This is a genomic window from Haloterrigena salina JCM 13891 (assembly GCF_000337495.1).
Classification (GTDB): domain Archaea; phylum Halobacteriota; class Halobacteria; order Halobacteriales; family Natrialbaceae; genus Haloterrigena; species Haloterrigena salina.
In genome coordinates this window covers 1-56,379 of the sequence record NZ_AOIS01000013.1, presented here as the reverse complement: position 1 = coordinate 56,379, position 56,379 = coordinate 1, and the positions used below count along the sequence as shown (strand labels likewise).

General features: G+C 66.2%; 53 protein-coding genes (1 of these 53 only partly in view). 27 read left to right on the top strand and 26 right to left on the bottom strand.

The genetic code is table 11. From position 1 onward, the window contains the following. The 5 genes from C477_RS03435 to hemB all read right to left on the bottom strand — a co-directional run. Nucleotides 1–393 carry the 5' portion of a hypothetical protein gene (locus C477_RS03435; protein ID WP_008893040.1) on the bottom strand. It extends 282 nt beyond the left edge of the window, so the window shows 393 of its 675 coding nt (coding positions 1–393); its start codon is at nt 391–393; its stop codon lies beyond the left edge, outside the window. A gap of 140 nt (nt 394–533) precedes the next feature. After that, a complete protein-coding gene (hemL, locus tag C477_RS03430; protein ID WP_008893039.1) occupies nt 534–1,880 on the bottom strand; it encodes a glutamate-1-semialdehyde 2,1-aminomutase in 1,347 nt (448 codons plus the stop codon). 70 nt (nt 1,881–1,950) lie between these two features. Then, entirely contained in the window at nt 1,951–2,526 is a 576-nt protein-coding gene (locus tag C477_RS03425) for a PH domain-containing protein (RefSeq protein WP_008893038.1), read from the bottom strand. 353 nt (nt 2,527–2,879) lie between these two features. Further along, nucleotides 2,880–4,577, bottom strand: a complete 1,698-nt coding sequence (locus C477_RS24695) for an ammonium transporter (protein ID WP_008893037.1) — start codon at nt 4,575–4,577, stop codon at nt 2,880–2,882. A 500-nt stretch (nt 4,578–5,077) separates the two neighbouring features. Continuing rightward, nucleotides 5,078–6,103, bottom strand: a complete 1,026-nt coding sequence (gene hemB, locus C477_RS03415) for a porphobilinogen synthase (protein ID WP_008893036.1) — start codon at nt 6,101–6,103, stop codon at nt 5,078–5,080. A 230-nt stretch (nt 6,104–6,333) separates the two neighbouring features. Here hemB and C477_RS03410 point away from each other — a divergent pair, with 230 nt between their 5' ends. The 4 genes from C477_RS03410 (at nt 6,334) to C477_RS03400 (ending at nt 9,058) form a co-directional block, all read left to right on the top strand. Next, nucleotides 6,334–7,506 carry an MFS transporter gene (locus C477_RS03410; RefSeq protein ID WP_008893035.1) on the top strand — a complete coding sequence of 391 codons (1,173 nt, stop codon included), beginning with the start codon at nt 6,334–6,336 and terminating at the stop codon, nt 7,504–7,506. A 127-nt stretch (nt 7,507–7,633) separates the two neighbouring features. Then, nucleotides 7,634–7,789 (top strand): hypothetical protein, encoded by a 156-nt coding sequence (locus C477_RS23775; RefSeq protein ID WP_160168004.1) that lies wholly within the window; start codon nt 7,634–7,636, stop codon nt 7,787–7,789. An 89-nt stretch (nt 7,790–7,878) separates the two neighbouring features. Further along, nucleotides 7,879–8,655, top strand: coding sequence for a TrmB family transcriptional regulator (locus tag C477_RS03405; RefSeq protein ID WP_008893033.1), 777 nt, complete (start codon nt 7,879–7,881; stop codon nt 8,653–8,655). Nucleotides 8,656–8,740: 85 nt separating this feature from the next. Then, nucleotides 8,741–9,058, top strand: a complete 318-nt coding sequence (locus tag C477_RS03400; RefSeq protein WP_008893032.1) for a 4Fe-4S dicluster domain-containing protein — start codon at nt 8,741–8,743, stop codon at nt 9,056–9,058. Nucleotides 9,059–9,073: 15 nt separating this feature from the next. Here C477_RS03400 and C477_RS23960 read toward each other — a convergent pair whose 3' ends face one another. Next, complete coding sequence (locus tag C477_RS23960; protein ID WP_008893031.1) at nt 9,074–9,238, bottom strand: DUF6757 family protein; 165 nt, start codon at nt 9,236–9,238, stop codon at nt 9,074–9,076. Between the two features lie 55 nt (nt 9,239–9,293). Then, on the bottom strand, nt 9,294–10,082 hold the full coding sequence (locus tag C477_RS03395; protein ID WP_008893030.1) for a PHP domain-containing protein: 789 nt from the start codon (nt 10,080–10,082) through the stop codon (nt 9,294–9,296). A gap of 164 nt (nt 10,083–10,246) precedes the next feature. Between C477_RS03395 and C477_RS03390 the strand changes: the two genes are divergently transcribed. Continuing rightward, nucleotides 10,247–10,534, top strand: coding sequence for a DUF5789 family protein (locus C477_RS03390; protein WP_008893029.1), 288 nt, complete (start codon nt 10,247–10,249; stop codon nt 10,532–10,534). Nucleotides 10,535–10,838: 304 nt separating this feature from the next. Here the strand turns inward: C477_RS03390 and C477_RS03385 are convergent, their stop codons facing one another. Together C477_RS03385 and C477_RS03380 are read right to left on the bottom strand one after the other, a co-directional pair. Next, entirely contained in the window at nt 10,839–11,900 is a 1,062-nt protein-coding gene (locus tag C477_RS03385; RefSeq protein ID WP_008893028.1) for a zinc-dependent alcohol dehydrogenase family protein, read from the bottom strand. 127 nt (nt 11,901–12,027) lie between these two features. Continuing rightward, on the bottom strand, nt 12,028–13,035 hold the full coding sequence (locus C477_RS03380; RefSeq protein WP_008893027.1) for a DUF5784 family protein: 1,008 nt from the start codon (nt 13,033–13,035) through the stop codon (nt 12,028–12,030). 101 nt (nt 13,036–13,136) lie between these two features. Here C477_RS03380 and C477_RS23955 point away from each other — a divergent pair, with 101 nt between their 5' ends. Next, nucleotides 13,137–13,310, top strand: a complete 174-nt coding sequence (locus C477_RS23955) for a DUF5786 family protein (RefSeq protein ID WP_008893026.1) — start codon at nt 13,137–13,139, stop codon at nt 13,308–13,310. A 108-nt stretch (nt 13,311–13,418) separates the two neighbouring features. On the opposite strand, the gene C477_RS03375 is transcribed toward C477_RS23955, so the two are convergent. Then, on the bottom strand, nt 13,419–14,501 hold the full coding sequence (locus tag C477_RS03375) for a zinc/iron-chelating domain-containing protein (RefSeq protein WP_008893025.1): 1,083 nt from the start codon (nt 14,499–14,501) through the stop codon (nt 13,419–13,421). An 80-nt stretch (nt 14,502–14,581) separates the two neighbouring features. Here C477_RS03375 and C477_RS03370 point away from each other — a divergent pair, with 80 nt between their 5' ends. Then, on the top strand, nt 14,582–14,827 hold the full coding sequence (locus C477_RS03370) for a DUF7561 family protein (RefSeq protein ID WP_008893024.1): 246 nt from the start codon (nt 14,582–14,584) through the stop codon (nt 14,825–14,827). A gap of 1,060 nt (nt 14,828–15,887) precedes the next feature. Beyond that, entirely contained in the window at nt 15,888–17,741 is a 1,854-nt protein-coding gene (locus tag C477_RS03365; RefSeq protein WP_008893023.1) for a helicase C-terminal domain-containing protein, read from the top strand. Nucleotides 17,742–18,000: 259 nt separating this feature from the next. On the opposite strand, the gene C477_RS03360 is transcribed toward C477_RS03365, so the two are convergent. The 4 genes from C477_RS03360 to C477_RS03345 form a co-directional block, all read right to left on the bottom strand. Beyond that, a complete protein-coding gene (locus C477_RS03360) occupies nt 18,001–19,224 on the bottom strand; it encodes a class I SAM-dependent methyltransferase (RefSeq protein ID WP_008893022.1) in 1,224 nt (407 codons plus the stop codon). Next, entirely contained in the window at nt 19,217–20,428 is a 1,212-nt protein-coding gene (locus tag C477_RS03355; protein ID WP_008893021.1) for a 60S ribosomal export protein NMD3, read from the bottom strand. Before C477_RS03355 ends, C477_RS03360 begins: the two co-directional genes overlap by 8 nt. 61 nt (nt 20,429–20,489) lie before the next feature. After that, a complete protein-coding gene (locus tag C477_RS03350) occupies nt 20,490–22,115 on the bottom strand; it encodes an outer membrane protein assembly factor BamB family protein (RefSeq protein WP_008893020.1) in 1,626 nt (541 codons plus the stop codon). Between the two features lie 403 nt (nt 22,116–22,518). Beyond that, on the bottom strand, nt 22,519–23,280 hold the full coding sequence (locus C477_RS03345; protein ID WP_008893019.1) for a creatininase family protein: 762 nt from the start codon (nt 23,278–23,280) through the stop codon (nt 22,519–22,521). A gap of 127 nt (nt 23,281–23,407) precedes the next feature. Here C477_RS03345 and htpX point away from each other — a divergent pair, with 127 nt between their 5' ends. The 6 genes from htpX to radA all read left to right on the top strand — a co-directional run bounded on the left by htpX (nt 23,408) and on the right by radA (nt 30,185). Next, complete coding sequence (gene htpX / locus C477_RS03340) at nt 23,408–24,289, top strand: zinc metalloprotease HtpX (protein WP_008893018.1); 882 nt, start codon at nt 23,408–23,410, stop codon at nt 24,287–24,289. A 137-nt stretch (nt 24,290–24,426) separates the two neighbouring features. Continuing rightward, the gene (locus C477_RS03335) at nt 24,427–24,984 is read left to right on the top strand and encodes a metal-dependent hydrolase (protein ID WP_008893017.1); all 558 of its coding nucleotides are present in this window, start codon (nt 24,427–24,429) and stop codon (nt 24,982–24,984) included. Nucleotides 24,985–25,028: 44 nt separating this feature from the next. After that, nucleotides 25,029–25,682, top strand: a complete 654-nt coding sequence (pspAB, locus tag C477_RS03330) for a PspA-associated protein PspAB (RefSeq protein ID WP_008893016.1) — start codon at nt 25,029–25,031, stop codon at nt 25,680–25,682. 382 nt (nt 25,683–26,064) lie between these two features. Continuing rightward, entirely contained in the window at nt 26,065–27,714 is a 1,650-nt protein-coding gene (locus C477_RS03325; RefSeq protein ID WP_008893015.1) for a receiver/sensor box histidine kinase, read from the top strand. A 90-nt stretch (nt 27,715–27,804) separates the two neighbouring features. Continuing rightward, nucleotides 27,805–28,998 carry an outer membrane protein assembly factor BamB family protein gene (locus tag C477_RS03320; protein ID WP_008893014.1) on the top strand — a complete coding sequence of 398 codons (1,194 nt, stop codon included), beginning with the start codon at nt 27,805–27,807 and terminating at the stop codon, nt 28,996–28,998. A gap of 155 nt (nt 28,999–29,153) precedes the next feature. Further along, on the top strand, nt 29,154–30,185 hold the full coding sequence (radA, locus tag C477_RS03315; protein WP_008893013.1) for a DNA repair and recombination protein RadA: 1,032 nt from the start codon (nt 29,154–29,156) through the stop codon (nt 30,183–30,185). A 36-nt stretch (nt 30,186–30,221) separates the two neighbouring features. On the opposite strand, the gene C477_RS03310 is transcribed toward radA, so the two are convergent. Next, nucleotides 30,222–30,611, bottom strand: coding sequence for a HalOD1 output domain-containing protein (locus tag C477_RS03310; protein ID WP_008893012.1), 390 nt, complete (start codon nt 30,609–30,611; stop codon nt 30,222–30,224). Nucleotides 30,612–31,001: 390 nt separating this feature from the next. Here C477_RS03310 and C477_RS03305 point away from each other — a divergent pair, with 390 nt between their 5' ends. The 6 genes from C477_RS03305 to C477_RS03280 are packed head-to-tail and all read left to right on the top strand — an operon-like array spanning nt 31,002 to nt 39,960. Then, nucleotides 31,002–32,375 carry a diaminobutyrate--2-oxoglutarate transaminase gene (locus C477_RS03305; protein ID WP_008893011.1) on the top strand — a complete coding sequence of 458 codons (1,374 nt, stop codon included), beginning with the start codon at nt 31,002–31,004 and terminating at the stop codon, nt 32,373–32,375. Beyond that, nucleotides 32,372–33,955 (top strand): pyridoxal phosphate-dependent decarboxylase family protein, encoded by a 1,584-nt coding sequence (locus C477_RS03300; protein ID WP_008893010.1) that lies wholly within the window; start codon nt 32,372–32,374, stop codon nt 33,953–33,955. Before C477_RS03305 ends, C477_RS03300 begins: the two co-directional genes overlap by 4 nt. Beyond that, nucleotides 33,952–35,883, top strand: a complete 1,932-nt coding sequence (locus C477_RS03295) for an IucA/IucC family protein (RefSeq protein ID WP_008893009.1) — start codon at nt 33,952–33,954, stop codon at nt 35,881–35,883. Before C477_RS03300 ends, C477_RS03295 begins: the two co-directional genes overlap by 4 nt. Next, nucleotides 35,880–36,575, top strand: coding sequence for a GNAT family N-acetyltransferase (locus C477_RS03290; protein WP_008893008.1), 696 nt, complete (start codon nt 35,880–35,882; stop codon nt 36,573–36,575). The genes C477_RS03295 and C477_RS03290 overlap by 4 nt, the downstream gene beginning before the upstream one ends. Next, nucleotides 36,568–38,091 carry a lysine N(6)-hydroxylase/L-ornithine N(5)-oxygenase family protein gene (locus tag C477_RS03285; RefSeq protein WP_008893007.1) on the top strand — a complete coding sequence of 508 codons (1,524 nt, stop codon included), beginning with the start codon at nt 36,568–36,570 and terminating at the stop codon, nt 38,089–38,091. The genes C477_RS03290 and C477_RS03285 overlap by 8 nt, the downstream gene beginning before the upstream one ends. Before the next feature lie 3 nt (nt 38,092–38,094). Then, nucleotides 38,095–39,960 carry an IucA/IucC family protein gene (locus tag C477_RS03280; RefSeq protein ID WP_008893006.1) on the top strand — a complete coding sequence of 622 codons (1,866 nt, stop codon included), beginning with the start codon at nt 38,095–38,097 and terminating at the stop codon, nt 39,958–39,960. Between the two features lie 42 nt (nt 39,961–40,002). On the opposite strand, the gene C477_RS03275 is transcribed toward C477_RS03280, so the two are convergent. Continuing rightward, entirely contained in the window at nt 40,003–40,839 is an 837-nt protein-coding gene (locus tag C477_RS03275) for a PHP domain-containing protein (protein WP_008893005.1), read from the bottom strand. Further along, complete coding sequence (locus C477_RS03270; RefSeq protein WP_008893004.1) at nt 40,823–41,587, bottom strand: 2-phosphosulfolactate phosphatase; 765 nt, start codon at nt 41,585–41,587, stop codon at nt 40,823–40,825. Before C477_RS03270 ends, C477_RS03275 begins: the two co-directional genes overlap by 17 nt. Before the next feature lie 76 nt (nt 41,588–41,663). On the opposite strand from C477_RS03270, the gene C477_RS24690 reads away from it, so the two are divergent. Next, nucleotides 41,664–41,792 carry a hypothetical protein gene (locus C477_RS24690; RefSeq protein WP_275040454.1) on the top strand — a complete coding sequence of 43 codons (129 nt, stop codon included), beginning with the start codon at nt 41,664–41,666 and terminating at the stop codon, nt 41,790–41,792. Between the two features lie 98 nt (nt 41,793–41,890). Here C477_RS24690 and sufU read toward each other — a convergent pair whose 3' ends face one another. The 6 genes from sufU to C477_RS03240 form a co-directional block, all read right to left on the bottom strand. Next, a complete protein-coding gene (sufU, locus tag C477_RS03265) occupies nt 41,891–42,310 on the bottom strand; it encodes a Fe-S cluster assembly sulfur transfer protein SufU (RefSeq protein WP_008893003.1) in 420 nt (139 codons plus the stop codon). A 182-nt stretch (nt 42,311–42,492) separates the two neighbouring features. Then, nucleotides 42,493–42,741, bottom strand: coding sequence for a hypothetical protein (locus tag C477_RS03260; protein WP_008893002.1), 249 nt, complete (start codon nt 42,739–42,741; stop codon nt 42,493–42,495). A gap of 127 nt (nt 42,742–42,868) precedes the next feature. Beyond that, nucleotides 42,869–43,504, bottom strand: a complete 636-nt coding sequence (locus tag C477_RS03255) for an HD domain-containing protein (RefSeq protein WP_008893001.1) — start codon at nt 43,502–43,504, stop codon at nt 42,869–42,871. Nucleotides 43,505–43,625: 121 nt separating this feature from the next. Further along, nucleotides 43,626–44,081, bottom strand: a complete 456-nt coding sequence (gene arsN2, locus C477_RS03250; protein WP_008893000.1) for an arsenic resistance N-acetyltransferase ArsN2 — start codon at nt 44,079–44,081, stop codon at nt 43,626–43,628. Between the two features lie 57 nt (nt 44,082–44,138). Next, entirely contained in the window at nt 44,139–44,693 is a 555-nt protein-coding gene (locus C477_RS03245) for a dihydrofolate reductase family protein (RefSeq protein WP_008892999.1), read from the bottom strand. A 120-nt stretch (nt 44,694–44,813) separates the two neighbouring features. Then, nucleotides 44,814–46,058, bottom strand: coding sequence for an aminotransferase class V-fold PLP-dependent enzyme (locus tag C477_RS03240; RefSeq protein ID WP_008892998.1), 1,245 nt, complete (start codon nt 46,056–46,058; stop codon nt 44,814–44,816). A 429-nt stretch (nt 46,059–46,487) separates the two neighbouring features. Between C477_RS03240 and C477_RS03235 the strand changes: the two genes are divergently transcribed. From C477_RS03235 to C477_RS03225, 3 genes are all read left to right on the top strand, one after another. Beyond that, the gene (locus C477_RS03235) at nt 46,488–47,465 is read left to right on the top strand and encodes an ABC transporter ATP-binding protein (RefSeq protein ID WP_008892997.1); all 978 of its coding nucleotides are present in this window, start codon (nt 46,488–46,490) and stop codon (nt 47,463–47,465) included. Further along, entirely contained in the window at nt 47,462–48,337 is an 876-nt protein-coding gene (locus C477_RS03230) for an ABC transporter permease (RefSeq protein WP_008892996.1), read from the top strand. Before C477_RS03235 ends, C477_RS03230 begins: the two co-directional genes overlap by 4 nt. Nucleotides 48,338–49,086: 749 nt before the next feature. Beyond that, nucleotides 49,087–50,682, top strand: coding sequence for a PH domain-containing protein (locus C477_RS03225; RefSeq protein WP_008892995.1), 1,596 nt, complete (start codon nt 49,087–49,089; stop codon nt 50,680–50,682). A 98-nt stretch (nt 50,683–50,780) separates the two neighbouring features. Here the strand turns inward: C477_RS03225 and C477_RS03220 are convergent, their stop codons facing one another. The 3 genes from C477_RS03220 to C477_RS03210 all read right to left on the bottom strand — a co-directional run bounded on the left by C477_RS03220 (nt 50,781) and on the right by C477_RS03210 (nt 53,466). Then, nucleotides 50,781–51,614 (bottom strand): halocin C8-like domain-containing protein, encoded by an 834-nt coding sequence (locus C477_RS03220; protein WP_008892994.1) that lies wholly within the window; start codon nt 51,612–51,614, stop codon nt 50,781–50,783. A gap of 655 nt (nt 51,615–52,269) precedes the next feature. Further along, nucleotides 52,270–52,560, bottom strand: a complete 291-nt coding sequence (locus tag C477_RS03215; protein WP_008892993.1) for a DUF424 domain-containing protein — start codon at nt 52,558–52,560, stop codon at nt 52,270–52,272. A 3-nt stretch (nt 52,561–52,563) separates the two neighbouring features. After that, nucleotides 52,564–53,466 (bottom strand): tetratricopeptide repeat protein, encoded by a 903-nt coding sequence (locus C477_RS03210; RefSeq protein WP_008892992.1) that lies wholly within the window; start codon nt 53,464–53,466, stop codon nt 52,564–52,566. A gap of 116 nt (nt 53,467–53,582) precedes the next feature. Between C477_RS03210 and C477_RS03205 the strand changes: the two genes are divergently transcribed. The 3 genes from C477_RS03205 (at nt 53,583) to C477_RS03195 (ending at nt 56,196) form a co-directional block, all read left to right on the top strand. Continuing rightward, the gene (locus C477_RS03205) at nt 53,583–54,497 is read left to right on the top strand and encodes an ABC transporter ATP-binding protein (protein WP_008892991.1); all 915 of its coding nucleotides are present in this window, start codon (nt 53,583–53,585) and stop codon (nt 54,495–54,497) included. A gap of 105 nt (nt 54,498–54,602) precedes the next feature. Next, nucleotides 54,603–55,325, top strand: a complete 723-nt coding sequence (locus C477_RS03200; protein ID WP_083870234.1) for an ABC transporter permease subunit — start codon at nt 54,603–54,605, stop codon at nt 55,323–55,325. Nucleotides 55,326–55,386: 61 nt separating this feature from the next. After that, a complete protein-coding gene (locus C477_RS03195; protein ID WP_008892989.1) occupies nt 55,387–56,196 on the top strand; it encodes an ABC transporter permease subunit in 810 nt (269 codons plus the stop codon). Nucleotides 56,197–56,379 lie beyond the last annotated feature (183 nt).

Sequence of the window (56,379 nt, the reverse complement as noted above, 5' to 3'; positions counted from 1 at the left end):
CGCGAGCGACACCGCCACGACGAGCCACCAGTCCGACCGTCCCGCCGGCGTCCCGAACCGTCTGTGTCTGCGAACGAGATAGGCGACGCCCGCGATCGGGGGCGAGACGAGCGTAGCGGCGGCGTTGAGCCACGGGTTCGGCGTCCAGTTCCCGCTGGCTCGCGGTCGCCGTCGAATCCGGCGTGCGTCGAAGAAGATCGCGACGAGCAATCCGAGCGTCAGGGCGGTGTAGCCGAACCCGCTGAGGAGCAACAACACGAACTGGAGGCCGGGAACGCCCGGTTCGGCGTCCTGTAAGACCCCGACGATTCCGACCCCGACGATCGGCGGGAACAGGTAGAGCAACCGCTCGACGATCCGGGCCCAATCGATCTCGTCGACGTGTGTGCTCATTCCGAGCGCGAGTCCTGTGGCGCCGTCGTCGGTCGGCCGTCCGGTGCCACCGGCGGCCGGTTCTCGTCCCGCGTCGCTGCTGGTCGGTCCCCCCGCACCCCGTCGGTCGCGAGGGGAGATGGCTCAGGCTTACGTCCCGATCACAGCGCGTGCTTGTACGCCTCGAGGGTCTCCTCGACGTCTTCCTCGGTGTGGCCGTAGCTGACGAACTGGCACTCGAACTGGTTCTGCGAGAGGAAGACGCCCTGTTCTTTCATCTGGCCCCAGAAGATCCGTCGCCAGCGCTCGGTCTCGGCGTTTTTCACGTCGCCGGCGTTCTTGGGGCTGTAGTCGTAGCGCGGACAGGTCGGATCCTGCCGGCAGCCGGCCGGACACTGCTCCTCGAGGGAGTCCGGTCCGGGGCCTTCGCGCGTGAAGATCACCTTGAACATGCTGTCGGTGCCGGTGACCGTGTAGCTGGGGGCCTGATCGGCGACGATGTCGGTCAGCCCGCGACGGAGCCGGTCGCCGAGGCCGTTGACGTGTTCGTAGACGTCGTTCTCGGCGGCGAACTTGAGGGTCTCGAGCCCGGCGGCCATCGTGACGGGGTGGCCCGAAAAGGTGCCGGCCTGGAAGACGTCGCCGGAGGGGGTGAAGTTCTCGATGATCTCGGCGCGGCCGCCGATGGCGCCGACCGGGAAGCCGCCGCCGATGATCTTCCCGAAGGTCGTCAGGTCGGGAGTGACGCCGAACTCGCTTTGAGCGCAGCCGAGGCCGCCGACGCGGAAGCCGGTGATGACCTCGTCGAAGATCAGCAGGGAGCCGTGCTCGTCGGTGATCTCACGGAGGAACTCGTGGTACCCTTCCTCGGGGTAGACGATACCGTAGTTCCCCAGGATGGGTTCGGTGAGGACCGCCGCGATGTCGTCGCCGTGCTCCTCGAAGACCTCGCGGACGGCGTCCTCGTCGTTGAACGGAACGGGGAGCGTGTGCTCGGCGAACGACTGCGGGATCCCGGCCGACGAGGGACGGGGGTTCTCGTGGTCGCCCTCGACCAGCGTCGACTCTTGGGCGCCGTGGTAGCCCCCCTGCATGACGACGATCTTGTTCCGGCCGGTGTAACCGCGGGCGAGTCGGACCGCAGAGGTGGTCGCTTCGGTGCCGGAGTTGACGAAACGAATCTTCTCGACGCTGGGAACGTGGCGGACGACGAACTCCGCGAGGTCGACCTCGACCTCGGTCGGGGTGCCGTACATCGGCCCCTCGCTGGCCTTCTGCTGGATGCCCGCCTGGACGGGTTCCGGGAGGTCGTGGCCGAGCAGCAGCGGGCCGAGCCCAAGCACCCAGTCGACGTAGCGGTTGCCGTCGGCGTCGATGACGTGGCCGCCCTCGCCCTTCTGGACGAAAAACGGATAGGGTTCGATCGCCGCGCGAACCGCCGAGTTGACTCCGCCGGGCATGACCGAAAGCGCCCGGTCGTACAGGTCGCGAGAGTTGTCGTCGTTCATATCCGAGCCTTGGCCACGGGACGGGAAAGTAGTACCGAGGTTTCCTCGGGGACGGGACCGGAGCGACGGCTCAGTAGTCGCCGGCCTTCCGCTCGGACTGGCGCTGTCGGATCGTGTTCGCCACGTCGGCGTAGTTCGGCACGCCCGAGAGCGACAGCGCGCTCGTTCGACTGAATCCCTGCGGGATCACCGCGTGCGAGACGGTGACCGTTCCGAACCCCCGTCCGCGACTGAAGGCGGTCGTACTCGTCTGTAGTCCGCGAATATCTTCCATCCACGTCTCGGAGGTCGTCCTGGCGGTGAATCCCGCGATCACGACGAGCCGTCGGTCGGTGACGAGATAGCGGACTCGGTTCCGTCGATACCAGATATAACCCGCGATCACGAGCCCCGTGACGATTCCGAGCACTCCCGCCGCTGCGCTCCCGGCCGCGAGGCCGAGCACTCCGATCAATCCAGCCAGTCCGCCGCCGACGGCGTGGGCGATCCAGTTCCACCACGTCGGCTGCGCGTCGACGAGGACCTCCTCACCCTCGAGCAACGAGATCTCTCTCCTCGATCCGGGCCGACTCGAACGGTCCGAACTGCGGTCGACCGTCTCGGCTTCGTCGTACGCCACCGCCGATCCGTCGCGTTTCTGACTCATTCACTGCCCGTCTCGTAGCCGCATTCAATAAGCGTACTGGCAGGTTCTCCCGTTGCACTCGCGGCATCGTCGACCCGAGCGACGGTGCCGATCGAACGGGAAACCGATAGGTCGAAAACCAGAACCCGGTGGACCCGCTCCGTCGAGAACCGTGACGCGATCGAACGGTACGGAATCCCATCAACGAATGGCGGTCGTCGGTATGTCAGCGACGACCGGTGGCGCCCGGTTCGGAACGGGCGCCGAACTGCCGAGTGTCAGAGGCACTGTGGAACGTGGGTCGCGCGAGCACGAGCGTGCTCCCGGAACGCGTCTCGGCGGAACGCGCGTATGACGACCGGCGCGTCCCGAGCTTAGACGGCATCCTGTCCGGTTTTTCCGGTCCGGACCTGGTAGGCGTCCTCGACGGGCATGACGAAGATCTTGCCGTCGCCGGGTTCGCCGGTGTTGGCGGCCTCGCCGATGGCCTCGACGACGTCTTGAGCCGGGATGTCGGCGACGACGCACTCGATCTTGACCTTCTGGTGGAGGTCGACGGTGTACTCCTCGCCGCGCCACTGGCCCTTCTTGGCGGGCTGGGAGCCGCGGCCGGAGACGTTGGTGACCGTCAGCGACGGCGCGCCGATTTCGGCGAGTCCCTTCTTGACGTCGCCGAGCTTGTCGGGGCGGATGATCGCGGTGATCATCTTGAGCTCGCCGTCGTTGGGCTTGCCTCCGTCGGTGCGGATGATCTTGTTCTCGCCGCCGTCGGTCGCGACGTCCGGCTGGCCGAACTCGGGGTAGGTGTCGACGCCGTGTTCGGAGACGTCGAGCCCGTCGCGTTCGTGTTCCGGCGAAACGCGGGCCTGACCAACGGCTTTGAACGCACCGAAGACGAGCGCAGTCGCGGCGACGGTCCAAATCGTGATAACGACGACACCGGCGAACTGGGCTGCAAATGCCGATGCGATACTACCGACTTCTCCCGGTGCTGCCACGAACGGGAACAGGAGGGTTCCAATGATTCCCGCGGAGCCGTGAACCGGGAAGACCGCACAGACGTCGTCGATCTTCAGGTAGCTCTCGACGAAGTCGAAGACGATCGGCAGTTGTGCGCCGGCGATGCCGCCGACGACGAACGCGCCCCACCACGCCGTAGTGTCGGGGATCGCGGTGATGCCGACCAGACCGGCGAGCAGACCATTGGCGACGTACAGCGTGTCGACCTTACCGGTTTTGAGCCACGCGACGAGTCCGGCCCCGATGGCACCGCAGGCCATCGCGAGCGTTGTCGTCAGTGCGACCCGACCGACGGTCGCGAAGGAGGCGAGCGCGAGTTCACCGGAATCGGTGACCTCGAAGACCGTCGCCGCAGTCCCGACGTTGAAGCCGTACCAGCCGAACGCGAGGATCAGCGTTCCGAGAACGGCGAACGTCAGTGAGTGACCTGGGATGACATTGACGCTCCCATCGTCGTTGTAACGGTCCATACGCGGGCCGAGAATCCATGCAGCGGTAAGGCCAGCGATGCCGCCCATCCCGTGGACGATCATTCCGCCGGCGAAGTCGTGGAACCCGGCTCCGACGATATTACCGAGCATCCCGTCCGCAGTGAGCGGACCCGCCGTGCCCCAGCCCATCCCGGCGACGACCGGGTAGATGACTGCGGCCAGTACGAAGGTGTAGCCGACGTACGCGCGAAGCTTCGCGCGGCCGGCGACGGCTCCCGAAACGATCGTCGCCGCCGTCATCGCAAAGACGGCTCCGAACAGCCAGTCGACCCATGCGTTCGGATTCTCGGCCGACAGCGTCAGCGAGAACCCGTCTCCCCCGACCACGCCGGAGATCGCGGCACCGATCAGGAAGAAGACGGTGACCCCGACGCTCCAGGTCAGCAGGTTCTTCGTCAGCTGGTTCGCGACGTTCTTCGAGCGCACCTGCCCCGCTTCGAGCATAGCGAAGCCGGCGTGCATGAAGAAAATCAGGAAGGTGACGACCAGCACCCACATGAGGTTCACGCCGTCGACGATGACCTGCGGATCGACGCCGGACTGTAGTAGCGTCGGCTCCATCAGGCGACCACCCCGGTTTCACTTGCTCCCCCATCGATACGTTGTAGACGTTTGTCCATGTATGGGTCGTTCGAGCTCATGGTTGTCTGCTTAATCACGTCTGAATCCGATGGACCAGCTCCATATAAGGATTAGTGTTTATGAATGTCTGATAATCTCTCCGTAATAGGGTCATACGACCAAATCTAGAGGAGATTTAATGTGTATAAGGCCGTTCGATCTTGCGGATCTTTCGAGTCGTGGTTATATATTCGATCTTTCTAAACTCTGAAAAACCCGGTTAGCTCCGACCGTCGCTCGCGAGCACCCGATATCGCGGCTCGAGCGAGGGGAGGACGCTCGCGCGCGGCAGATGTTGCCACCTGTGCGACGGAGAGAGTACCGACTGGACGTTCGTCCGAATGGTGTGTTTTCGACGGTCGACCCCCGGCTGTTCGGTTCGAATCAGCCTCAATCGGCGAATATCTAGTTATTTGGTTGACCTGGGGCCGCGTAACTGTCTACTGTCCGGCAGGCAGTCGCTGTGCCACGTCCTCCGCGAAGTAGGTCAGAATCAGATCCGCGCCGGCGCGTTTGATCGACAGCAGCGACTCGAGGGCCACTTCCTCCAAGTCCAGCCAGCCCTTCTCGGCGGCGGCGTGGAGCATCGCGTACTCGCCGGAGACGTTGTAGGCCGCGACGGGGTGGTCGAACTCCCGACGCACCGCGCTGATGATGTCGAGGTAGGGCAGCGCGGGCTTGACCATCATGACGTCGGCGCCCTGCTCGGCGTCGAGGCGAACCTCTCGCATAGCCTCCCGGGAGTTCGCGGGGTCCATCTGATAGTGACGCCGGTTGCCGAAGGAGGGCGCGCCGTCGGCGGCGTCCCGGAACGGGCCGTAGAAGGCGCTCTCGTACTTGGCCGCGTAGCTCATGATCGGGACGTGCTCGAATCCCGCGCCGTCGAGGGCCTCGCGGATCGTTTCGACCATACCGTCCATCATGCCGCTCGGCGCGACCATGTCCGCGCCCGCACGGGCGTGCGAGGTAACGATCTTCTCGAGCGCCTCGAGCGTCGCGTCGTTGTCCACGGTCAGCGTCGGCTCGCAGCCGGGGCCGTCCTCGGCGACGCCGCCTTCGCTCCGGAGTTCCTCCTCGAGCGGGCCGCAGTGGCCGTGGTCGGTGTACTCGCAGAGGCAGACGTCGGTGATGACGTAGGCGTCCGTCTCGCTCGTGATCCGGCGCAGCGCCTCTTGAATGACGCCGTCCTCGGCCCACGCGCGGGTTCCTTCGGGGTCCTTCGATTCCGGGATGCCGAACAGCATAACGGCTTCGACGCCCGTCTCGAGGACTTCCTCGACGCGGGCGACGGACTCGTCGATCGGCACCCGCTCGTGGCCCGGCATCGACTCGATCGGCACCCGCTCGTCGGTCGTCGCGTCGACGAACACCGGCGCGATCAGGTCGGTCGGCTCGAGGCTCGTCTCGCTGACGAGGCCGCGGACTCGATCCCGTCGGAGTCGCCGCGGACGATGTGTGAGATCCATACCCGTCTCTTCGGCGGGAGTCGCAAAAGAATCACGCTCGCCCGGTCTCGCGGCTCGAGTCGGATCGGTTAGCCGCGAACTGAGGGGACCGGACTCGAGGCGTCGACTGCCGGTAGCAACACCGTCATGAGGCGGGACCGGTGACTCTCGAGTAGCGTTTTCGTACCGACTGCCAAGAGACGTTCCCCGATGATCGAGCCGGAACCCGACCCCAATTTCGACGTGAACTGATGCGCTGGCGATACAACGAGACCGTTCTGGCGGCGTGTACGCTCGCCTTTCTGGCGACGATGGCCGCCCGGCTGGTCATCAGCCCGGTCGTCCCCCAGATCACCGATTCCTTCGGCGTCTCGAACGCTGTTATCGGGCTCGCGCTGACGGGGATGTGGATGGCCTACTTCCTCGCGCAGTTCCCCAGCGGCGTCCTCGCCGACAGGTACGGCGAGCGGCGCATCATTCTGGTCGCGGTCGGCGGGACGGCGATCGCGAGCGCGCTCCTCGCGTTCGCACCGCTGTTCCCCCTGTTCGTGCTCTTCGTGGCGGCCCTCGGGTTCGTCGCCGGCCTCCACTACAGCGTCGCCACGTCGCTGCTGACCCGGACCTACGACGAAATTGGCGCTGCGATCGGCGTTCACAACAGCGGCGGCCCCCTCGCGGGGCTCGTCGTGCCGCCGCTGGCCGCCTGGATCGGCGTCCGCTACGGCTGGCGGGCCGCGATCGCGGTCGGAACCGTCGTGGCGGTCCCGATCTTCCTCCTGTTCGCCCGCGCGGTCCGGCCGATCGAGCCCCAGCGACCCGATCAGCCGATGGCCGAACGGTTCGAACTCGAGCCGCTGGTGGAACTGCTCGGACGGCCGAAGATCGCCTTCACGGTCGCGCTGGCCGTGCTGGGGGATTTCGTCTGGCAGGCCGTCGCCTCGTTCCTGCCGACCTTTCTCGTCGCGTACCGCGGCCAGTCGGCGACGACGGCGAGCCTCGTGTTCGGCGGCTACTTCCTCGTCCAGGGGATCACGGGGGTCGGGGTAGGTGCGGCGTCGGACCGCTACGGTCGCGAGGTCGCCACGGCGGGCTGTATGCTCTTCGCCGTCACCGGCATCGCCGTGCTGCTGGCGGTTCCGGGGCTCCCCGCCGTCGCGGGCGCGGTCGTCCTCCTCGGAATCGGCCTCGGCTGGGGCGGGGCGTTGCTCCCCCGGTTCATGGACCACCTCTCGGCGGCGGAGCGAAGCGCGGGCTTCGGGCTCGTCCGCACCGTCTACGGCTTCGTCGGTGCGCTCGGATCGGTCGTCACGGGAACGCTGGCCGATCTCTTCGGCTGGGGCGTCTCCTTCGGCTTCCTCGCCGCGTTACTCGCGCTCGTCTTCGTCGCTCTGGCGGCCAACCGGGCGTTCTCGTTGGGCTACTGAGGTATCGGCCGATAGCACAACCCGCGCTCGAGTCGAGACCCGGTTGTTGTTACAGTCGAAGCACGCGGCGCCGTACTCTCCGAGAACTCACACCTCGCTTATACGTTTTCCCGGCGAAATAGCGCGTATGGGAGCACGGCCACAACGAAAGGGTGCGGCGCGGTGTACGAACTGTGGCAAGGTAATGGCTGTCTGGTTTTCGGACGGCGGCGACGAGGTCCGTCCCATCGGAAGCGCGAGCGGCTGTCCCTGCGGCGAGAGCTCGTTTCGCGTGTTCGACTGACCGTCACATGACGGGGCGGCGTTGGCAAGCCGCGTTTTTTCCCTGTTTCTCGCTGATAACCGTGCGTGTCCAACGCTGAGGAAGCGGTCATGGCCCTCGAGGAACTGGGGCTGACCGAATACGAAGCGCGGTGTTTCGTCGCCCTCACGCGAGTCTCCAGGGGGACCGCCAAGGAGGTGAGCCAGGTCGCTGACATCCCGCGCTCGCGAGTGTACGACACGATCGAGCGCCTCGATCGGAAGGGACTCGTCAACGTCCAGCAGACCGAGCCCCGCGAGTACAAGGCCGTCTCGGTCGACACGGCCTGCCGGCGCATCCGCGAGGACTACGACTCCCGAATCAACGCCGCCGAGAACGCGCTCGGGAACCTCAAGAGGCCGGAATCGGACGACGACGAGGGGATGTGGGCGATCACCCAGAACGAACACGTCACCGACCGCGTCGTCACGTTTCTCGACGACGCCGACGACACGGTCCACTATCTCGTGCCGGCGCCCGAGGTTGCCGAAACGCGGATCGTCGAGGCGCTCGCGTCGGCCGCCGACCGCGGCGTCGACGTCTACATCGAAGTGCCGACCGAGGACGAACGCGAGGAGTTCGCCGACGCGGTCCCGGGGGCCGATGTCGCGGTCTCGACCGATATCGCGACGACCAACGAAATTCACTCGGAGTGGCCCGGTCAGTTGCTCATGGCCGACCAGGAATCGATCGTCGCGACCGGGATCAAGGAGAGCGACCTCCCCGACGTGACCCAACAGGTGGCGATCTGGACCTACGGTCACGATCACGGCTTCGCCGTCTGGATGCGCGAACTGCTCGACGACCGGCTCGAGATCCACGAACGGGACCGTTCGCTCGAGGAGTGAGCCGACGGTTCCCCGCTTCGAGGCGCCCGCTGTCGGTCAACGAGTATATATCTTTAAGGCTGTGCCGCCGCTAGCGATGTTAGCAATGGCCATAGATCCGCAGTTTCACGAGAACCGCGACCAGATCGACGAACACGAGGGCCACACCGTCTGGGGCCCCGTCGACGAACCCGAAGAACTCGGCATCCACGGAACGCACGTCGCGGTCGACTTCGACCTCTGTATCGCCGACGGCGCCTGCCTCGAGGACTGCCCCGTCGACGTCTTCGAGTGGGTCGAGACACCCGGCCATCCGGAAAGCGAAGAGAAGGCCGACCCCGCAAACGAGGCCCAGTGTATCGATTGTATGCTCTGCGTCGACGTCTGTCCGGTCGACGCGATCGACGTCGACGCGGGACGCTAGGGTAGGTGTGACCTGCTACTCGGCGCGATCGACGTCCACTTTCTCCTTGAGCGTCTCGAGGCCGTCGGCTTCCGCGAGCTCTTGTAAGCGTTCGCGGAAGTGTTCCTCACAGAGACCCACTTTGAGACCGTCCGATTCGGCGGCGAACGCGGCCTCGCGGTCACAGTAGTGGCAGTTCATAGGTGCCCTTTGGGACCACGATGCATTGAACCCTCCGCTATCGGCTAACGTTGTCTCACGAACCGGCGATCGCCGTCGCCTCGTACTCGCGTCGCGACAGCCCCTCGACGCCGAGTTCGGTCTCGTGGGCGTCGCTTCCGCCCGTCACCAGCAGGTCGTTGCGCTCGACCGCCCGCTCTACGACGTCCAAATCGACGTCGTCGCGCCCGTACGGATAGTGGAGTTCGACGGCCTCGAGGTCGGGGTCGGCGGTCAGTCCGAGCGCCGCTTCGGGATCGCGATACCGGAGCGGGTGGGCCAGCGAGACGAGCCGACTGGCGCCGGAAAGCGCCGCCAGCCCGCGTTCGAACGACGGGACGTCTCGAGCCGCGTAGCAGGGGTCGCCGTAGCCGATGAGTTCGTCGAAGGCGTCCTGATAGCCGTACTCGACGTCGGGATGGGCCTCGATCGCCCGGGCGACGTGGGGCCGTCCGAACCCCTCGTCGACGGTCACGCCGAGATCGACCCCCAGCCGGGTCTCCACGCAGTCGACGATCGCCAGCCCTCGCTCGATGCGATTTCGCTGGATCCGCTCGACGATCCCCTCGAGTTCCGGGGTCGGCTCGACGCCGTAGCCGAGCAGATCGACCCGCTCGCCGTGGGGCGTCTCGACGCGGAGTTCGATCCCGTTGACGAGGGTCACGCCGTCGCGCTCGACCACCGGCGCGTCGAACGGCTGGAGCCGATCGTGGTCGGTCACCGCGACGACCTCGACGCCCGCGTACCGGGCGGCGTCGGGGATCGACTCCAGCTCGAGACTCCCGTCCGAGCGCGTCGTGTGGACGTGCAGATCGGCGTATGGCATCTACTCGAGTCGAGGGGTGCCGGTCGTAAAGACGTTTCTCCGCGCCTGCTTCCGGCAGTTGTCCCGCTGCCACAGCCACATATTAGGTGTATAAGGAATCAAGTGCCACTAGGAAACATGGATGGACAATGTTTATAATTATCGTTCACGGAGGATAGGGTGTAATGTTGCTCAACGGCACCGGCGAGGTCATCGACGACCACGAGTATCCCGCCACCACCGAGGAACTGATCGAAAACTACGGCGATCGAACCCTCGAACTCCCGAACGGGTCCGAGACGGTCGGCGATGTACTCGCCCGCCTCGAGTCGGAGACCTTCGAATATCCCGAGGAGGCGCGCTTCGCCGTCTACTCCGCGGTCAGCGACAAGGCCGTCGGCCGCGTCGGCTACAGCGACCGCGACCCGACGCCGACCGGCAGCCCGTACTCGCCGGACGCGGTTTCGTTCTAAGGAACGAAGTTTTTTACTCTCGGGTCGGCCTTCGGCCGACCGCTCGAGCAAAAAAATTCGATTAAAAAAGGCCGAGCGCGCCGACGGCGCGCTCGGTACGACTGCTTGTGCTCAGCACAGGCGAAGAACCTACCGCCGCGGTTCGGGTGCAAGTGCTGCACCCGCGAGCGAACGCAGTGAGCGAGCGGGCCAAGGAATCCTCGAAGCCACGCCAACGGCGCGGCTGAGGGGGTGACGCCGTGCTTTTCATCAACGTTTTGCCGAGTGCGGTCGCGAAGCGACCGCACGCAGAGCAAAAGGTTGGTTAGAATGTGTCGATGACCGGGATCCCTTCAGTCTCGTAGTCGGTCATCGCCTCGAGTTTGTCGGTGACGTCTTCGAGGCCGATCGTCTCGGAGACGACGTCTGCGGGCCGGAGTTTGCCGGTCGCGACCATCCGGAAGATCTCGTCGTAGCGGGTCGGCGGCATGCCGAGCGAGCCGATGAACTCGATCTCCTGCATGACCATCGCATCGGACGGAACGGTGATCATGCCCTGTTCGTCCTGCGTGGTCAGGCCGACCTGGAGGTGCTGGCCACGGTTGCCGAGGCTCTGGACGGAGTTCTGGGAGGTCGTTTCGATGCCTAAGGCGTCCATCGAGACGTTGGCGCCTCCGTCGGCGATCGCCTTCACTTCGGCCGGGACGTCGTCGACGTCGCCGGCGTTGACGGTCTCGACGGCGCCCAGTTCCTGCGCTTTCTCGAGTTTCTCGTCCGTGAGATCGACGGCGATCACGTTGGCGCCGAGCGCGTCGGCGATGTGGACCGCCGAGAGGCCGACGCCCCCGACGCCGTGGACCGACACCCAGTCGCCCGCGCTCACGTCGGCCCGGTGGGCCAGCGCGTGGAACGACGTCATGAACCGACAGCCCAGTCCGGCCATGTCGACCGACGAGACGCCGTCCGGGAGTTCGACGAGGTTGTGATCGGCCGCGGGGACGTGTACCTGTTCGGCGAACGCGCCCTGTACGGGTTCGACGAAGCCAAGCGGCATCACGTTCTCGCAGGTGTTCGAGTGGCCTCGGCGACACTCGTGGCAGGTTCCGTCGCCGAGGTTGAACGGAACGGCGACGTGGTCTCCTTCCGAGACGTTCGTCACCTCGTCGCCGACGGCCACGACGCGACCTGCGGGCTCGTGGCCCAGAATCTGTCCCGGGTTCGTCTCGAGGCCCAGCCACCCCCAGTCGCCCTGCCAGCCGTGCCAGTCGCTCCGGCAGACGCCGCAGGCTTCGACGTCGACGACGGCACCCCTCGGATCCGGATCCGGCGCGTCGACGTCTTCGATCGAGAGCGGTTCGCCGTGTTCCTCGAGGACTGCTGCGCGCATGGGTTCGAGTGATGCTACCGCACCACATATATGTGCGCATCGCTCGCACACATAGAAGGTCGGCAACGCTTCCGTCTCGAGAGAAATCCGCCGTTTCGTTTCCGTCACGCACCGCGAGCGGGAGCGATCAGTTCAGAATGTCGACCGCACCCGCCAGATCGAGCGGGACCCGGCCCTTCGTGTAGCCCTCGACGCGGCCGTCCGGGCGAACGCGATAGACGACGGCCGGCCGGTGGCGCACGTCGGGCTGTTCGGCGCGAACGGCGTTCCAGGCGTCGTCGCGGAAACTCGAGCAGTCGACGAACAGCACGGCGCCACCGCCGTGTTCGGCCAGTTGGCCGTTGGTCTTGGTCTCGGCGGTGTCCCGGACGGCGGCGACGGGCCCCGCCGCCGCGCGGTTGATCGGCGGCTGGGGACGGGTCACCTCGACGAGGACGTTCGTATTCTCGTCCTCGGCGCGGAAATCCAGCGAGTGTCCGGTCGTGACCTCGATCTCGGGTTCGACGTCGTAGCCGGCGTCCGTGAGGATCTTCGCGGCGATGAACTCGGCCATCGCGGCGCTCATGCGAACGCGATCGACGTGGTCGCTGGTCCCCAGTTTCCCCGACATGACGTGTCGGTACTCGTCTAAGACGCCGGTCCGGAGGAACTCCTCGAAGAATCCGGTCGTCTCGCGGCGCCCGGCGTCGGGGAAGCCGGCGGCGTGTTCGCGGAAGAACGCTCGCGTCGACTCGCGGCCGTCCTTGGACATGAAGACGGGGAGGAAAAACCACGAGAGATGGGGATAGTCGGCCAGCCACGGATCCTCCTCGTGGAGCGTCGAGAGCAGTTCCCGCTTGGTCCACCGCGAGACGTGATAGGGGACTTCCCGCCAGCCGAACTTGTCGGTCTTCCACAGCGACGAGGGCGTCTCGGTGTTGCCCATCCAGTAGGCCTCCTCGGCGTTTCGCGCGAAAAGAGCCACGTCGCCGTTTTGCATCTCGAAACGGTGCGTCTCCCAGTCGGCGCCGATGTCGAACCGCGGCGCCACTGCGCGGGCCCCGATGTTCGACCGGAGCGGCTGGAGGATCTCGTGTCGGACCCTCTCCTCGCTCCAGGAGGCGGGCGAGTACCGAAAGCGAAGCGGCCGTGCCACGTTTTCACTACGCCGTCGTGGTGCATACGTGTTACGTGTCGGATCGATATGATTGACCGTTACATTAATGATCGAGACTCGCCTACATGTGTATACTTACCATGTCAATGGGTGCCTATGACGAAGACGAACACGAGCGACGCGAGCAGCAGGCGTCCAGAGTCGACGCCGATTTCGACGACGAGCGGACGATCTACCACGGCGAAGTCGAGTACGACTCCGGCGAGTCGGCCGAAGCGCTACTCGACCAGTTCGAGCAGATAAAATCGGAATAGTGCGACCCGCACTCCGCCGCTTTCCTCCCGTCGGAATCTCGCCGTCAGGTCGGTACCGATGCGTTCGGGTTCGGACCGATCCAGCAGTTCGATGGAATCGCCGACCGCTCACTCGAGGGCGTCCCATCCCGGCGTTCCGGGCGCACCGCGGTCGTCCTCGATCTCAGTAGCGACATCGGGGTCGGGAACTGTCCCGTCCGCCGCCGCTCGTCGCCGGTGCCACTCCCGGATCGCCGGCCCGACCCACGACTCGGCGCGGTCCCGCTCCGAGTCGGGGGCGTCGCCATTCCGGTCGTCACCCGCGTCGCGGTCGTCGCTCGAGTCACGACGATCGACCGCACCGTCCGCCGCGGCCTCGAGTGCTCGCTCCTTGCCCCACTCGTAGTGGTAATCGGACGTCGTGAGCGTGCCGGGGCTCGAGGCCGCGGCAACGGCCAGACACTCCGCGCGGTCGGCGGCCGTCAGCGTTCCCGCGGCGGTCCGCTCGATGATCCCTTCGAGGTCCTCGGGTCGGGGATGGGCGAACAGTTTCGCGCCGAGCGCCTGCGATCCCAGCAGCAGGCCGTCGAGGTCCGCGTCGACGTCCGTCTCGAGCAGACGCTCGCCGCCGAACGCGGCTTCGACGCGCTCGCACTCGGTCTCCTGCTCGAGCGCGAGGTTGTACGCCGGATAGGCGCCGCACTCGTCGGGAAAGCGGTCGCTGCCGTGGATGCGACACTGCAGCGTCGTCGGGTCGAGGAAGACGCAGGTCGGGAGCCACGTCGGCGCCTCGCGGTCGAAGGGGGCGACCGGTTTGGGCGGCTTTCGGAGGCCGACGAAGAAGACCGGCCGTCCGGCGACGGCGGCGACGCTGCGGCCGTCGATCTCGACGCCCTCGCGCTCTCGCGGCGCCGCGCCGCTCGAAGATTCCGAGGAGCGTGGCTCCTCGCCCTCGTCGCGAGCGCGCCAGAACCGCGGCGTCAGCGCCGCGGCCATCCCCGCCTCGAGGAACCCGCGGACCTCGTCGCGGGTGAGGGCGACGAAGTTGGCGTCGTCGTCGACGGGCGGCCGACCGTCGCCCTCGCCGTCGTCGAACGGCCGGTGCCGTCGCCCGCTCGCTGCCCCGGCGGCGTCGGTCGCTCCCTCGCCGTCCTCGAGCAGCGGTCGCCAGTCCATGCAACAGCCCGCACAGCCCTCGCAGTGGACCTCCATACGCGGCGGTAGCACGGGGGCACGTAAAACCCATCTGGCGCGGGAGAACGACTTTCAGCGCACGGCGCACAGTTTCGGGTATGGCACGGAACACCTGCGACGGCTGCGGACGGACGGTCTCGGTCGCCGGCGGCATCGCCAACCTCTGGACGTTCGGCGAGAACGACGGCAGCGACGGAACCGCGATGACCCTCGAGTTGGCCGACGGGTCGGAACACCTGCTGTGCTACCCCTGTATCGAGGCCCTGCCCGACGAACCGACGGCCGACGACGTGGAGCGACTCGAGCAGGTCGACGAGGGGAGCTCGCAGCTCGGCGTCCAGTGACCAAAAAATCGGGTTAGCGCGATCGGCTGACGGGTGGACCGCCGTCGCGAGCGCGATTGATCGATCGCGGGTGCGCGTGAGCCACAGACCGGACCGCGATCGCCGCAGCGTCGAGGGCCGCACGCGGAAGGGGGTGGCCGTCGCGGCCGAGTGCCCTTCCGTACGCGAATCGAAGGGCGGAGTTCCTATTCGTAATCGCCCGCCTATCGTCCGGTAGTGTCTGGATACGGTGTTGCTTCTCATCCCGCACGGAGTGATATGGATCCGTTTCGGAGAGAGGGATTAGCCATGTGCTGCATTTGTCTCCGTGGTCGTGATCAACGCCGACGAGACTATGGGTGAACTGACGGACACCGATCGCAATGAATAGTTCCGATGATCGTAACGGCAGTTGCCTCGCGGAGTTCGCATGGAACGAGATTATAGTTTCTCCGTTATCAACCCGTACTACGATGGATCCCGGCACCTGTGCCGGTCATAACCGCATGAGTAGGGAGAACTAATACGAGAAGACCGAGGACGAAGGATTGTAAAGTGAGTTGGAGTCTCTCTTCATACGGCGTGAGACTATCAACCTCTTTGAATTCCAGCATCAAAGCGACCATATAACAGGTTTGTTTGAAGAGGCACAGATTTTTCGAGTGATTCTTTTCTTCACTCATACGACGAAGTCGTCGGAGCGACCAGACGCTGTAAGCGAGGAGTGAAGACCAGATGCCAGTCCACGAACCGATTAGTAAGATAGTCGAGATATTCGTAATCGTGAATGTAGGATTTTCCTCCGGTATGATGGCAGACAATAACACGATTGCGATTACTGATAGAACAAACAGTAGTACAGATCCGACAGCGAGTTTTCCGAAGACGCGCCCCAGATCCGCAGAATCTACACTAAATTTCATCCCGTTTCTCTGGCCTTATTTTGGCTTGTTCACACATATTGGTTCGGTATGGAGACCGTGAGCTCGTATTGACGGTCGAGGCTGGGCAAGTGCGGTTCCGACTCGCTGTGCGAAACGGTTCGTAGCCTTTAGGACGCGGCCGCGCAGTGCATCGAACGGTGAACCCCGAGCGGATCTTCGAGGAGTTTCCCGCGCCCAGCTACCGCGGGACCCAGGAGCAGGCCCTCCGCGACATTCAGGACGCCTTCGCGGCCGGCAACGACGTGGTGTTGGTCCGGGCGCCGACGGGCAGCGGCAAGTCCCTGCTCGCCCGCGCGGTCGCGGGCTGTGCGCGGGAGATCGACGACGCCGACCCGAGCGACGCGACCGGCGCCTACTACACGACCCCGCAGGTCTCGCAGTTGGACGACGTCGCGGCCGACGACCTGCTGGCGGACCTGAACGTCATCCGCGGGAAGTCGAACTACAGCTGCATCCTTCCCGACGAGCGCGACACGCCGGTCAATCAGGCCCCCTGCGTCCGCGAGCGGGGGTACGACTGTTCGGTCAAACACCGCTGTCCCTACTTCTCGGACCGCGCGATCGCGTCAAACCGCAATATCGCTGCGATGACGCTGGCCTACTTCATGCAGACCGCGGGCAGCGAGGTCTTCCGCAAACGCGACGTCGTGGTCGTCGACGAGGCCCACGGGCTGGCCGAGTGGGCCGAAATGTACGCGACCATCCAGTTAGGGCCCCGCACCGTCCCCTTCTGGGACGAGCTTCGCGTCCCCGAGATCGACGACCTCGACCGGGCCGTCCGGTACGCCGAGAACCTCCAACAGAAGTGTACCCGTCGGAAGGACGAGGTGCTCGCACAGGACTCGCTGACGCCCGCGGAGGTTCGCGAACGCGACCGCCTGCAGGAACTCATCGGCGAACTCGACTGGTTCGTCTCGGACTACCGCGATCCCCAGAGTCCAACGACGTGGCTGGTCGACCAGTCCGAACGGTCGCAGGCTCGGACGAGCGACGACGCCGACGGCGACGACGACCCTGCTGGTGGCCCCCTGACGATCAAGCCGATGAACCCCGAGAAGTACCTCCAGCACACCGTCTGGGACCGGGGCAACAAGTTCGCGCTGCTGTCGGCGACGATCCTCAACAAGGACGCGTTCTGCCGGCAGGTCGGGCTGACTCCCGAGAACGTCGCACTGGTCGACGTCGAACACACCTTCCCCGTCGAGAACCGGCCGCTGTACGACGTGACGCAGGGGAAGATGACCTACGAACAGCGCGACGACACGACGCCGAAGATCGCCCGCACGATCGTCCGACTGATGCAACGACACCCCGACGAGAAGGGGCTGGTCCACGCCCACTCCTACGACATTCAGGAGCGACTCGCCGACCTCCTCTCGGACTTCGGCGTCGGCGACCGGGTCCGAACCCACGATCGGGACGGTCGCGACGCCGCCCTCGACGGCTGGAAGGCCAGCGACGACCCCGACGTCTTCCTCTCGGTGAAGATGGAGGAGGCGCTGGACCTGAAAGGGGACCTCTGTCGCTGGCAGGTCCTCTGTAAGGCCCCCTTCCTCAACACCGGCGACTCGAGAGTCGCCCATCGACTCGAGGAGGGACAGTGGGCGTGGTACTACCGCACCGCCCTGCGGACCGTCATCCAGGCCTGCGGCCGGGTCGTCCGGGCGCCCGACGACCACGGCGCGACGTACCTCGCGGACTCGAGTCTGCTGGACCTGTTCGATCGCGCTCGGACGGACATGCCCGACTGGTTCGAGGCGCAGGTCGTCCGGATGGAGCGCCCGGACCTGCCCGAGTTCCGGCCGGGAGACGCCCTCGGCGACGGCGGCGGCGCGTCGTCGGCTCGAGGCGGCGGAACTGACGACGCCGGCGGATCCGAACGGGGTACGAGAACCGAGCGATCGCGGACGCGCTCGCGCTCTCGTCGGTCCGGCCGGTCGTCGAACTCGAACTCGAGTCCGGTCGCCGACGTCTGGGACACGGACGGCTAGTCCTCTCGTCGACGCTCGCGACGAGACTTCCAGGCGAAAATACGGCTCCGAGAAGAGTTGTTGACGCGTTCGCAGCGACGGCGATGCGCGCCTAGAGCGCGGTGATGCCCCATGCGACCATCGAGGAGACCATCAGGATTGCGAAGGTGAGGGCGATAATTTGGTTCCGATCCATACCGGATGGCACTCACTACTCCGGTATGAATGTCACGACCGTTCGGGTCGCTCGGCGATTCTGCGCCGCTGTCTCACTCCTCTGTCACTCGAACCGCGCGTCCACGACGACGTGAGCGACGCCGGCGCTGTGGCTCTTGACGCGGCGCTTCTCGAGGACCTCGAACTCGCGACCGGCGGTCTCGCCCGCGGCCGCGAGCCGCTCGAGCGGGCGGTCCCAGAGCCGGGATTCGGGCGTCGCCTCGTGGTAGTGGACGACGCCGCCGGGCGACAGCGCCTCGAGGGCGTCGGGGAGGAACTCGTGGGCCTCGTCCGTGCGGGTGCTGTCGTCACCGTTCCCGTCCGACCCGTCGTTTTCGCCGCTGCCGTAGTAACCCATCACCACGCGGTCGGCCTCGAGTTCGCCCGCGAGTTCCCGGCAATCGGTCATGTAGGCGTCGACGCGGTCGCCGACGTCGTTCAGCACGGCGTTCTCGAGCAGGTAGCGGAAGGCGGTCGGGTTGATCTCGGTCGCGGTCACCCGCGCGCCGGCCCGGGCCATCGGGAGCGTGAAGTAGCCGATGCCGGCGAACATGTCAAAGACGTGCTCGTCGGCGCTTCCCAGTTCGCCCATCCGGGCCCGTTCGGCCTGGTTTCCCGGCGAGAACATCATTTTCGCGGGATCGAGCCCGTATTGCGTTCCGTGCTCGGTGTGGATCGTGTCGGTGTCGCGCTCGCCGGCGATCAACCGGGTCCTGGGTTCGCGGTAGGTGCCGGCCGCGCCGTCGTTCGCGATCCCCTCGTCGGCCAGCACGCTGTCGGCCTCGCCGTGGAGTTCGAGCAGGGCCTCGCCGAGTTCCGCCTCGTCGGGACAGCCCTCGGGGACCGTCACGAGGATCACCGAGCCGATCACGGCCCACGAGCCCGGCGCCGCCTCGAGGTCCGCGTCGGTCCAGCCGCGGTCGGAAAGCAGATCCTCGAGGTCGGGGCTGCGGGGCTCGGGCTCGAGTTGGCGGACGACCTCGATGACGCGGGTCTCCGCGGGCGGCTCGGTGACGGGGAGGGCGACCGTATCGGAACCGTCCTCGCGGGTCTTCGACCCGCTCGCATGGTCCGAGGGGCTCTCCGAGTCCCTCGCTACTCGCGTCTCCGAGGGCGTCGCTCCGCCTCGACCTCGCGCTTCGCGGACCTTCCGCGAATCGTCGTAGACGCCCTCGGCGCGCAGCGACTCGATGGCCGTCTCGGCGCGAGGCTTTTCGACGATCGCCGCGAGTGGCGCGTCCGCCTCCGCGCGCTCGAGGACGTCGATCGCGTCCGGCTCCTCAGCCATCGTCCCCGTCGCGGTTCGCGTACGGATCGTAGTGGCCGGGGTCGTCCGCCTCGTCGCCCGTCTCGGGGTCGGGATCGGGATCGGGCAAGATGTGCAGCCCGGCGCGGCTCTTCAGCACGGGCACCGTCTCGGCCTCGGGATCGAAGTAGTCCGGCCGGGAGACGGTCGTCGCCTGATAGGTCTCGGGATCGAGCACCTGCACGGCGTTCTCGTCCTCGACGGTGACGACCGTGGTCTCGACGGCGTCCTCGAGGTCCCCGAGTCTCCGGGCGTCGGGGGCGTTCCCCTCCTCGTAGCCGGCCTCGTAGCGCTCGCCGGTCGTCGCGCGGACGCCCTTGAGGTTGCCGCGGGCGCTGCGGACGATCACGGGCCCGCCGTCGTCGTCGGCGAGTTCGATGACGTCGCCGGGGGTGTAGGGCGGGAGGCGGACGGCGAAGGTGACTCGGTAGACCTCGTTGCCGTCCTCGTCCTCCGTCACGAGCGTCTCGGCGTCGTTGACGGTGCCGCCGAACTCCTCGACCATCTTGTTCGAGATCTTCTTGCCGATCTTGTTGGTCGAGACCTTGATGTTCAGCCCCTCGTCGACTTCGCCCATCTCGGTGACGAAGGCGTTTCGGTCGCCGGTCGCCTCCATGTCGGCGACGACGGTGTTGGCGATCTCCCTCGCGCGATCCATCTCCTCGGCCGTCGGCGTCCGCTCTTCGGCGCGGATCTGGACGATGCTGGCGTAGTAGTCGCCGGCGATCCGCCCGCAGCGCAGGCAGGTCTGGCGGGCGATCTTGACGGGGACCATCACCTGCTCCTCGACGGGCGTTCCGCGGACGACACCCGTGAAGTAACAGTGCATCCGGATGGTGTTCTCGTCGATCTGTTCGGGCTCGACCTGCCAGGCGACGTCCTCGACGTCGACGTGGACGGCCAGCGCCTCGCTGACCTCCTCGATGGCGATGTCGGTGTAATCCTGCGCGCCGACGTCGACCCACCGGTTCCCGCGGTAGACCGCCCCGCACTGGGCGCAGACCCGGACGTCGATCCGATCCGGCGCGTCCACGAAGTCGAAGCTCTCGAAGTAACACGAATCGCAGAGTTCGACCTCCGCGCCCGGCCGGAGCGGATCCGCGGGGGTTTCGCCGTCCGCGTCGGCTGCCGATCGCTCCGGAACGGGATCCCCGCACCGGGGACAGAACGCACGCGACTCACTCATTAGTGTCCCCGCTTGGGGTCTCGCGGAGTTAAGCGCCGCGCTCTCCGCGGCGGGAACCGGACTACGAGTTCCGCTCGTCGGCGGCCCCCGACCCCTCGTCGGTTTCGCGTCGGCGGAGCCACTCGACCGAGAGCGCGCCGCCGGCGATCCCCGCTCCCGCGGTGAATCCCGGCATGCCGTCGCCGTCGTCCTCGGTAGCGGTATCGTTGCCTTCTCCGCTCGCGTCATCGCCGTTCGATCCGTCGGTCGTGCCGGTGGTGCCCTCCTCGTTCGTCCCGTTTCCACCGTCTACGCCGTCCGAACCGGGGTTTTGTTCGGTTTCGTTCGTCGGTTTGTCATCGGATTCCGCCGCTTCGTCGTCACCGTCGGATCCGCCGCTGCCGTCTTCCGCCGCTTTCTCGTCGCCGTCCGCTCCCTCACTGCCGTCTTCGGCGTCTCCGCCGTCCCCTTCCGACCCGTCGCCGGCCTCGTTCGCTTCGGATCGGATCGCGCGCAGCGTCTCACCGCTGGCGTAAATCGTTCCGTCGGCCAGCGAGAGGGTCGGTCGTTCGTCGGTGCCGATCGCCCACTCGACCTCGCCGTTCTCGTCGAGGGCGTAGACGCCGGTCTCGGGATCGGGTATCTCGCCCGGTCCGTAGGTCTCTCCGTTGATCGTCGCGCCCGCGTAGACGGTCCCGTCGGTGACGACCGCGGACGAAACGTGGTACATGTTGTACGGCGTCTCCCAGCTCTTCCCGCCGGTCTCTCGGTCGAACCCGTACAGATCGTGCATCGTTCGGGCGAAGAACCACTCGTCGGTGATCGGTCCGGGCGTGATCGGCGCTCGTTTGCTGTTCGTGCGTTTCACGCCGGTTTCCGCGTCGTAGATCGACGTGTAGCCGTTCCACCATATCGCTTCCGGCGTCGAGTCCACGCTGCCGACGACGACGACGTCGCCGGTCGCGACGGGATGGCTGACCTGCCTGTCGGTAGGCGCCGTAAAGCGACTGTACTCGTCCGTTCCCGCCGGATCGTCGTCGGTCCAGCGCTCGGATCCGTCCGCGAGTTCGCGAGCGAACAGCCGCGACTCGCTCGTGGCGAACACCGCGCCGCCGCCGACGGCGACCGGCTGTTCGTACAGCGTTCCGTCGGCCGGGTCGAACTGCCACCGGACCGTGAGGTCGCGAGCGTCGGCGGCGTAGAGCGTCCCGCCCGCGACGACGAGGACGAGCCCGCCCGCGACGACGGGCGACGGAACCGCCTCGTCGTAGCCGAAGTCGGCCTGACAACAGAGCACGCCGTCGCGTTTGATCCTCGTCAGGTGTTCGCCGCCGACGTACACCGCCTCGTCCGTCACCGCGGGCGTCCCGCTCGCGCCGATATCGCCAGTCTTCCATTCGACCGAGCCGTCGGCGGCGTCAAGCGCGTGAACTTCGCCGCCGGTCGTCAGATAGACCGTGCCGTCGACGACCGCGGCCGGACCACTGTGATCGTACTCCCAGGCGACGGTGACCGGCGCTTTCGGCCCGCTTTCGGGGACGGCCGCGTTGTGCCCCGGATTGCCGCCCAGCGACGACCAGCCGGCGGCTTCCCCGATCGACGCCGTCTCGTCGTCCTCGTCGGCAGCCGCGGCGCTAGTCGTGAGCGATCCACCTGCGACCGCGAGTCCCGCGTACTGCAAGACTCGCCGTCTTTCGTGTTCGACCATGACCAACCGACGGTCACTCGAGCCAATAGCTATCGAGTGGGTAGAATCGTTGTCACCTCAGAATCAGCGATCGTAACGGTTCACCTAGTGACAACTGTCGCGCGTACGGCCGAAACAAGCGCCGAAGTCGGCGATTCGCCTTCGAACGGTTACCGTATCCGACCAGTTGGATACTCCACGCGAAACGAAGGGGTCGGCGACTGCCGGCGTCGGTCGACACTCCTCGAACCGGTCGGATGAGCGTCAGACGGCGGTGGGTCTCGATCCGTCGGACGTTCTCCCGTACCGGTGTCTCCATGCGAAATGAAGGGGACCGACCGGTCGCTGACCCTGTATCGCAGAAGCTAGTTACGTTCCGATCTCCCGACGCGGATTTCGGGCCCGGGACGGATCGACGGAACCCTCATCGAACCGCGTCGCGTTCGGCCTCGATCCGCTCGACGTAGGCGTCGGTGACGGCGTCGAAAATCGCCTCGCCGGCCTCGGCAGTCGCTTCGTCGGGATCGCCCAACACGCCATTTTCGGTGATCGATTCGAATCCCTCGCTGAGCAAGCGCGCGGTGGAGATCGATCCCTCCGGCCCCGCCTCGAGCCGATCCGTCCGGACCAATCCTTCGTCGATCGCGAGTATCATGGCTGTTTCGGCGGCCCCGGCGTGGATGACGTCCTCCTGGTAGTCGATCCCGGCGTCGCGGAGCCCCTGGTTCAACAGGGCCATGTGGTCGTCGAGGTCCGCGAGCGCGATCACGTTCGCGTCGATCTCCCGAGCGATGTCGGGCGCGACGGTCGAGACCGGCGCGAAGTTCCCGCCGTGGGTCGGCACGAGGACGACGTGTTCGAACCCGTGGTCGTCCAGCGAGCGGCAGTAGGCGCGGATCAGGTCCATCAGCGTCTCCGGCGGGACCGTGATCGTGCCCGGAAACTCCATGTGGTGGCCGGAGCACCCGGGACGAATCGTCGGCGCAGCCAGCGCGTCACCGAGTTCTTCGGCGATGCGCCGCGAGAGTTCGTCGCCGTCCAACGCGTCCATGTTCAGCGGCAGGTGGGGTCCATGCTGCTCGATCGAACCGACCGCCACGATCGCCGTTCGCCGTCCGTTCTCGAGCGCCGTTTCGACTTCCGGCCAGGTACGCTCCTCGAGGCGTACCGAACTGGGAATAGACATCTCTCGATTTGGCAGAATTGGTCACTGAAAATACGTCTTTCGTGCGTGCCGTCGCCGTCAGCCCGGGCGGTGTCCCGTCGCGCGTCTCGTCAGGGCACTTATTTCTCCGGAGCCCCTTCGTCTAGCTATGAACTGGCAGGCGGACTGGGGATTACGCTTCCGAATGTTCCTGACGATGTTTCTGCTGTTCGCGCTGTACATCGTCTTCGCGGGCGTAATCGCCGCGTACATGGGTAGTTTCGTCGTCTTCATCGTCCTGTTCGGCGGGATGTCGCTGGCCCAGTACTACTTCAGCGACACGCTCACGCTGAAGAGCATGGGCGCGAAGACGGTTTCGGCCGACGAGTATCCCGAACTGCACGCCTCGATCGAGCGGCTCTCACAGCAGGCCGACCTCCCGAAGCCGAAGGTCGCGGTCGTCGACTCCAAGGTGCCAAACGCCTTCGCGACCGGTCGCAACCAGAAAAACGCGGCCGTCTGCGTGACGACGGGGATCATGCGCACGCTCGATCAGGACGAACTCGACGGCGTGCTCGCCCACGAACTCGCCCACGTCAAGAACCGGGATATGATGGTGATGACCATCGCCTCGTTCCTCTCGACCATCGCGTTCATGATCGTCCGCTGGGGCGCGTTCTTCGGCGGCGGTCACAACCGCGGTCGGCAGGGCGGGGGCGGCGGCATCGTCGTCGCCATCCTCGTCTCGCTGGTCGTCTGGATTATCAGCTACCTGCTCATCCGGGCGCTCTCGCGGTACCGCGAGTACGCCGCCGACCGCGGCGCGGCCGCCATCACCGGCAACCCCTCCGCGCTCGCCTCGGCGCTGCTGAAGATCTCCGGCGAGATGGACAAGGTGCCGAAGGAGGACATGCGCGAGGAGGCCGAGATGAACGCCTTCTTCATCATCCCGATCAAGTCCGGCGTCGTCGGCCGCCTCTTCAGCACCCACCCGCCGACCGAGAAGCGCGTCGAACAGCTCCGCTCGCTCGAGCGCGAACTCGCCGCGTAATCGAGAGCCCCGGACGTTCATTCCGAGCGACGCGCCGACCGCTTCTCCCGAACGTGTTCCTTTCAGGTGGTACTCATCCCTCCCGGGTATTCGCATGGCGGCGATTACTTAAGCGTGAATCGACGGACCGTACCGGCATGGTCGAACCGATCGGTCACGTCGCGATGGCCCTCCTCTTCGCGGTCCCCGCGTGGCTCCTGTGGGGTCGCCGTCCCGCGGTCACCTTCGCCGTCCTGACGCAGGCGACGGCGCTGCTCCCCGACGTCGATCTCTTCCTCCGAGAGCACTTCGTGCACCCGTTGCTCCAGCACCACGGAATTACCCACACGATGCCGTTCATGCTGATCGTGGGGGTCGTCTTCGGCGTCGGCGCCGCGTACGCGTTGACGCCCGTCCTGAACGCCAACCGCCTGATCCATAGCGACTCGATCTCCCCGGGGACGACGTTCGTGTTCACGACGGCGGCGTTCTGGGCCGGCGGGCTCAGCCACATCGCAGTGGATTTGCTCTCGGCCGAACCGGACGCGGGGATCGCACCCCTCTGGCCGCTGTACCGCGGCGACGTCGTCGTCAATATCGTCGCCTACGACTCGACGCCGGTCAACCTCGGGTTGATCGTCACCGCGATCGTCGTCCACGCCGTCCTCTACCGGGCCGAGCGATACCCCTACGAGACGCGGTGGAGCGTCGGCTGATCGCGAACGATGCTTTCTATCCGGTCGCCTTCGAACGGTAACGTATGGGACTACTCGACGGACTCCGCTCCGTGCTCGGCTTGCGCGCCGAGACCGACGCCAGACGCGACGCCGACCCCGAGGACCTGTTCGGGATGAGCACCGCCTACCTCACGATGGAGGCCGATCTGGGCTACGAGTCGGCCGACGTCGGCGCGCTCTGTTTCTCCGGCGTCGATTCGGCGAGCTTTCGGGACGCCGTCGACGAGGTCGAGGCCATCCTCGAGGCCGGCCGCGAGGAGACCGGCACCGAGTTCTCGGTCACCAGCGACGACCACGGCTACCACTGGGTCGTCCTCCGAGACGACGACCCGGAGGACCTCATCACGAGCATGCACTTCGCCGCGGACACGTTCATCGAACGCGACTACGGCTCGCGGCTGCTCGCGGCGGTGTTCGCGTACGAGAAGGGCGATGTCGCTTTGCGGCATCGAGACGGAGGCGGCGAAGCCGCCGAAGTGACGGAGCCCGCCTACTGGATCTACTCGTTCCGCCGCGGCCGGTTCTACCCGTTCGCCCCCCGCTCGGGTCGGGAGCGGGACTCGAGCGCGGAGTTCAAACTCGAATCGACACTGGACGGGGAACTCGAGATCGAACGCGACAAGGACTACTGGTATCCGCTCTGGCCGAGCGAAGGCGGGACCCACCCCTGGGAGTGAGCCGGTCGAGGGTCAGCCGTCGTTCTCACGCCTTCGACTCGAGCGCGCTGTCCCTGCCGAACGGCCGTCCGGGCCGATACCAAATCGTGTTGGCATCACCGCTATGCCCGACCACGCCATAGTCAGAGATACGGCAGGAATCACTTCAAGCCACATCATCACCAACTGCGCCATACACCAGTTGCCCCCCTTTTCCTGCCGCTTCCCACCCGTTTCCGGTAGTCACGGACTCGAGCAGCGTCGCGTCCACCCGACCGCTCGCGTCCGTTTCTCGGCGTCCGATCACCGACCAGTCGTCCGTTCGGAACGACGGGTAGACGGCCGACCTGCTCGGCCGGAGTACCTATAGTTGCGGCTCCGTATTACCGAACGACCGGTGTTAATGAGAGACGTTTCCAATCCGCTCGCAGGCCGGCTCCTCATCGCTACAGGGCTCGTTCTCTCGGTGTTCCACCTGACCAACGCCGTCGGTCTGCAGGCGACGTCGGCGCGGGCGCTCGTCGCGGTGACCCCCCTCCTGCTGTCGCTGGGACTGGTCGCCGTCGGCGTCCTGCTCGCTCGAGGGCGGCTGTTCTCCGCGCGGTTCGCCGGGCGGATACTGGCGTGGACCTGCGCGGGCGTGCTAGCGCTCTCGGCGCTTGGCGCGTGGCTGTTCGCCGCGACCGTCGTCGGAGGCGTCTCGCTTTTGAACCCGCTCGCGGCGATGGTAAACGTCGCGACCTTCGGCGCGCTCGTCGGCTTGCTGGTCGGTATCTACGACGTCCGGGGGCTGGAGCGCCAGCAGTCGATCGAACAGTTAAATCGGATCAACGACACGCTTCGCATCGCGACGCGAGAGCTGGTGGACAAGACGGAGCGAGCGGAACTCGAGCAGGCCGTCTGCAACCGATTGAGCGAGTCCGATCCCTACGAGGCCGTCTGGATCGGCCGGTACGACGAGAGCGACGCCCGCGTTCGCCCCGCAGCGTGGTCCGGGTTCGACGACGAGTACTTCGAGTCGATCGACATCACCGTCGACGACACGCCGACCGGCACCGGCGCCGGCGGGCGCGCGATCAAGACCCGCGAACTCCAGTGCGTGCCGAACGTGTTCGAGGACCCGACGATGGAACCGTGGTGGGACCTGTTGGAAACGCACGGCGTCGAGTCGCTCGCGGTCATCCCGATCGATCACGGCGACACCGTCTACGGGTTCTTCAGCATCTACGCGGATCGACAGAACGTGTTCGACGACCACGAGCGGGAGGTGCTCGCGGAGCTCGGGGAGACGATCGGTCACGCCATTGCCTCGATCGACACGCGCGAGCGCCTCGCGGAACGCGAGCGCGAACTGGCTCGGCAGAACGAGCGGCTGGACGCGTTCGCCGGCGTCGTCTCCCACGACCTCCGAAACCCGCTGAACGTCGCGACGGGCAACCTCGAGCTCGCGCTCGAGGAGCACGACGACGACTTCCTCCATCAGGCCGTGGACGCGTTAGCCCGAATGGACGCCCTCATCGGCGATCTGTTGACGCTCGCGCGACAGGGCAAGCTGGTCGACGACTGCACGCGCGTCCCGTTTCGTCCCGTCGTCGAAGCGGCGTGGTCGACGGTCGGGACGTCCGCGGCGGCGCTCCGGATCGACGGGGACCTCGGCGTCATCTCCTGTGACCGGGACCGTCTGCAGCAGCTCCTCGAGAACCTGTTTCGAAATTCCCTGGAGCACGGCACGACGAACGGCCGGCTTGCGGCCGACGAGGACGCGGAACGCACGGAGGACGCCGACCCGGCGGTGACCGTGACCGTCCGCCGGACGGACGAGGGATTCGTCGTCGAAGACGACGGCCCCGGAATCCCGGCCGACAGTCGTCGGTCGGTGTTCGAAATGGGGTACACGACGAGCGATTCGGGTACCGGGTTCGGACTCAATATCGTCCGAAGCATCGCCGAGGCCCACGGCTGGGACGTCTCGGTCGGCGAGAGCCCCGCGGGTGGCGTCCGCTTCGAGTTCACCGGTCTCGAGTCGACCGAGTTGGAGTCCCCCTCCTCCTGACGGGCGGGTTCGATCCGGTGAGTTCGAGCGGCGGCATCGATTCGCCGCGGTCGCATCGATTAATATCCGTCCGCTCGGTAGCACCATCCAGTGAGCGACTGGAACCAGTTCAAGGGCGACCCGCATCGTTCGGGCGTCCGCCGCGACACAGCGGGACCGGACCGCGTCACGGAAGCCTGGACGGCCGACCTCGCCGGCCCGCCGGGGTCGCCGGTTCTCGACCAGGACACTGTCTTCGTCGGCACGCAGCGGGGCGACTGCTACGCCCTCGAGCGCGAGACCGGCCGCCGTCGCTGGACGGTCGAGACGACGGGCGAAGTGAAGACGGCGCCGGTCGTCGGGCGCGACGGCCTCTACCTCGCCGTCGGCGACGGGACCGTTCGCGCACTCGACCCCGGGACCGGCGAGCAGCGCTGGGAAACCGAACTCGCGGGCACGCTCGAGTCGCCGCTCGCGCTGTCCGACGGCCTGCTCTACGCCGGCCACGCGGCCGGCCTCTCGGCGCTCGAGGCCGAGACGGGCACCCCCGTCTGGACCCACGAGACCGAGACCGCGGTCGCCGGCGCGCCGGCGGTCGACCGCGCCGCGGACCGGGAGCGACGGGGGTGGGGAGCGGACCCCGACGAAACGGAGATCGACCTGCTGTCGCTCGACGACGCCGAGATGGACGAGGGGGTGGTCGACCAGGATCGGGTCTACGTCGGCACCGCCGCCGGGACGGTGATCGCGCTCGAAGCGGACACCGGCGAGACACTGTGGAACGCGCCGACCAGCGGCGCTGTCGTCGACGGGCCGACGGTCGCCGACGGACGGGTGTACGTCGCCGACGAGGACGGGACGCTGGTCGCGTTCCACGCCGACACCGGCCAGTCGTGGTTCACCTACGAGATCGAGGACGCGTTTACGTCGTCCCCGACCGTCCTTCCTGCGGCCGACGCGACGTTCGTCGGCGCCGCCGACGGCTACCTCCACGTCACCGACACCACCTTCGGTCGGCGCAAACTGCGGGGGTGGCTGTTCTCGAAGAAGGGCGTCGCCCTCGACGGCCCGGTTCGCTCGAGTCCCGTCGTCGCCGACGACGTGCTCTGTATCGGCGACGCCACCGGCTCGCTCTACGGCGTCGACGTCGCCGGCGACGCCGAGGACTGCGATCTGGACTGGTTCGTCGACCTCGAACGCGGGATCGCGGGAACGCCCGCGCTCGCCACCGACGCGCTGTTCGTCGGAACCGACGACGGTCGGCTTCACCGCCTCGAGTGGGAGTCCGATCGGTCGACGCCCTGAGTGATCGAGAACCGCTCGTTTCGTCCGCGGTTCGGTCTCGGTATTTCTGATAAACCTGCTGATGGGTCCGCGAGCGACCCCCGTGCCCGCCCACAGTTTCACTTTCACTTCCCTGTTAACGAGGGTTTATGAGGGGTCCGGCACAAGGAGTGGATATGCCTGAAGCAGACCTCGAGACGCTCCCCGGCGTCGGACCGGCAACCGCAGACAAGCTCCACGACGCTGGCTTCGATTCCTTCCAGAGTCTCGCCGTCGCCTCGCCCTCGGAACTGTCGAACACGGCGGACGTCGGCGAGTCCACCGCGTCCGACATCGTCCGCGCCGCCCGCGACGCGGCCGACATCGGCGGCTTCGAGACCGGCTCGACCGTCCTCGAGCGACGAAACGAGATCGGCAAACTGAGCTGGCACATCGACGAGGTCGACGACCTCCTCGGCGGCGGCATCGAAACGCAGTCGATCACCGAAGTCTACGGCGAGTTCGGCGCCGGTAAGTCCCAGGTCACCCACCAGATGGCGGTCAACGTCCAGCTTCCCAAGGAGGTCGGCGGCCTCCACGGCTGTGCGATCTTCGTGGACAGCGAGGACACGTTCCGCCCCGAGCGAATCGACGACATGGTCCGCGGCCTGCCCGACGAGGCCATCAACGCGACGCTCGAGGACCGCGAGATCGAAGGCTCGGCCGACGACGAGGCCGCCGTCGACGAACTCGTCGAGGACGTCCTCGACAAGATCCACGTCGCGAAGGCGTTCAACTCCAACCACCAGATGCTGCTGGCCGAGAAGGCCAAGGAACTCGCGGGCGAGCACGAGGACTCGGAGTACCCCGTCCGCCTGCTCTGTGTCGACTCGCTGACCGCCCACTTCCGCGCCGAGTACGTCGGCCGCGGCGAACTCGCGGACCGACAGCAGAAGCTCAACAAGCACCTCCACGACTTAGACAAGGTCGGCAACCTCTACAACACCGCCGTCATCGTCACCAATCAGGTCGCCTCGAACCCCGACTCGTTCTTCGGCGACCCGACCCAGCCGATCGGTGGCAACATCCTCGGCCACAAGTCCACGTTCCGCATCTATCTCCGCAAGTCCAAGGGCGACAAGCGGATCGTCCGCCTGGTCGACGCGCCGAACCTCGCCGACGGCGAGGCCGTCATGCGCGTCCAGGACGAAGGTCTGAAGCCGGAATAACGCGCCGTTTCGCGGTTCGATTTTATTTTCGGTCGGTTACGCGAGTGACTCGAGCGAGACGCTGATCGTCTCGTCGCCGTCATCAGACGCAGCCGCTTCTGATTGGCTCGCTGGAGTGGTTCGAGACGCCTCCGGCGTCTCGTCATCACGAGAGGCGCTTTGCGCCTCTCGAACGACTTCGCTCCCGAGAACGTCGACCGCGACGCGGACCTCGTACCCTGCGTAGTCGAACGCGACGCGACCGGCGCGAGGATGACCACGTCTGGTCGGCGCGAACGATCCGTTCAGCGCTTCGGGGTCGATCTCGTCCCACAGCGGCGGCAGCGTCAGCGGATCGCAGCGTTCGATGTCGCTCACCGCGTCGACGACGGCTTCGGGTATCGAATCGGACGGTGGCGAGTCCGCCGACAGCGAGTGGATAATCATCGAAATTGGTGCGCTCCCTGCTATTATAAGCTGTCTGCGGCTATAATCGGTTGCGAAATTCGAACTCCAACTATTCTGCGACCGTCTCCCGAGTGACATCCTCAGCCGACCGACCGAATCTCTCATTCTGCTGTCAACTCGATCCTATGCCATCCGTCTCACTATTCTCGTAGGATGGTGAACATATTCGGCGCCCGGTGTTCCACCGAGTTCCGTTCAGGCCTCCTAACGTCGGATATCGGGAGCGTCAGCGCATCCGGCATATATTTTAGGTTGGCCTAAAAATCGGTGCACTTTTATCGGTTTAGGTTGGCCTAAAGGTCGTATGCCGGACCTGAAATATCAACCGGATCGTCTCGATGACCGATCGGCGACGCGAGGTGTGCAGCCGTGATCGGTGACGAGTCCGACGCGGACGACCTCCTCGCCCAACAGGCCAGCCGCGAGTCGAACGCGCGGACCTATCCGCGGTCGCTGCCGCTGGCCATCGACCGCGCCGAGGGCGCCGTCATCGAGGACGTCGACGGAAACGAGTACGTCGACTGCCTCGCGGGCGCCGGGACGCTCGCGCTCGGACACAACCACCCCGCGGTCGTCGATCGAATGGAGCGCCTGCTCGAGCGCGACCGGGCGGTCCACACGCTCGATCTGACGACGCCGGTGAAAGAGCGGTTCGTCGATCGACTGCTCGAGAGCCTCCCCGACGAGTTCGCCGCGAACGCGAAGGTCCAGTTCTGCAGCCCGGCCGGGACGGACGCCGTCGAGGCCGCGCTGAAACTCGCCAAGACGGCGACGGGGAACCGGTCGATGCTGGCCTTTCAGGGCGGCTACCACGGGATGACCAACGGCGCGCTCAGTCTGATGGGCGACACGGCGGCGAAGGAGCCGATTCCGGGGCTGATGCCTGACGTCCACCACCTGCCCTACCCCCACGCCTACCGCTGCCCGTTCGGGCTGGGCGGCGACGAGTGTTGGCGGACGAGCGCCGAGTACGTCGAACGGACGCTCTCGAACCCCGACAGCGGGATCGTCGATCCCGCGGGGATGATCGTCGAGCCGGTCCAGGGCGAGGGCGGCGCGGTGCCGGCGCCGGCGGAGTGGCTTCAGGAGATGCGTCGGATCACCCGCGAACGGGACATTCCGCTGATCGTCGACGAGATCCAGACCGGACTCGGACGCACGGGCGAGCTGTACGCGGTCGAGCACGCGGACGTCGTCCCCGACGTGATGACTCTCTCGAAGGCCGTCGGCGGCGGGCTCCCGCTCTCGGTCGTCGTCTACGACGAGTCGCTCGACGTCTGGGAGCCCGGCGCCCACGCGGGGACGTTCCGGGGCAACCAGCTCGGGATGGCTGCCGGCGTCGCCACCATCGAGCACGTCCTCGAGAACGACCTCGACGACCGCGCCGCCGAGATGGGCGATCGGCTGCGGGACCACCTCGAGGAGACGGCCGCGACCTTCGACGTCGTCGGCGACGTCCGCGGGCGCGGGCTCATGCTCGGGATGGAACTCGTCGACCCCGACGGGGAGCCCGACTCGCTCGGACACTACCCCGCCGACGGCGACCTCGCGTCGGCGGTCCAGTCGGAAGCGTTCGACCGCGGACTGATCGTCGAGACCGGCGGTCGCCACGGGAGCGTCGTCCGGTTCCTACCGCCGCTGACGATTTCGAAATCGGAGGTCGACGAGGTCGGCGAGATCGTCCGCGAGAGCGTTCGCGCGGTCGTCGCCGACGATCGGACGCCGACGGAGGTGCCGACGTGACGGGGCAGCGCAGTGCGGTCGACCGGGACCGATCTCTCGCCGACGGGGACGATCCGACGCCACCGCCGACGGCCGCGACCGCGTTCCTCGGCAGCCCGGACGGCAACGCCGCCTACGCGGACGCAATCGACCGGGCGCGAGACGTCCTCCTCGAGTCGTTCGCGACGGCCGAGGGCCCCTACGCGGGGACCGACCACGGGACGCTTCGCGACCGACTGGCCGACCTGCAGGTCGTCCCCGACGACGGGTCGTCGATCGAGGACGCCCTCGAGACGGTCGCCGATGACGTGCTCGCGGACTCCGTTCGCGTCCACGATCCCGGCTGCGTTGCCCACCTCCACTGCCCGCCGACAGTCCCGGCGCTGGCCGCGGAGCTGTTGCTGTCGGGAACCAACCAGTCGATGGACTCGTTCGACCAGGCGCCAGCAGCGTCCGTGCTGGAAGAACGGGTCGTCGACGCCTGCTGTGACCTGTTCGACTATCCGACCGGCGCGGACGGCGTCTTCACGGGCGGCGGCACGGAGTCGAACTTCCTCGGCCTCCTGCTCGCTCGCGACTGGTACTGCGAGCGGCGGTTCGACCGCGACGTCCAGACGGAGGGACTCGGACCCGAAGCGGCGTCCGACCTCCGCCTCCTCTGCTCGGACGCCGCCCACTTCACAGCCGAACAGGCCGCCCACCACCTCGGGCTCGGCGAGAACGCGGTCGTCGAGGTCCAGACCGACGGCGATCGACGGATCGACCTCGAGGCGCTGGATTCGACCCTCGAGCGCCTCGAGGCCGACGGTCGCCACCCGTTCGCGATCGTCGCCACGGCCGGGACGACCAACTTCGGCAGCATCGACCCGCTCGCGGCGCTGGCGGACCGAGCCGCCGACCGCGACCTGTGGCTCCACGTCGACGCCGCCTACGGCGGGGCGTGCGCCGTCAGCGATCGGCTCCGGCCGAAGCTCGAGGGGATCGACCGCGCCGACTCCATCGCCGTCGACTTCCACAAACTGTTCTACCAGCCGATCAGCTGCGGGGCCTTCCTGCTCCGCGACGGCGACCGCTATCGGCACCTCGAGCGCAACGCAGCCTACCTCAACCCCGAGCGCGACGACGCGGCCGGGGTGCCGAACCTCGTCTCGAAGTCGACCCGGACGACCCGCCGGTTCGACGCGCTGAAGCCGTTCGTGACGTTCAACGCCCTCGGCCGGACGGGCGTGGCCGACTGCGTCGAGTACGTCTGCGAGCTGGCCGACGCGGTCGCCGACGAGATCCGGGCCGACCCGGCGCTGGAACTGTGCTGCGACCCCGAACTGAGCGCGGTGGTCTTCCGCTACCGGCCGGGTGACGAATCCGGTCCCGGTTCTTCCACTACCGCCGCCGTCGACCGCGTGAACCGGGCTATTCGCGACGAGCTGTTGGCCGACGGCGAGGTCATCCTCGCTCGCACCGAGGTCGACGGCACCGCCGCGCTGAAGCTCACGCTCCTGAACCCGAAAACGACGCTCTCCGACCTTCGAGGCGTCCTCGAGGCGGTCGTCGACCGCGGCGAGGCGCTCGAAACCGACCGAGAGGTGATCGATTCCGCATGACCCCACGACAGACGACACCCGAGACCGACGAGCACGGCGTCGACGCGACGCGAGTCGCGCGCGAGGCCACGCTGCACAGCTTCCTGAACTGCTACCGCCACGAGACCGGCGTCGGCGAGTTCGTCCCGGCTTCGGACGCGCCGATCGACCGCGACCCGGACAGCGGGCAGGTGCTGCGGATCCCGCTGGCGAACCAGGGAATCGAGTGTTTCGTTCCCGTCGACTATCGGTCCCCGACGGGCCGCCACCTGTTCGATCTGCCCGCCGCCTACCGCGCCGGAACCGGCGGGAGTTCGGGCGACTCGACCGACCTCGAGGCCGGCGGCGATCCGATCGAACTGGACTATACCACGCTGGCGACGCTCGCGACGAAGGAGCTCGAGCTCGCGCGCGGTGCCGACCCGAACCGCGACGACCTCATCGAGCGGGTCGTCCGCTCCTGTCGGAACGTCGAGCGGTACGTCGACGCCCGCGCGGACAACGCGGAAACACTGTACGGAACGGACTTCACCTTCCGCGAGGCCGAGCAGTCGCTGGTCTTCGGGCACCTCCGTCACCCGACGCCGAAGAGCCGTCGGGGGATGGAGCGCGACGCCGAGCGCTACGCTCCCGAACTCGAGGGCTCGTTCCCGCTGCACTACGTTCGGGCCGATCCCTCGATCGTCGAGAGCGAGTCCGCCCGCGACGACTCCGCCGCGGTGTGGGTCCGCGAGACCCTGCGCGAGGACCCGAACGCCGACGAGGCGGTCCTCGAGCGCCTCGCGGACGACGACGTGCTCCTGCCGGTCCACCCGTGGCAGGCCGAGCGACTGTTCGAGCGCCCCGAGGTGCAGGAGCTGGTCTCCGCGGGCAAACTCGAGTCGCTGGGGGAACTGGGACGGGAGTTCTACCCGACGACCTCCGTGCGGACGCTGTACGCGCCCGACTCGCCGTTCATGGTCAAGGGCTCGCTCGCCGTCGAGATCACCAACTCGCTGCGGACGAACAAGCGGCCGGAACTCGAGCGCGGGGTCGCGATCTCGGACCTGCTGGCGACCGAACTCGGCGACGACCTGCGCGATCGGTTCCCCGGCTTCGACGTGATTCGGGACCCGGCGTACCTGACGATCGATCCCGACGCGCTGGACGTCGAGGGCGACGAATCCGGCTTCGAGGTCGTCCTCCGGGCGAACCCCTTCCGGGGCGAGGACGCCCGGCGGGCGACGCCCGTCGTCGCGCTCTGTCAGGACGGGATCGGGGACGAAACCTCCCGGCTCGGCCGTATCGTCGAATCGATCGCCGAGCGCGAGGGTCGCGACGCCGCCGCGGTCAGCGAGGAGTGGTTCCGTCGCTACCTCGAGATCTCGGTGCGACCGCTGCTGTGGCTCTACCTCGAGCGGGGGATCGGACTCGAGGCCCACCAGCAAAACAGCGTCCTCACGCTGGACGAGGCGGGCTACCCCGACGAGTTCCGCTACCGGGACAATCAGGGCTATTACTTCCCCGAGAACGCGTACGACCGGGTCGAGGCCGTCTGTCCCGGCGTCGGCGAGCGCGCCGGCACCGTCTGTCCCGACGCGGTCGCCGACGAGCGGATCCGCTACTACGTCGTGCTCAACAACGCCCTCGGCGTGGTCAACGCCTTCGGGACCGCTGGGCTGGTCGACGAGCGGCGGCTGCTCGCCGTCCTTCGCGAGGAACTCGAGTCGCTCCGTGAGTTCGACCGGCCCGGAACGTCGATCCTGGATCCGCTGCTCGAGTCCGACACGGTGCCGCGCAAGGCGAACCTGCTGACTCGCTTCCGCGGGTTGGACGAACTCGAGGCGTCCTCGCTCGACGAGCAGTCGGTCTACGCTGACGTGCAGAATCCGCTCGTCGACCTGCCGGGAGACGACTCCGCTGACGCGGCCGAGTCACCGGACGCGCCGGAACCGGAGGTGGGCCGATGACGGCGCGAGAGACCACTCGCGGCCCGCACGCGACGGTCGTCTCGGAGTACGAGTTCGAGTATTACGACGAGACGATCGACCGCCACATCGGCTTCCGACCGGTCGACCTCGAGCGCGACCTCGGCCGCCTGCACGCGTGGCTGGGTTCCGACCACGTCAAACCCTACTGGGACCTCGACGAGCCGCTGCCCGAGTTCCGCGAGACGCTCCGGGAGAAGCTCGCGGACGACCATCAGACGCTGTACGTCGGCTGTCTCGATCACGTCCCGATGAGCTACTGGGAGCGCTACTGGGCCGCCGAGGACGATCTGGCGGCGTACTACGACGCCGAGCCGGCCGATCAGGGGATGCACGTCCTGATCGGACCGCCGGAGTACCTCGGCGAGGGGTACGCGACGCCGCTGCTCCGGGCGATGATGGCCCTCGAGTTCAGCCACCCCGAGACCGATCGGATCGTCGCCGAACCCGACGCGCGCAACGACGCGGTACTGGCGGTCCTCGAACGGTGCGGCTGCGAGCTCCGGCGTCAGTTCGAGTTCCCGGAGGAGGAGAAGACGGCGACCCTCGTCGTCTGTACGCGCGAGCAGTTCGAACGCGAGATTTGGCCGCCGACCGCGACCGCGGACGGGGACGAAGCGGACGACGCAGACGACGCGGACGCACGACCGGCCGAGGTGAGCGACGATGACTGAGGAGGACCGCGCCATCACCGTCGTCGACGGTGACGACGCGATCGCCGACGACGACGCCTCCGAACCCGTCATCGACCGCGGTCACTACGACGTCCTGGGCGTCGGTCTCGGGCCGTTCAACCTCGGACTCGCGGCGCTGCTGGACGGCGCGGAGCCCGACCCCGACCTCGAGGCGGTCTTCCTCGAGCGCGAGCCCGGGTTCGCCTGGCACGAGGGGATGCTGATCGAGGGGGCCACGCTCGAGGTGCCGTTCCTCGCGGATCTGGTGACGATGGCCGATCCGACGAACCCGTACAGCTTCCTCAACTACGTCCGCGAGCGGGACCGAATCTACGAGTTCTACTTCTACGAGACGTTCCAGATCCCCCGTCGCGAGTACGACGACTACCTGCGATGGGTCGCCGAGACGGTGCCGACGACGCGGTTCGGCCGGGAGGTGACGAGCGTCGAGTACGAGGCTGCGGACGCGGGCGACGAGCGTGGCGGCGCCGACGGAACGGACGATGACGGAACGGCCGACGGCGGGACGTTCGTCGTCGAGGCCGTCGCCCCCGAGACGGGCCAACGCTACCGCTACCGGGCTGACGACCTCGTCATGGGCGTCGGCTCCCGGCCCGCGCTGCCGGAGTTCGCCCGCGACCACGCCGACGGGGACGCTCCCCTGTTCCACACCGCCGACTACCTCGAGCGTCGCGCGGACGTCCTCGAGGCCGACTCGATCACCGTCGTCGGATCGGGACAGAGCGCCGCCGAGGTCGTGCTGGACCTGCTCGAGCGACAGTCCGCCAACGGATTCCGACTCGACTGGCTCACCCGCTCGGACGGCTTCTTCCCGATGGAGTACTCGAAGCTCGGCCTCCAGCACTTCACGCCCGAGTACACGGAGTACTTCTACGACCTGCCCCAGTCGCGCAAGGACGAGTTGCTGCCCGACCAGGACCTGCTGTACAAGGGGATCGATCCCGAGACCAGCGAGCGGATCTACGACACACTCTACGAGCGCTCGATCGGCGACCGCGACCCCGACTTCGGCATGCTCGCGACGACCGCGGTCCGCGATATCGAGCGCCTCGAGGGCAGCTACTGGCTCGAGTGCGAACAGCACCAGCAGGGCCATCGGTTCGCCCTCGAGACCGACGCCGTGATCTTCGGGACGGGCTACCAGCGGCCGACGCCGACCTTCCTCGAGCCGATCGCCGACCGGATCGCGTTCGACGACCGGGGCCGGTTCCGCGTGAGCGAGGACTACCGCCTCGAGGGAGACCTCGGCGGGGCGGACGACGACGGCGGCCGCGTGTTCGTCCAGAACGCCGAGATGCACACCCACGGCGTCGGCACGCCGGACCTCGGGCTGGGCTGTTACCGGAACGCGGTCATCATCGAGCGACTCGCCGGCCGCGAGGTGTACCCGATCGATCGGGACACCGTCTTCCAGGACTTCGACGTCGACCAGTTCGCCGACCACGCGCCGGTTCGCACCGACGCGCCGCGATCGCTTGCACCCGATACGGAGTAATTCATGCAGAATCCACGACACGACACCGAGACGGAGTACGGACTCGACGGCATCGACACGCTAGACGACGTGCTGACCGAGGACCGCTGGGCCGACGTCGGGCAGGAGCTGCTCGCGAAGATCCTGCGGGAGTTCACCTACGAGGATATCATCGAGCCCGAACCGGTCGACGACGACCGAGCCGATGACGACTCGAATGGCGAGTGGGCCACTTACGAGATCGACCTCGAGGGGATCCGCTACCGCTTCGACGCCGTCGAGCGGTTCTGGGACACCCTCGGCGTTCGCGCCGATTCGATCGAGCGCGACGCCGGCGACGGGTTCGAACCCGCCGACGATCCCCTCAAGTTCGTCGTCGACATCGAGCCGACGATCGACATGGACTCGATCACGGCCAGCCACCTCGTCCGCGAGTACACGAACACGCTGCTCGCGGACGCCCACATCGACGCCGAGGACGGCGACGATACCGACGCCGAGAAATCGGTCCTCGACATGTCCTACGCCGAGATCGAGGGCGAGATGACCGGCCACCCGTGGCTCACGTTCAACAAGGGCCGTGTCGGCTGGGGGTACGACGACTACCGCGACTACGCGCCCGAGCGCGCCGAGTCGATTCGGCTCTCGTGGTGTGCCGTCTCGCGCGAGGCCGCCGAGTTCGTGAGCGTCGAGGAGCTCTCCCACGAGTCGCTGCTCGAGTCGGAGCTCGACGGCCACTACGGGCAGTTCCGCGCGGAACTCGAGGACCGCGGCCTCGATCCCGACGAGTACCTCTTCCTGCCGGTTCACGACTGGCAGTGGGAGAACACCGTCGTGCCGCTGTTCGGCAAACAGCTCGCGACGAACGAGATCGTGCCGCTGGGGCGGGGTCCCGACGAGTACCTGCCGATGCAGTCGATCCGGACGTTCGTCAATGCCGACGAGCCCGGCAAGCACAACGTCAAGCTCCCGATGCGGATCAGCAACACGTTAGTTTGGCGCGGGCTCCCCGGCGAGCGGACCGAAGCCGCGCCGCTGGTCACGGAGTACGTCAAGGACGTCCGGGACTCGGACCCGTTCCTGCGCGACGAGTGCGAGGTCGTCCTCCCCGGCGAGATCGCCGGCGTGAACTTCGATCACCCGACGTTCGACGCGCTCGAGGCCCCGGCCTACCAGTACAAGGAACTGCTTGGCACCGTCTGGCGCGAGAGCGTCACGGGCCTGATCGACGACGGCGAGCGGGCGATGACTCTCTCGTCGCTACTGCACGTCGAGGACGGCGAACCCGTGATCTCGAAGCTGGTCGACCGTTCTGACCTCGAGCTCGAGGCGTGGCTCGACGAGCTGTTCGCCACGATGCTCCCGCCGCTGCTGCACTACCTCTACCGGTACGGGACCGCCTTCTCGCCCCACGGGGAGAACACGATCCTCGTCCTCGAGGACGACCGCCCGTCGCGGCTCGCGGTCAAGGACTTCGTCGACGACGTCAACGTCGCCGAGGCGCCCCTCGAGGAACTGCAGGATCTGCCCGACGACCTCGAGGACGTTCTGCTGTCCGTGCCGCCGGAGGAACTGCGCCTGTTCGTCGTCTACGGGCTGTTCGTGGGCGTCTATCGATATCTCTCGGACCTGCTGGCCCGTCATCACGACTACCCGGAGGAACGGTTCTGGGGGCAGGTCCGGGCCGCGATCGAGGACTACCACGAGCGGTTCCCCGAGCTCGAGGTGCGGTTCGAGCTGTTCGACCTGCTCGAGCCGGCGCTCCCGAAATTGACGCTGAACCGCAACCGGATCGTCGATTTCGGCTACGGCGACCGCCCCGAGCGGCCCCACGCCATCGAGCACGGCACCGTGCCGAACCCGCTGTCCGAAGTCGACCCCGAGCGGTGACCTGAGCGGTCCGCGGCTCGGTGACGGATACGCCTCCCGTCGTTACGGACGCGACCGCAACGGCGGCGAAGCGAGCCGGAAGGTCGGCCGATCGCGGACGAAGTCCGTCAGGATCTCGCTTCGCGCCCGAATCTCCCGGGGCGCGTGGGCGTCCGAGCCCAGCACGAACGCGATATCTCGCTCGACGAACGGCTCGAGGGCGTCGGGATTCGGGTGGAGCCGTCCCAGTCCGCGCCGCGCGCGACCGGCGTTGAGTTCGGGGACGGTCGACGACGACGCGAGCGCGTCCGCGACGGCGCGGTAGTGCGCGTCGGTCGTGAGCCCGCGGAGCGGTTCGATGCGCTCGGGCAGATCGACGTGGCCGACGACGTCGAACAGCTCCGACTCGATCGATCGGACGAGCGCCTCGTAGTAGGCGTCGACGACGGCCCGACGCTCCGCGCGGGACCGATCCGCGACGGTGGCGGCGGCCGTCACGTCGCAGCCCTCGACGAGGTGGACGCTGCCGATCGCGTACTCGAAGTCGGCGTCCTCGAGGAACGCCTCGAGTCGCGCCTCGGTTCCGGGAACGTAGTTGCACTCGACGGCGTCGAAGACGTCGATCGGGTACCGCTCGCGAAGCTCGTCGATCCGATGGCGGCGCCGTTCGTACGTCTCGACCAGATCGAACCGATCGCGGCGGCCGTGGTCGTCGTCGACGAGGATGCAGTGGTCCGTGAGGCCGACCCCGTCGTAGCCGGCCGCGACGGCGGCCTCGATCATCGACGCCATCTCGGAGCCGTCCGAAAACCGCGTGTGCGTGTGGAGGTCGTACCGCGGGGCTGGGTTGTCGCCGCGCTCGCGGTCCGACCCGCCGGCGCCGTCAGGCCGACGGCGCATTCCGCCCCTCCCCGTCGCCGGCCACGTCGACGAGGCGCTGTCCTTCCAGCTTCGGCACCGCGGTGTGGACGTCGATCCGATTGCTGTACTCGAGCAGGTCGCGAACGCGGATGTCGGCCTTATCGACGCACTTCGCCAGCTTGCCGGCCTCGATGATCTCCTGGTAGGCGGCGAGCTCCGCCTCGCTCGGCGGGTTCCCGTCGAGATAGCGCCGGACGAGCACGGCCCCGACGGTGTCCTCCGGCGACGGCTTCAGCTCCGACCCCGCGGCGACCGGGATGGTCGGTTTGTCGTCGCCGCGCAGGTGGTCGGCGACGGCGGCCGCGTTCGCCGTCGCGCCGACGTAGATATCGATGTCGTCACCGCCGCGCTTGCGCAGGTCGGTGACCGCGGCGCCGCCGTTCGTCGACGTGATCGCGGTCGGTCGACCCTCGACGTCGACCTCGTGGACGTAGCTGGGCGAGTTGAAGAAGTCGTACCCCTCCGTCGGCGTGTAGTCGTCGCTGCTGCTGCCACCGATCTTCGCGTCCGGATGGTCCTTCAGGAACGCGAACTCGTCGCCGCGTTCCTCGGGCACGTGAACGTACTCGGCGCCGGCGGCGAACAGTTCCAGCACGGTCGTCGAGTAGTGGGTCACGTCGATGACGACGTAGTTGGCCGGTTCGGGCTCCTGCGGGAGCTGTCCTCGAGACGGAATCAGCCCGTCGGCGTACTGTGCGTCGATCTCGAGCGGTGGCTGCGAGGCCATACTCCGTCATTCCACGACCCGACCGTGAACTCGTATATGTGGCGTACGGACCGAACTCCGTGCTAAACAGTGACGTATGTTTGACGGTAGATCATCCCGATTAGCCGCCCAGGGCGGCGATCGAGACGACGACGACGGCCAGCAATCCGACGAGGAACACGACGTCGAACGGACGCTTGGAATCGAGTACGGACGTCGGAATTGACCGCGAACGAAAAAGGGGCGTCGGGACCGTCGAGTTTCGAGGCCTCGGCTCCGCCGATCGGCCAGTCGGTGCGCGTCGGTGACGCCGCCGAAAGCCGCTCAGTCCTCGGTCGTCGTCTTCTCGACGTCGAGTTCGCCCTGGTAGATCTCCGCGCCGTCCTGGGCGACCTTCTCCGCCAGAACAGCACATTTGACCCGCATCGGCGAGATGTCGACACCGAGCATGTCGATGACGTCGTCGCGGTTCATCTCCTGGAGCTCCTCGAGGGTCTTCCCGCGGAGCTCCTTCGAGAGCATGCTCGCGGAGGCCTGGCTGATGGCACAGCCGTCGCCCTTGAACGCGACGTGCTCGATCGTCTCCTCGTCGTCGCCGAGCTTGACGTCCATGCGAATCTCGTCGCCACACATCGGGTTCTCGCCGATATGGGTGAACGTCGGATCCTCGAGCTCCCCGTAGTTACGGGGGTTCTTGTAGTGGTCGAGGATCTGCTGTCGGTACATATCCGAGCCCAGTCCCATTGGTAGTCCCGAATAGACGCGAGAGTTGTAAAAGGGTTCCGGGGCCGACGCTGCTCCGGTATCGCGAGCGGTCCGACTGCGGTCACAAACGGGCGCTACTCGGCGGACGCGTCGCTGGCGTCGGTACAGTTCTCCCTCGACGCGGTCCATCGACCGCGGGAAACGGTTGGCGGTCGATACCGCTACGGCGATCCCTGGTCGACGGGGGGATTGAGGTAGCAGGCATCGACGACCACGAGCGCGCCGATAGTCGCCGCGCCGAACATCGCGTGCACTACCGGCAGGCGCAGAACGTGTGCCGCGACCAGCGCAACCGTAAACGCGACCGGGACGACCCCCAAGAGGAGGTCGTACCGGCTGGCCTCGGCGAGAACATCGACCAGGGTCTCGAAGGGATCTCGTCGGGGACGGCCGATCGTCCTCTCTTGCATCGTTCTCACCTCGGCACCGCCTAGTACCGTGGCGATTCCCAAAAACCCTACGCGAGTTTGTTGTTGTTCCCGAACTGATGGCTCGAGGACCGATCGGACCGCGACGCCAACGCTCGAGGCGCCCGGATCAGCGCTCGCCGGTCAGTTCGGCGTCGAACTGCGCGACGTACTCGCGGACGAACGCCGCGCGTCGCTCGGCGAGTTCCCGGCCGACGTCGGTGTACATGCGCTCGGGGAGGCCGAGGATCTTCTCGTGGAGGTGGTTGTACTGTGTAGCCCCGGCGGCCGTCTCGTCGTCGGCGACCGGCACTGCGGGATCGTAAATCGGCTCGCCCAGCGCGCCGCCGTGGGCGAAGGTGCGCGCGATCCCGACCGCGCCGAGCGCGTCGAGGTTGTCCGCGTCGCTGACGATCTCGGCCTCGAGGCGCTCGGGTTCGACGGCGTTCGAATAGCGGTGGGCGCGTACGCAGTGGGCGACGGCGTCGATCGTCGCCGGATCGGCGCCGACGTCCTCGAGGATGCGACGCGATTCGCGGGCGCCCCACGCCGCGTGATCGTCGATCTCGCCGGCGTCTTCCTTCCCGCGGCCGATGTCGTGCAGGAGGACGGCGAGGCGGACGATCCGGTCGTCGATTTCATCGCTTGGATGGCGGTCGATCAGCGTCTCCGCGAGCGTCTCGACGCGTTGGACGTGGTGCCAGTCGTGGGCCGGCGGTGCCGCCTCGAAATAGCTGCGCGCGCGGGTTCGGACTGCCTCGAGCATAGCCGTCGATTTTTCCGAGGGGAAATAAACGCGCCGTCCTCGAGCAGGCGAGGTCGCCACTCCGCGGTCGAGTTCGCGGCGCCGACCGAGGCGGCCGACGTCGCGTCGCACCCGTGTCCGGTCACGCCCCCTCGAGCACGGACTTCCGCAGACACGCGGCCGACGCGGGACAGAGTTCGTCGAACTCGGTCGTCTCCCGAATCGCGGACGGCGCGTCGGTCCGTTCGACGTACTCGTAACCTCGCTCTGCGAAGAACTCGGCCGCGGTCGTCGTCAGCAGGTACAGCGTCTCGACGCCGTCGGCTCGCGCCCGCCGCTCCAGCGCCGCACAGAGGGCCGTGCCGTACCCGTCGGCTCGCGCCGATCGCTCCACGACGACAGATCGGAGCAGCCCGTCAGTGCCGTAACGCTCGAGGCCGCCGACGCCGATTCGCTCGTCCCCGTCATAGCCGACGTAGAACCGCGCGGGCGACGACCGGACGTCCGCCGACGGCAACCCCTCGTCCGACAGCAGTCGCTCGACATATGGAAGGTCGCTCTCGTCGGCCCGCCGAAGCACGACCGTCACGCTGCTCACGCTCGTGGCACCCACGCGAGTCGACTAATACTTTCGCCGGAGCGCGGTCCGGCCCGGTCAAACCGACGGGGTGCACCCGGACACGTCGTATCGGAGTTCGACGAGTCCGCTCTCGAACGACGTACACTCGAGCGTCTCGAGAGCGCGTTCCGCACCGTCGTCGGCGAAGAGACGGATGCCCCCGCCGAGCAACACCGGAACGACCGTCAGACGGATCTCGTCGACGAGTCCCGCCCGAAGAAACGACTGCGCGAGCGCCGCGCCGCCGACGAGCCAGATGCGGTCGTACCGCTCCTCGAGCCCGTCGCCCAACTCGCGGAGATCGCCGGCGACCAGTTCGACGCGGTCGGTCGCGAGCGGGAGGTCTCGGCCCGTGACGACGACCGTCGGTTTCTCCCCGTAGGGCCACTCGTCGAACGACAGGATCTGTTCGTACGTCCGCGAGCCCATGACGAGGCAGTCGATTCCGGTAAAGAACGCCTCGAAACTCCTGTCGTCTTCGCTCTCGTCGTCGCTCGCGTACGCCTCGAGCCACTCGACGCCGCCGTCTGCGGTCGCGATGAACCCGTCCAGACTGGCGGCGATGTACAGCGTGACGGTCCCTCGAGTCATCGCCGCGTCTAGGTCGCCGACGGCGATAGCTCGCGCGGTCGATCGAGGGCCACGGCTCCTCGAGTGGGTGGAAGACGCGAAATCGAGATCGTGGACGATAGTGTGAGGACTGAGAACCGATTACGCGAACAGCTGTCGCGCGTCGTCCAGCGCCGCGACCAGCTTGTCGACTTCCTCTCGCGTGTTGTAGACGTAGAACGACGCTCGAGTCGAGGCCGGTACGCCGAGCTTGTCGTGAAGCGGCTGGGTACAGTGGTCGCCGGCCCGAACCGCGATCGTGTGGTCGTTCATGATCGAGGCCAGGTCGTGGGCGTGGACGCCCTCGACGTTGAAGCTGACGAGGCCGCCGCGGTCTGGACCCGGCTCGGGGCCGTAGATCTCGACGTCCTCCTCGCTCTCGAGTTGCTCGTAGGCGTAGCGGGCGATCTCCTCCTCGTGGGCCTGGATCCGTTCCATGCCGATGTCCTCGAGCCAGTCGATGGCAGCCTCGAGGCCGACGGCTTCGGCGATCTGGGGCGTTCCGGGTTCGAACTTCCAGGGCAGGTCGCCCCACGTGGACTCCTCGTAGGTGACCTTTCGAATCATGCCGCCGCCGTAGAGGTACGGCTCCATCTCCTCGAGGAGGTGCTGCTTGCCGTAGAGGACGCCGATGCCGGTGGGACCGGCCATCTTGTGTCCGGAGAAGGCGTAGAAGTCGGCGTCGATGGCCTCGACGTCGACGGGGCGGTTGGGGACCGCCTGCGCGCCGTCGATAAAGGAGAGCGCCCCGTGTTCGTGGGCGAGATCAGTGAGTTCGGAGACGGGATTGACCGTTCCCAGCGTGTTCGAGACGTGGACCGCCGAGAGGATGGCGGTGTCGTCGTCGATGAGTTCGCGGGCGTGGTCCATGTCCAGACGGCCGTCATCGTCGATGCGGATGTACTCGACGTCGGCGCCGGTCTTCTCGCCGATCTGCTGCCACGTGACCAGCGAGGCGTGGTGTTCCATCTCCGTGAGGACGACCCGATCGCCGGGCCCGAGTTCGTTCAGGCCCCACGCATAGGCGACGAGGTTCTCGCTCTCGGTCGTGTTCTTGGTGAAGATGACCTCCTCGCGGCCGTCGGCGTTGATGAACTCGGCGACGCGGTCGTGGGCCTCCTCGTAGAGAATCGAAGCCTCCTGACTGAGGTGGTGGATCCCCCGGTGGATGTTCGCGTTGGACTCGCGATAGTAGTCGCTCATTGCGTCGACGACCGGGTCGGGGGTCTGGGTCGTCGCCGCGTTGTCGAGGTAGACGACCTGCTGGCCGTCGAACTCGCGCTCGAGGATGGGGAACTCGTCGCGAATCGCTCCGACGTCGAGCGACTCGAGGTTCTGTTGACTCATTGTCTAACCGGAGGAACCCCAGACAAAACACTCCTTCGGTCGAGGCACTCGAAGCCGTCGTCTGCGACGGACGATACGCGAAAAACGGGATGCGGGAAGCGGTGGATAGTGGACGGAGTGGTGGGAGTGGTGGGGAGTGGTTTGGGAATGGTGGGTCGGTGGGTGGGTGCCTCGGCAGGGATGTTGTCGAATCGTCCAGTATCCCGCCCTGCCATCTTCGTGTTCTCTTTCGATCGACATATCGATGTTCCCAAACTATGTTGGGTGTCTGTTGGTACGCCGACTCGAGTCCCCGATTGCGGGCGTAGTCGGTCTCGGACGGCCGTTCTGCGGAGAGCGTTCCGCGGAGGGCGTTCGATTCCGTCGGAGTTTCCGATCGTGAAGCCGCGATCCAGCGATTATGTGAACCGTGTGTCTCGAATGCGATGTATGACCGCGATAGAGACGTCCGGCCTGACGAAAACGTACGGCGACCTCGTCGCCGTCGACGACCTCAACCTCTCGGTCGAGAAAGGAGAGGTGTTCGGCTTTCTGGGGCCCAACGGCGCCGGGAAGTCGACGACGATCAACATGCTGCTCGATTTAACCCGCCCGTCCGCGGGCTCGGCGACGGTGCTCGGCTACGACGCACAGACCGAAGCCGACGCGATCAGTCCCCGAGTCGGTGTCCTCCCCGAGGGGTTCGACATCTACCCGCGCCTCTCGGGGCGCCGGCACGTCGAGTTCGCGATCGAGACCAAGGACGCCGACAACGATCCCGACGCGATCATCGAGCGCGTGGGCCTCTCCGCCGATGACGCCGATCGGCCCGCGGGCGACTACTCTAAGGGGATGTGCCAACGCCTCGCGACCGGAATGGCCCTCGTCGGCGACCCCGACCTGCTGATCATGGACGAGCCCTCGAGCGGCCTCGACCCCCACGGCATCCGGGAGATGCAGGACCTGGTTCGCGCCGAGGCCGAGCGCGGAACGACCGTCTTCTTCTCGAGTCACATCCTCCAGCACGTCGAGGCGGTCTGTGACCGCGTGGGCGTGTTGAACGACGGCGAACTCGTCGCCGTCGACACCATCGAGGGGCTCCGCGAGGACATCGGCGGCGGCGCGACGATGGAACTGACCCTCGTCGAGGCGGCCGCAGGCCTGCGCGAGACCGCCGCGTCGATCGCCGGCATCACCGACGTCGTCGCGTCCGACCACGCCCTCGAGTGTACGGTCACCGATCCGGCCGCGAAAGCGGACCTCGTGATCGCGCTCGACGACGCGGGGGCGACGATCGAGGACGTGCGGATCGATGACGTCTCGCTCGAGACGCTGTTCACGGCGCTGACGAACGGCGACGAGAGCGAGGCGGCGACCGAGACGGAGACTGCTTCCGCGACCGCGTCGGAGTCGGGGGTGGCTCGATGAGCGGACACATCGGCACCGTCGCCCGCAAGGAGTTCGAGGACGCCGGGCGCTCGAAATTGCTGTGGTCGCTGATCGGACTGCTCGTCGGACTGGTCACCGTCGGCTACGTCGCGATCTGGTACACGGCCGACGACGTCACCGCGGCGGAGGTGCTCAGCTTCGTCGGCACGCCCCTGCAGGTAATTCTCCCCATCGCGGCGCTGATCGCCGGTTACATGGCCGTCGTCGGGGAGCGACGCTCGGGGAGCATCAAGCTCCTCTTGGGCCTGCCGCCGAACCGGACCGACGTCGTCTTCGGGAAGCTACTTGGCCGGACGGCCGTCGTCACCGCCGCCGTCGCGCTCGCCTGCCTCGTCTCGCTGGTCCTCAGCGCGGTCCTGTTCGGCTCGGTTCCGTTCGTCGACTGGCTCGGCTTCGCCGCCGTCTCCGCGCTGTTCGGGGCGGCCTTCGCCGGACTGGCCGTCGGCACCTCCGCCGCCGTCTCCACCCGGGGGAAGTCGATGGCGATCGTCGTCGGGATCTACATGATTCTCATCGCGCTGTGGGAGCTCATCACGGCGGGTCCCTACCACCTCATCTACGGTGAGGGACCGCCGGTCGAGGCCGAAACCTGGTACCTCCTCCTCGAGCAGTTCAATCCGATCTTCGCCTACACTAACCTGATCAGCCAGATCGTCGAGGGATCGGTGTTCCCGTTCCAGTTCCAGTACGGGCTCCAGTCGGCCGGGGCCTACGGGATGACGCCCGCCGAACGCTATCCCGGCGACGCGCCGTTCTACCTCCAAGACGAGTTCGGCGTCGTCGTCCTGCTGTGCTGGCTGGTCGTCCCCGTCGCGATCGGCTACTATCGGTTCAATCGGACGGATCTTTGAACGACTCGAACTGATTTCCCCGTTCGGTCCGACCGACTCGCGCGGTGGCGCACTGTCGACGGACTCGAGCGCGGCGAGGGGCCGTCGATGACATCGTGCGAGATCGCTACCTTCGTATTCCCAACCGAGATCCGTATCAGCGTTTCCAAACCGTTTCGATATCAGCGGCCGCGATCGAAGCGGGCGGCCGAGCGCTCGTCGCTCGGCGGTTCACATCTTTAGTGTGTAGAGCGCACCCAGAGACGGTCGGACACTTCCTCAAGAAGCGAACGGGAAGACCTCGCAAATTCCCGCTGCAGAAAACCCGACAGTTGCGTTCGCTTAGACCGTTCGAATGATTTCTGCGAATGTTTCTCAGCAACCCACACAAAATATATGCGTGTACTCGGAGTATATACCACTATGAGTTCCCAGTCCGACACTGATGAAGGTACTGACGACGAGGAGAACCAAAAGAACGAACTGCTCGATCGTCTGCTGAGTTTCTTCGCGACGTTCCTCCCGTAAGTCGCCGAAAGCTCGGTCCGTGAGATTTCCTTCACAACAGTGGCTGTCGGCCCGAGTTCGCCGTACTGGAACGCAGTGATCCTTGGCCAGACTGGCCGAAGACAGATCCACTGTGTCGCTCCGAACCTCGAATCCCAAAGCGCGAGTTCACCAGTACAGAGCGGGCGGAAGCAGAGATACCCCATCGCACTCTCCGTCCAGAGGGCTACGTTGCGAACCGACCGCTTCAAGAGAGGTTTCCAATGGCATCTGACGTCAATCGCTTGCACCCGTTCAGTGCGTTGCGAATCGCGTTCCGGAGAGGGTTCCTCGGGTTCTCGGCACCGATCTTCTTCGGTATGATCGCAGCTAGCATCTTCCCGATTGATCTGATCTGGGCACTGCGTCTCAGTCCCATTGGATTCATCGTTGGCGTCTGCTACGGTCTCACGTATTACTACCAATTTACCTACGAGATCACGTCGGACACGTTCGACATCACCTCTGGTGTCTTCGCTCGTCGCTCCCGTGAGATCCCGTATCGACGGATTCAGAACGTCGATGTGTCGCAACGGATGACTCAGCGACTGCTCGGATTGGCCGTCGTCTCGATCGAAACGGCCGGTGACAGCGACGCCGAAGCGATGCTGGATCTCGTCGACGAGGACGAAGCCGATCGGATTCGGACGGAGATACGTCGTCAGACAGCCGCCGCTGGTACTACGGACGACGCCGACGGGGCAGCCACGACGGAGCCGAGCAGCGGCGCGGATTCCGACGACACCGGCCGCGAGGAAACCGCTCGACCGGACCGCGAACCGACGCTGTTGTTCGAACTGAAACTCCGCGAACTACTGCTGTACGCCGTCTCCTCGTTCCGATGGGACACCATGCTCTTTCCGCTTTTGCTGTTTCTCTGGATAACTGACGGGGATCTTCGATCCGCGTTGTTGCCGCAGTTCATGTTCGAGATCGCCCGTCCCTTCGGCGGGCCTGCATCGCTCGATGGCGCTGCGGGCAGTGCCCTCGTCGTGCTGCTCGTGATCGCCTTGATCCAGTGGGCGCTCCTCACGTATCTCGCCAGTATCCTCTACAAGATCGGTAACTACTACGGGCTCCGCCTCGGTCGACAGGGATCCGATCTCGTCTACGAACGCGGTCTGGGCCGACGGTACAGCGGATCGATTCCGTTCGATAAAGTCCAGTCCGTAACGGTCACCGATAATCCCGTTCAACGGTTGATGGGCTACGCCGGACTGTGGGTCGAAACCGCTGGATACGGACCCAGAAGCGGCGGCAGTAATCAATCGGTCGTTCCCCTCGCAGACGCGTCTCGCGTCTCCCGCTTCGGAGAGTTGCTGACCGGTATCGACCGACCTGAGTTTCGGCGTCCACCGACGACCGCTCGACGCCGCTATTTCGCCCGCTATTCGCTCGTGGCCACCGGTGTGGTCGCCGGCGCTTTCGCGATCGCCCAGTTGACTACCGTCGAGCGGTGGCGGTTCTCCGTCCTCGCCTTTGCGGCCGTTCCGCTCGCTGCCCACCTGAAATACGCCCATTTGGGGTACGTCGTCGGCGACGAGCACCTCGTTATCCGGCGCGGATTCTGGCGACGCCGAACGACCATCGTCCCCTACTATCGGATTCAGACCGTCTCGACGCGCCGATCGATCTTCCAGCGTCGACTCGGACTCGCCTCTCTCGTCGTAGACACGGCCAGTTCACGGACGTTTACCTGGAGAACACCAGTAATCTACGATATCGAACTCGAGAGGACTCGTGATATCCACTGTGCCAGTCGAGAGCACCTACAACGGTCGCTCCGGGAGCACGCGCACAGAGTTACACGGATGACGTGAGTTCACGGACCGTTCGTCGAATTCGAAATAAGTTCCGAATCGGGCAGTGCGGTCCAGTCAAGTGGACCGCTGTGCAGACGATCGTGCTCGCGTCTCCTTCAGAAGTACGGAATATCGACGTCGATAATATCACCGTCCGCGCCTGGTCCGCAAACGCCGAGTCCGGACGATTTGCAGATGGTCGCTGCGAGGTCGTCACCGCAACCGCTCGCTTTCTCAGCGACCCAACATACACCATTCACGAACGCGAGACAGCCCACCGGTCCGACGACCGTGATGCCGAGCAGTCCACAGAGGAATCCGCCGAACGCTCCGCACACGTTCCGACAGATCAGTTTCGAAGCGTAGTAACAGCCGCTACATGAATTGATGTTCAGTGAGTCGGGGAGATCCGGCAGCGCCGGGGTGACGGTTCCGCTTCGTTGTAGGTCGTTCGTGAACTGACGGAGCGACGCCTCGTCGGGCCGGATCTCTCGCTTTTCGATCGTCGACTCCGTACCCGCTGCAGGACTGAGGTTCGTCCCCGACGGATACTCGTCGCTCACGGACAGTTCGTATCGATCTACCTTTTCGAGAAGACCATCGTCGTAATAGTTCTCGACGTCGAGCTGCGCGAACTCGATCTCATGCGTATCCAGATCACGGCCGATGATGATCCCGGCACGAGCGTCCGACTCGACACCGCTGAGTTCGTACGCGACGACCTCGCGGCGTAGCGCATCGGCCTCTGCCCGACCCGCATCGATAGCGTTGAGGTCGAACTCGAACTCGTATCCCAACTCAGTTGCTGTCTCGAGCAGGTCGTCAAACGCTTCGGTTTCTTTGATCTCTTCGGCGAGTGCGAGCTTTTCCGATCCTTCCAGGATCGTAATCGGATCCGACGCCGCCCCATCTCCCGACGTGCCATCGGCCGCTGCGACAGTAATCGACATGGTGGCTGCAATTCCGGTCATTCAGGCACTACTGAGTCCTTTTAACACGTCACGCCTATCGATATTGTTGTCCTTATCGGACATACAATTTATACTAAATGGTTGGGTAATAATAATTTTTCTATTGATAAGATACATATTTTAGAGAATATAATAATCAGAAATGTATGTTGTATTCAACTATTGAAGGTTCAGATATTGGTGGAAATCGAGTGTCTATGTGGGCGTGAGTGCTACAATGGACCAGTGTGAGAATCTACGACGGAAATCATAGATCGAAATGAAAAAGCGGTAGTGGGCCGCATCAATATGTCGAATTGACAGTAGTAACACGGAGTCCACGAGCTGAGTCGGAGCCGTTCCGAACCGGTTCCCGATACCGAGGCTGAACTTCTCCTTGTGAGAGTGCCCGGCACAGACGGACAGACGGCTCACGGATTTTCGTCGTCATCCGTTCTGTCTCCGTGATCACGCTGTCAGAGGGATCTATCCATCGATCTCCGTTTCCGGGGCGTGAACGGCCAGAACCCTCCTCGAGAACTCGCTTCGTCCCTCGGAACACGACCGATGACCTTCGAGTTGTCTCCGGGCTCAAACCGATAAATCTCCGTCGAATCGAATCGTCTCCGCCGCCTTCGAACGCCGCCCGCCTGCGCTACATCCACAGCAACTGCGCGTGCAGCGTCGAGCCGACCTCGAGCACGTTCGCCTCGTCGACAAAGCCCTCTTCGATGGCGAGTTCGACGGCGCGCGTGCCGACGAGGTTCGCGACGGCCGCCCGCGAGAGGCTGTCGACGACGGCGCTCTCGTCGGCGCTCTCGCCACCGTAGAACTCCTCGGTGACGGTCAGCGAGATGTCGTCGCTCTCGAAGGTTTCGCCGAGGACGTCCTCGTCGCAGACCGCCACGAGCAGTCCCTCCTGGGTCTGCCGTTCGTTGACGAGCATTCGTTACTCGAGCCGCCAGTCTTCCTCGTCGCGGTCGGACGCCCGGCCGGGATCGGAGATATCGAACCCGCCCTGTGGGTCCTGTCCGCGCTGAGGCTGGGACTGGGACTGCGGACCGCCGAGGGAGCCGCCCTGGCCTCGTCCCTGGGACTGGCCGTCCGTGCGTTCCTCCATGACGCGCTGTTCGGCGCGCTCGCGCATCTCGTTTGCCTCCTCGGCGATCTCTTCGGCCTCGTCGTACTCGCCGAGCTCCTCCAGAATCTCGGCCTTCTCCTCGAGGACCTTGGTATTGCGAAGCCCCAGCCGAATGGCGTTGTCGATGCAGTGTAAGGCCTCCTCGGCCAGTCCGCGCTCCGAGAGGAAGAAGGCGCGGTTGAACCAGCCCTCGGCGAACCGCTCGTCGATCTCGATGGCGCGCTCGGCGTGGTCTAAGGCCTGGGAGGTCTCGCCGAACTCCCAGAGCGCGTACGCGAGGTTCGTCTCGGCGGTCGCCGCGTGCTCGCTCGAGTCGTCGATATTGATGGCCTCGCGGTGGGCGCCGATCGCCGCGTCGTACTCCTCGAGTTCGGCGTGGGCGACGCCCTTGTTCACCCACGCCTCCTGCTCTAGGCGCTCGTCCTCGGCGAACTGGGCGGTCCGCTCGAAGGCGTCGGTGGCCTGCTCGTAGCGGTTGATCTGCATGTAGTTCAGGCCGACGTCGAGCAGTTCCGCGGCGTCGACGTCGTCCGTGGCGATGTTCTGATCGTCGAGCGTGTCGGTGACGACTCGCGAATCGATGGGGTCGACTTTCCCCGGGTCGACGGCCAGTTCCGGCGGGTCCAGATCGAACTCCTCGTAGGCGTTGTCGAGTCCCTCGCCGTCGGAGAATCGGTGATCGCCCTCGCGATCGCCTTCTCGGTCAGTCATTGTCGGAAACTAGCGGTGACGACTGTTAAGGGCTGCGACCTCGGGAGTGGGCGACTTACCGCCGCCGGACGTGTCGAGTGAAAAGAACTATAAAACAATTATTCTTCTAACAATACATGGCTGCAATAACGGTCGAGAACGTCTCGAAGCGGTACGGGACCGTGACGGCGCTCGATCGCGTCGATCTGACGGTCGACGAGGGCGAGGTCTTCGGCTTCCTCGGACCGAACGGCGCGGGCAAGTCGACGCTGATCAACGTGTTCCTCGACTTCGTCCAGCCGGACGACGGGCGGGCGGCGATCTTCGGCCACGACTGTCAGTCGGAGTCCGTCGAGGCCAAGTCCCGCATGGGCGTCCTCCCGGACGGCTACACCGTCTACGACCGACTGACCGGGCGCCAGCACGTCGAGTACGCGATCGAGGCCAAGGAGGCCGACGTCGAACCGATGGCCGTCCTCGATCGCGTCGGGATCCGCGACGCGGCCGATCAGCGGGCCGGTGGCTACTCGAAGGGGATGGCCCAGCGGCTCGTTCTCGGCATGGCGTTGGTCGGCGAGCCCGACCTGCTCGTCCTCGACGAGCCCACCAGCGGGCTCGACCCTCACGGGATCAAGCAGATCCGAACGGTCATCCGCGAGGAACGCGAGCGCGGCGCGACCGTCTTCTTCTCGAGTCACATCCTAGAGCAGGTCGAGGCGGTCTGTGACCGCGTCGGCATCCTCTACGACGGCGAACTCGTCGCGACGGATACGATCGAGGGACTGCGCCAGTCGGTCGGCGGCACGACGAAGCTGTTGATCACGGTCGACCGCGCCGAAGCGGGCGTCCTCGAGCGGGTCGAATCGCTCGCGGGCGTCGAGCGCGCCTGGCCGAATCCCGAGGCCAATCGGGTCGAGGTGACCTGCTCGAACGACGCCAAGATGGACGTGCTGATCACGCTCAACGAGGCCGGCGTCGACATCGAGAACTTCCGGACGGAGGAGGCGTCGCTCGAGGAGATGTTCGTCGAGTACACGAGCGGAGCGAGCTGATGTCGTGGACGACGATCGCGCGCCGGGAGTACGCGACGACCGGCGACTCCCGAGCGATTCGATGGTTGCTGGCGCTGCTCGCCGGCGCCTGCGTCCTGAGCGGGTATCTGTATCCGGTTCTCGGCAGCGAGCCCTACACCACGAAAGCGTTNGTTCGTCGGGTTCGGCTTCCTGACCGGGTGCATCGATTACCTCCTGCCGCTGATCGGCGTCTTCCTCGGCTACGGTGCGATCGTCACCGAGCGGACGTCCGGTCAGTTGACGCTGCTGCTGTCGCTGCCGTACAGCCGCCGCGATCTCGTCGTCGGCAAACTCGTCGGCCGCTCGCTCGCGTTCGCGACGACGCTCGTCGCCGCGCTGGCCGTCGCCGGCGCGCTCGTGGTCTACCCCTTCGGCTCGCTCTCGCCGGGTTGGTATCTGGCCTTCGTGGCGCTGACCGTCCTCTACGGCGTGATCTTCACCGGGATCGCGATCGCGGTCTCGATGCTCACGCGGTCGAAACACCTCGCGACCGCCGGCGCGTTCGGCGCGTACGGCCTGTTCGTCCTCATCTGGGGGACCGCCCGCGCGGCCCTGGCGTTCGGCCTCGAGACGGTCGGACTGATCGACGGCGCGTTGCCCGACCCCGCGTTGTTCCTGTTCGGACTGAACCCGGTAACGCTGTACGATCGGCTGGTGACCGGGTTCTTCGTCGACGGCGGCGCCGGCCCCTATGCGGAATCGAGCGCTTGGTACCTCAGCGAGTGGCTCGCGCTCCCGCTGTTTCTCGCCTGGGCCGTCGTCCCCGTCGCGTTCGGCTACCTGCGATTTCGCAACACAGACCTATGATCGATCGCACACCCTCCGACGGTACGGTTCTCCGAACGCCCTTCGACGGCGGTGATCGCGGATGAACTGGCGGCCGACCGCACGAAAGGATTTCCGGGATTCGATCCGCTCGCGGACGATCTGGCTCCTGCTCGTGGTGCTCGTCGGCCTGTTCGTCCTCGGGAGCGCGGTCTTCGGTCCGGACTCCGGAGCGTTCCCGGCGTTCGTCGAGACGGCGTTCGGGAACGTCTACGGGCTAGTACCCCTGATCGGCATCGCGTTGGGCTACAAGGCCGTCCTCTACGAGCGCGAATCGGGGAGTCTCGTCCTCGCGTTGTCGCTGCCCCAGTCGCGTCGTGATTTCGTCGCCGGCAAACTCGTCGGGCGCTCGCTCGTGCTCGGGGTCCCGCTGGTCGCCGGACTGGCCGTCGCCGGCGCGGTCGCGGCCGCCCAGTACGACTCCGCGGCGCCGCTGTCGTACCTGGCCTTCGTCGGCGCGACCGTGCTGTACGGCGTCGCGTTCGTTTCGATCGCGATCGCCTGCTCGATGAGTTTCGAGACCGATCGCCAGGTTCTCGTCAGGGCGATCGGCCTCTACGTCGCGCTCGATCGGGCCTGGATCTGGCTGGTGGACACGATTGTCTCGGTTCTGTTCCGTTTCAACGCCCCGTCGCCGATCCCCGACTGGGCGGTGGTCCTCCAGTTGGCGTCGCCGAGCGAGGCGTACCGCCACCTCGTCGCCGTCCGGTTCGGGTTCGATTCCACGCAGGCCCACCTCGCCGCGGCGGCGCCGTCGGTCGTCAACTCCTGGACCGCGCTGGTCGTTCTAGCGGGCTGGATCCTCGGTCCCGTTGCGATCGGTTACCTCCGCTTCATGGACGCCGACCTCTGACCGCCGGACGATTCGGGGGTCGCCTGCTGCGACTTCGATTTCTCCCGTAAGATGTCAACACAAAAATTTTTGAGGGGTGGCTGATTAGTATCAGGTGGCATGTCCCCGCCAAACCGACCCCGATCGACAGCGACGCCCTCCGCGTCGACGGACCGCTCCCGAACCTGTCTCTTATACACATCT

What these genes read in the sequence shown, in the direction of transcription:
- C477_RS03255 (WP_008893001.1), bottom strand. Translation starts at nt 43,504, where the DNA reads ATGCTCGAGGCAGTCCGAACCCGCGCGCGCAGCTATTTCGAGGCGGCA.
- C477_RS03385 (WP_008893028.1), bottom strand. Translation starts at nt 11,900, where the DNA reads ATGCGCGCAGCAGTCCTCGAGGAACACGGCGAACCGCTCTCGATCGAA.
- C477_RS03270 (WP_008893004.1), bottom strand. Translation starts at nt 41,587, where the DNA reads ATGGCCTCGCAGCCACCGCTCGAGATCGACGCACAGTACGCCGACGGG.
- C477_RS03425 (WP_008893038.1), bottom strand. Translation starts at nt 2,526, where the DNA reads ATGAGTCAGAAACGCGACGGATCGGCGGTGGCGTACGACGAAGCCGAG.
- C477_RS03405 (WP_008893033.1), top strand. Translation starts at nt 7,879, where the DNA reads ATGGCCCTCGAGGAACTGGGGCTGACCGAATACGAAGCGCGGTGTTTC.
- hemL (WP_008893039.1), bottom strand. Translation starts at nt 1,880, where the DNA reads ATGAACGACGACAACTCTCGCGACCTGTACGACCGGGCGCTTTCGGTC.
- C477_RS03245 (WP_008892999.1), bottom strand. Translation starts at nt 44,693, where the DNA reads ATGACTCGAGGGACCGTCACGCTGTACATCGCCGCCAGTCTGGACGGG.
- radA (WP_008893013.1), top strand. Translation starts at nt 29,154, where the DNA reads ATGCCTGAAGCAGACCTCGAGACGCTCCCCGGCGTCGGACCGGCAACC.
- pspAB (WP_008893016.1), top strand. Translation starts at nt 25,029, where the DNA reads ATGGGACTACTCGACGGACTCCGCTCCGTGCTCGGCTTGCGCGCCGAG.
- C477_RS03355 (WP_008893021.1), bottom strand. Translation starts at nt 20,428, where the DNA reads ATGAGTGAGTCGCGTGCGTTCTGTCCCCGGTGCGGGGATCCCGTTCCG.
- C477_RS03400 (WP_008893032.1), top strand. Translation starts at nt 8,741, where the DNA reads ATGGCCATAGATCCGCAGTTTCACGAGAACCGCGACCAGATCGACGAA.
- C477_RS03345 (WP_008893019.1), bottom strand. Translation starts at nt 23,280, where the DNA reads ATGTCTATTCCCAGTTCGGTACGCCTCGAGGAGCGTACCTGGCCGGAA.
- sufU (WP_008893003.1), bottom strand. Translation starts at nt 42,310, where the DNA reads ATGGGACTGGGCTCGGATATGTACCGACAGCAGATCCTCGACCACTAC.
- C477_RS03230 (WP_008892996.1), top strand. Translation starts at nt 47,462, where the DNA reads ATGAGCGGACACATCGGCACCGTCGCCCGCAAGGAGTTCGAGGACGCC.
- htpX (WP_008893018.1), top strand. Translation starts at nt 23,408, where the DNA reads ATGAACTGGCAGGCGGACTGGGGATTACGCTTCCGAATGTTCCTGACG.
- C477_RS23955 (WP_008893026.1), top strand. Translation starts at nt 13,137, where the DNA reads ATGTCAATGGGTGCCTATGACGAAGACGAACACGAGCGACGCGAGCAG.
- C477_RS03335 (WP_008893017.1), top strand. Translation starts at nt 24,427, where the DNA reads ATGGTCGAACCGATCGGTCACGTCGCGATGGCCCTCCTCTTCGCGGTC.
- C477_RS03235 (WP_008892997.1), top strand. Translation starts at nt 46,488, where the DNA reads ATGACCGCGATAGAGACGTCCGGCCTGACGAAAACGTACGGCGACCTC.
- C477_RS03350 (WP_008893020.1), bottom strand. Translation starts at nt 22,115, where the DNA reads ATGGTCGAACACGAAAGACGGCGAGTCTTGCAGTACGCGGGACTCGCG.
- C477_RS03360 (WP_008893022.1), bottom strand. Translation starts at nt 19,224, where the DNA reads ATGGCTGAGGAGCCGGACGCGATCGACGTCCTCGAGCGCGCGGAGGCG.
- C477_RS03285 (WP_008893007.1), top strand. Translation starts at nt 36,568, where the DNA reads ATGACTGAGGAGGACCGCGCCATCACCGTCGTCGACGGTGACGACGCG.
- C477_RS03295 (WP_008893009.1), top strand. Translation starts at nt 33,952, where the DNA reads ATGACCCCACGACAGACGACACCCGAGACCGACGAGCACGGCGTCGAC.
- C477_RS03310 (WP_008893012.1), bottom strand. Translation starts at nt 30,611, where the DNA reads ATGATTATCCACTCGCTGTCGGCGGACTCGCCACCGTCCGATTCGATA.
- C477_RS03375 (WP_008893025.1), bottom strand. Translation starts at nt 14,501, where the DNA reads ATGGAGGTCCACTGCGAGGGCTGTGCGGGCTGTTGCATGGACTGGCGA.
- C477_RS03260 (WP_008893002.1), bottom strand. Translation starts at nt 42,741, where the DNA reads ATGCAAGAGAGGACGATCGGCCGTCCCCGACGAGATCCCTTCGAGACC.
- C477_RS24695 (WP_008893037.1), bottom strand. Translation starts at nt 4,577, where the DNA reads ATGGAGCCGACGCTACTACAGTCCGGCGTCGATCCGCAGGTCATCGTC.
- C477_RS03195 (WP_008892989.1), top strand. Translation starts at nt 55,387, where the DNA reads ATGAACTGGCGGCCGACCGCACGAAAGGATTTCCGGGATTCGATCCGC.
- C477_RS03215 (WP_008892993.1), bottom strand. Translation starts at nt 52,560, where the DNA reads ATGCTCGTCAACGAACGGCAGACCCAGGAGGGACTGCTCGTGGCGGTC.
- C477_RS03210 (WP_008892992.1), bottom strand. Translation starts at nt 53,466, where the DNA reads ATGACTGACCGAGAAGGCGATCGCGAGGGCGATCACCGATTCTCCGAC.
- C477_RS24690 (WP_275040454.1), top strand. Translation starts at nt 41,664, where the DNA reads ATGTTTGACGGTAGATCATCCCGATTAGCCGCCCAGGGCGGCGATCGA.
- C477_RS23775 (WP_160168004.1), top strand. Translation starts at nt 7,634, where the DNA reads ATGGGAGCACGGCCACAACGAAAGGGTGCGGCGCGGTGTACGAACTGT.
- C477_RS03290 (WP_008893008.1), top strand. Translation starts at nt 35,880, where the DNA reads ATGACGGCGCGAGAGACCACTCGCGGCCCGCACGCGACGGTCGTCTCG.
- C477_RS23960 (WP_008893031.1), bottom strand. Translation starts at nt 9,238, where the DNA reads ATGAACTGCCACTACTGTGACCGCGAGGCCGCGTTCGCCGCCGAATCG.
- C477_RS03280 (WP_008893006.1), top strand. Translation starts at nt 38,095, where the DNA reads ATGCAGAATCCACGACACGACACCGAGACGGAGTACGGACTCGACGGC.
- C477_RS03225 (WP_008892995.1), top strand. Translation starts at nt 49,087, where the DNA reads ATGGCATCTGACGTCAATCGCTTGCACCCGTTCAGTGCGTTGCGAATC.
- C477_RS03410 (WP_008893035.1), top strand. Translation starts at nt 6,334, where the DNA reads ATGCGCTGGCGATACAACGAGACCGTTCTGGCGGCGTGTACGCTCGCC.
- C477_RS03275 (WP_008893005.1), bottom strand. Translation starts at nt 40,839, where the DNA reads ATGCGCCGTCGGCCTGACGGCGCCGGCGGGTCGGACCGCGAGCGCGGC.
- C477_RS03240 (WP_008892998.1), bottom strand. Translation starts at nt 46,058, where the DNA reads ATGAGTCAACAGAACCTCGAGTCGCTCGACGTCGGAGCGATTCGCGAC.
- C477_RS03205 (WP_008892991.1), top strand. Translation starts at nt 53,583, where the DNA reads ATGGCTGCAATAACGGTCGAGAACGTCTCGAAGCGGTACGGGACCGTG.
- C477_RS03390 (WP_008893029.1), top strand. Translation starts at nt 10,247, where the DNA reads ATGTTGCTCAACGGCACCGGCGAGGTCATCGACGACCACGAGTATCCC.
- C477_RS03395 (WP_008893030.1), bottom strand. Translation starts at nt 10,082, where the DNA reads ATGCCATACGCCGATCTGCACGTCCACACGACGCGCTCGGACGGGAGT.
- hemB (WP_008893036.1), bottom strand. Translation starts at nt 6,103, where the DNA reads ATGGATCTCACACATCGTCCGCGGCGACTCCGACGGGATCGAGTCCGC.
- C477_RS03220 (WP_008892994.1), bottom strand. Translation starts at nt 51,614, where the DNA reads ATGTCGATTACTGTCGCAGCGGCCGATGGCACGTCGGGAGATGGGGCG.
- C477_RS03370 (WP_008893024.1), top strand. Translation starts at nt 14,582, where the DNA reads ATGGCACGGAACACCTGCGACGGCTGCGGACGGACGGTCTCGGTCGCC.
- C477_RS03325 (WP_008893015.1), top strand. Translation starts at nt 26,065, where the DNA reads ATGAGAGACGTTTCCAATCCGCTCGCAGGCCGGCTCCTCATCGCTACA.